The sequence below is a fragment of the Paenisporosarcina macmurdoensis genome (assembly GCF_042658845.1).
Lineage (GTDB): Bacteria > Bacillota > Bacilli > Bacillales_A > Planococcaceae > Paenisporosarcina > Paenisporosarcina macmurdoensis.
The window spans coordinates 678368-736038 of the sequence record NZ_JBHSRI010000025.1; the positions used below are offsets into that span (position 1 = coordinate 678368).

At 39.8% G+C, this 57671-nt stretch carries 52 protein-coding genes and 1 riboswitch (1 of these 53 cut by a window edge); of the genes, 40 read left to right on the forward strand and 12 right to left on the reverse strand.

The genetic code is table 11. The features are described 5' to 3' along the window. The first annotated feature begins 50 nt into the window (after positions 1-50). Together ACFPYN_RS16940 and ACFPYN_RS16945 are read left to right on the forward strand one after the other, a co-directional pair. Positions 51-938 carry an ABC transporter permease subunit gene (locus ACFPYN_RS16940; RefSeq protein WP_377735775.1) on the forward strand — a complete coding sequence of 296 codons (888 nt, stop codon included), beginning with the start codon at positions 51-53 and terminating at the stop codon, positions 936-938. Then, the gene (locus ACFPYN_RS16945; RefSeq protein ID WP_377735776.1) at positions 935-1966 is read left to right on the forward strand and encodes an ABC transporter permease; all 1032 of its coding nucleotides are present in this window, start codon (positions 935-937) and stop codon (positions 1964-1966) included. The genes ACFPYN_RS16940 and ACFPYN_RS16945 overlap by 4 nt, the downstream gene beginning before the upstream one ends. Positions 1967-2252: 286 nt before the next feature. On the opposite strand, the gene pdxK is transcribed toward ACFPYN_RS16945, so the two are convergent. Both pdxK and ACFPYN_RS16955 read right to left on the reverse strand, forming a co-directional pair. Beyond that, positions 2253-3086 carry a pyridoxine/pyridoxal/pyridoxamine kinase gene (gene pdxK, locus ACFPYN_RS16950; protein WP_377735777.1) on the reverse strand — a complete coding sequence of 278 codons (834 nt, stop codon included), beginning with the start codon at positions 3084-3086 and terminating at the stop codon, positions 2253-2255. 62 nt (positions 3087-3148) lie between these two features. Next, a complete protein-coding gene (locus ACFPYN_RS16955; protein ID WP_377735778.1) occupies positions 3149-3409 on the reverse strand; it encodes a hypothetical protein in 261 nt (86 codons plus the stop codon). Positions 3410-3524: 115 nt separating this feature from the next. Between ACFPYN_RS16955 and ACFPYN_RS16960 the strand changes: the two genes are divergently transcribed. From ACFPYN_RS16960 to ACFPYN_RS16995, 8 genes are all read left to right on the forward strand, one after another. Beyond that, positions 3525-4271, forward strand: a complete 747-nt coding sequence (locus tag ACFPYN_RS16960; RefSeq protein WP_377735779.1) for a DUF4230 domain-containing protein — start codon at positions 3525-3527, stop codon at positions 4269-4271. Then, positions 4271-4951, forward strand: coding sequence for a uracil-DNA glycosylase (locus tag ACFPYN_RS16965; RefSeq protein WP_377735780.1), 681 nt, complete (start codon positions 4271-4273; stop codon positions 4949-4951). The genes ACFPYN_RS16960 and ACFPYN_RS16965 overlap by 1 nt, the downstream gene beginning before the upstream one ends. A 56-nt stretch (positions 4952-5007) precedes the next feature. Further along, positions 5008-5286, forward strand: coding sequence for a YwdI family protein (locus tag ACFPYN_RS16970; RefSeq protein WP_377735781.1), 279 nt, complete (start codon positions 5008-5010; stop codon positions 5284-5286). A 68-nt stretch (positions 5287-5354) separates the two neighbouring features. Next, entirely contained in the window at positions 5355-5735 is a 381-nt protein-coding gene (locus ACFPYN_RS16975; protein ID WP_377735782.1) for a DUF423 domain-containing protein, read from the forward strand. 456 nt (positions 5736-6191) lie between these two features. Further along, complete coding sequence (locus ACFPYN_RS16980) at positions 6192-6674, forward strand: hypothetical protein (RefSeq protein WP_377735784.1); 483 nt, start codon at positions 6192-6194, stop codon at positions 6672-6674. A 248-nt stretch (positions 6675-6922) separates the two neighbouring features. Next, a complete protein-coding gene (locus ACFPYN_RS16985; protein ID WP_377735785.1) occupies positions 6923-7483 on the forward strand; it encodes an AAA family ATPase in 561 nt (186 codons plus the stop codon). A gap of 95 nt (positions 7484-7578) precedes the next feature. Beyond that, entirely contained in the window at positions 7579-8130 is a 552-nt protein-coding gene (locus ACFPYN_RS16990; RefSeq protein WP_377735786.1) for an aspartyl-tRNA synthetase, read from the forward strand. Positions 8131-8282: 152 nt separating this feature from the next. Then, a complete protein-coding gene (locus ACFPYN_RS16995) occupies positions 8283-8810 on the forward strand; it encodes a hypothetical protein (RefSeq protein ID WP_377735788.1) in 528 nt (175 codons plus the stop codon). 98 nt (positions 8811-8908) lie between these two features. On the opposite strand, the gene ACFPYN_RS17000 is transcribed toward ACFPYN_RS16995, so the two are convergent. Then, the gene (locus ACFPYN_RS17000) at positions 8909-9091 is read right to left on the reverse strand and encodes a Spo0E family sporulation regulatory protein-aspartic acid phosphatase (RefSeq protein ID WP_377735790.1); all 183 of its coding nucleotides are present in this window, start codon (positions 9089-9091) and stop codon (positions 8909-8911) included. A 262-nt stretch (positions 9092-9353) separates the two neighbouring features. On the opposite strand from ACFPYN_RS17000, the gene ACFPYN_RS17005 reads away from it, so the two are divergent. Beyond that, the gene (locus tag ACFPYN_RS17005) at positions 9354-10256 is read left to right on the forward strand and encodes an acetamidase/formamidase family protein (protein ID WP_377735792.1); all 903 of its coding nucleotides are present in this window, start codon (positions 9354-9356) and stop codon (positions 10254-10256) included. Positions 10257-10418: 162 nt separating this feature from the next. Here the strand turns inward: ACFPYN_RS17005 and gerQ are convergent, their stop codons facing one another. The 3 genes from gerQ to hemQ form a co-directional block, all read right to left on the reverse strand. Next, positions 10419-10769, reverse strand: coding sequence for a spore coat protein GerQ (gene gerQ / locus ACFPYN_RS17010; protein ID WP_377735794.1), 351 nt, complete (start codon positions 10767-10769; stop codon positions 10419-10421). Between the two features lie 18 nt (positions 10770-10787). Continuing rightward, the gene (locus ACFPYN_RS17015) at positions 10788-11207 is read right to left on the reverse strand and encodes a cell wall hydrolase (RefSeq protein ID WP_377735795.1); all 420 of its coding nucleotides are present in this window, start codon (positions 11205-11207) and stop codon (positions 10788-10790) included. Positions 11208-11446: 239 nt separating this feature from the next. Then, positions 11447-12196, reverse strand: a complete 750-nt coding sequence (hemQ, locus tag ACFPYN_RS17020) for a hydrogen peroxide-dependent heme synthase (RefSeq protein ID WP_377735796.1) — start codon at positions 12194-12196, stop codon at positions 11447-11449. 671 nt (positions 12197-12867) lie between these two features. On the opposite strand from hemQ, the gene pta reads away from it, so the two are divergent. Beyond that, complete coding sequence (gene pta / locus ACFPYN_RS17025) at positions 12868-13851, forward strand: phosphate acetyltransferase (RefSeq protein ID WP_377735798.1); 984 nt, start codon at positions 12868-12870, stop codon at positions 13849-13851. A gap of 1 nt (position 13852) precedes the next feature. Next, positions 13853-14698, forward strand: coding sequence for a lipoate--protein ligase family protein (locus ACFPYN_RS17030; RefSeq protein ID WP_377735799.1), 846 nt, complete (start codon positions 13853-13855; stop codon positions 14696-14698). Positions 14699-14791: 93 nt separating this feature from the next. Here the strand turns inward: ACFPYN_RS17030 and ACFPYN_RS17035 are convergent, their stop codons facing one another. Continuing rightward, positions 14792-15424, reverse strand: a complete 633-nt coding sequence (locus ACFPYN_RS17035; protein ID WP_377735800.1) for an RsfA family transcriptional regulator — start codon at positions 15422-15424, stop codon at positions 14792-14794. Between the two features lie 166 nt (positions 15425-15590). Between ACFPYN_RS17035 and ACFPYN_RS17040 the strand changes: the two genes are divergently transcribed. From ACFPYN_RS17040 to ACFPYN_RS17050, 3 genes are all read left to right on the forward strand, one after another. Next, positions 15591-15812, forward strand: a complete 222-nt coding sequence (locus tag ACFPYN_RS17040) for a DUF1450 domain-containing protein (protein WP_024535615.1) — start codon at positions 15591-15593, stop codon at positions 15810-15812. Between the two features lie 267 nt (positions 15813-16079). Then, positions 16080-17384 (forward strand): HD domain-containing protein, encoded by a 1305-nt coding sequence (locus ACFPYN_RS17045; protein ID WP_377735802.1) that lies wholly within the window; start codon positions 16080-16082, stop codon positions 17382-17384. 18 nt (positions 17385-17402) lie between these two features. Continuing rightward, positions 17403-17909 carry a YwgA family protein gene (locus ACFPYN_RS17050; RefSeq protein ID WP_377735804.1) on the forward strand — a complete coding sequence of 169 codons (507 nt, stop codon included), beginning with the start codon at positions 17403-17405 and terminating at the stop codon, positions 17907-17909. A 134-nt stretch (positions 17910-18043) separates the two neighbouring features. Here the strand turns inward: ACFPYN_RS17050 and ACFPYN_RS17055 are convergent, their stop codons facing one another. Further along, positions 18044-18229: a 2-hydroxymuconate tautomerase gene (locus tag ACFPYN_RS17055; RefSeq protein ID WP_377735805.1), complete on the reverse strand. Its 186-nt coding sequence runs from the start codon at positions 18227-18229 to the stop codon at positions 18044-18046. A gap of 67 nt (positions 18230-18296) precedes the next feature. On the opposite strand from ACFPYN_RS17055, the gene ACFPYN_RS17060 reads away from it, so the two are divergent. Further along, positions 18297-18812, forward strand: coding sequence for a YwhD family protein (locus ACFPYN_RS17060; RefSeq protein WP_377735806.1), 516 nt, complete (start codon positions 18297-18299; stop codon positions 18810-18812). 364 nt (positions 18813-19176) lie between these two features. On the opposite strand, the gene ACFPYN_RS17065 is transcribed toward ACFPYN_RS17060, so the two are convergent. Together ACFPYN_RS17065 and ACFPYN_RS17070 are read right to left on the reverse strand one after the other, a co-directional pair. Beyond that, entirely contained in the window at positions 19177-19515 is a 339-nt protein-coding gene (locus ACFPYN_RS17065) for a DUF3889 domain-containing protein (RefSeq protein WP_377735807.1), read from the reverse strand. Positions 19516-19908: 393 nt separating this feature from the next. Then, complete coding sequence (locus tag ACFPYN_RS17070; RefSeq protein WP_377735808.1) at positions 19909-22008, reverse strand: transglycosylase domain-containing protein; 2100 nt, start codon at positions 22006-22008, stop codon at positions 19909-19911. A 287-nt stretch (positions 22009-22295) separates the two neighbouring features. Between ACFPYN_RS17070 and speE the strand changes: the two genes are divergently transcribed. Both speE and speB read left to right on the forward strand, forming a co-directional pair. Beyond that, entirely contained in the window at positions 22296-23129 is an 834-nt protein-coding gene (gene speE / locus ACFPYN_RS17075; RefSeq protein WP_377735810.1) for a spermidine synthase, read from the forward strand. 3 nt (positions 23130-23132) lie between these two features. Then, on the forward strand, positions 23133-24008 hold the full coding sequence (gene speB / locus ACFPYN_RS17080; protein WP_377735811.1) for an agmatinase: 876 nt from the start codon (positions 23133-23135) through the stop codon (positions 24006-24008). A 1167-nt stretch (positions 24009-25175) separates the two neighbouring features. On the opposite strand, the gene ACFPYN_RS17085 is transcribed toward speB, so the two are convergent. Then, positions 25176-26267: a GGDEF domain-containing protein gene (locus tag ACFPYN_RS17085; RefSeq protein WP_377735812.1), complete on the reverse strand. Its 1092-nt coding sequence runs from the start codon at positions 26265-26267 to the stop codon at positions 25176-25178. 176 nt (positions 26268-26443) lie between these two features. On the opposite strand from ACFPYN_RS17085, the gene ACFPYN_RS17090 reads away from it, so the two are divergent. From ACFPYN_RS17090 to icmF, 14 genes are all read left to right on the forward strand, one after another. Next, positions 26444-26875 (forward strand): DUF1934 domain-containing protein, encoded by a 432-nt coding sequence (locus tag ACFPYN_RS17090; protein WP_377735884.1) that lies wholly within the window; start codon positions 26444-26446, stop codon positions 26873-26875. Continuing rightward, complete coding sequence (gene argS, locus ACFPYN_RS17095; RefSeq protein WP_377735813.1) at positions 26872-28539, forward strand: arginine--tRNA ligase; 1668 nt, start codon at positions 26872-26874, stop codon at positions 28537-28539. The genes ACFPYN_RS17090 and argS overlap by 4 nt, the downstream gene beginning before the upstream one ends. Before the next feature lie 614 nt (positions 28540-29153). Beyond that, on the forward strand, positions 29154-29825 hold the full coding sequence (locus tag ACFPYN_RS17100; protein WP_377735815.1) for an HAD family hydrolase: 672 nt from the start codon (positions 29154-29156) through the stop codon (positions 29823-29825). A gap of 250 nt (positions 29826-30075) precedes the next feature. Continuing rightward, positions 30076-31095 carry an STAS domain-containing protein gene (locus ACFPYN_RS17105; protein WP_377735816.1) on the forward strand — a complete coding sequence of 340 codons (1020 nt, stop codon included), beginning with the start codon at positions 30076-30078 and terminating at the stop codon, positions 31093-31095. Positions 31096-31430: 335 nt separating this feature from the next. Then, a riboswitch (cobalamin riboswitch) is annotated at positions 31431-31618 on the forward strand. Between the two features lie 162 nt (positions 31619-31780). Further along, complete coding sequence (locus ACFPYN_RS17110; protein WP_377735818.1) at positions 31781-32746, forward strand: ABC transporter substrate-binding protein; 966 nt, start codon at positions 31781-31783, stop codon at positions 32744-32746. Beyond that, positions 32739-33734 carry a FecCD family ABC transporter permease gene (locus tag ACFPYN_RS17115; RefSeq protein ID WP_377735819.1) on the forward strand — a complete coding sequence of 332 codons (996 nt, stop codon included), beginning with the start codon at positions 32739-32741 and terminating at the stop codon, positions 33732-33734. Before ACFPYN_RS17110 ends, ACFPYN_RS17115 begins: the two co-directional genes overlap by 8 nt. Position 33735: 1 nt before the next feature. Continuing rightward, positions 33736-35193, forward strand: a complete 1458-nt coding sequence (locus ACFPYN_RS17120) for an adenosylcobinamide amidohydrolase (protein WP_377735820.1) — start codon at positions 33736-33738, stop codon at positions 35191-35193. Positions 35194-35821: 628 nt separating this feature from the next. Then, positions 35822-37966 carry a (Fe-S)-binding protein gene (locus tag ACFPYN_RS17125; protein WP_377735821.1) on the forward strand — a complete coding sequence of 715 codons (2145 nt, stop codon included), beginning with the start codon at positions 35822-35824 and terminating at the stop codon, positions 37964-37966. 370 nt (positions 37967-38336) lie between these two features. Further along, the gene (locus tag ACFPYN_RS17130) at positions 38337-39530 is read left to right on the forward strand and encodes an acetyl-CoA C-acetyltransferase (RefSeq protein ID WP_377735822.1); all 1194 of its coding nucleotides are present in this window, start codon (positions 38337-38339) and stop codon (positions 39528-39530) included. A 35-nt stretch (positions 39531-39565) separates the two neighbouring features. Then, positions 39566-40417, forward strand: a complete 852-nt coding sequence (locus tag ACFPYN_RS17135) for a 3-hydroxybutyryl-CoA dehydrogenase (protein ID WP_377735824.1) — start codon at positions 39566-39568, stop codon at positions 40415-40417. Between the two features lie 12 nt (positions 40418-40429). Then, on the forward strand, positions 40430-41566 hold the full coding sequence (locus ACFPYN_RS17140) for an acyl-CoA dehydrogenase (protein ID WP_377735825.1): 1137 nt from the start codon (positions 40430-40432) through the stop codon (positions 41564-41566). Between the two features lie 578 nt (positions 41567-42144). Then, on the forward strand, positions 42145-43284 hold the full coding sequence (locus ACFPYN_RS17145) for an acyl-CoA dehydrogenase (protein WP_377735827.1): 1140 nt from the start codon (positions 42145-42147) through the stop codon (positions 43282-43284). Positions 43285-43296: 12 nt separating this feature from the next. Beyond that, the gene (locus ACFPYN_RS17150; RefSeq protein ID WP_377735885.1) at positions 43297-43932 is read left to right on the forward strand and encodes a TetR/AcrR family transcriptional regulator; all 636 of its coding nucleotides are present in this window, start codon (positions 43297-43299) and stop codon (positions 43930-43932) included. After that, a complete protein-coding gene (icmF, locus tag ACFPYN_RS17155) occupies positions 43929-47189 on the forward strand; it encodes a fused isobutyryl-CoA mutase/GTPase IcmF (protein WP_377735828.1) in 3261 nt (1086 codons plus the stop codon). Before ACFPYN_RS17150 ends, icmF begins: the two co-directional genes overlap by 4 nt. 1313 nt (positions 47190-48502) lie before the next feature. Here icmF and ACFPYN_RS17160 read toward each other — a convergent pair. Then, the gene (locus ACFPYN_RS17160; protein ID WP_377735829.1) at positions 48503-50032 is read right to left on the reverse strand and encodes a hypothetical protein; all 1530 of its coding nucleotides are present in this window, start codon (positions 50030-50032) and stop codon (positions 48503-48505) included. 394 nt (positions 50033-50426) lie between these two features. Here ACFPYN_RS17160 and rpoE point away from each other — a divergent pair, with 394 nt between their 5' ends. The 7 genes from rpoE to glpX form a co-directional block, all read left to right on the forward strand. Further along, complete coding sequence (rpoE, locus tag ACFPYN_RS17165; RefSeq protein WP_377735830.1) at positions 50427-50996, forward strand: DNA-directed RNA polymerase subunit delta; 570 nt, start codon at positions 50427-50429, stop codon at positions 50994-50996. Positions 50997-51219: 223 nt separating this feature from the next. Further along, positions 51220-52815 (forward strand): CTP synthase, encoded by a 1596-nt coding sequence (locus ACFPYN_RS17170; RefSeq protein WP_377735831.1) that lies wholly within the window; start codon positions 51220-51222, stop codon positions 52813-52815. A gap of 1125 nt (positions 52816-53940) precedes the next feature. Then, positions 53941-54300 carry a response regulator gene (locus tag ACFPYN_RS17175; protein WP_377735832.1) on the forward strand — a complete coding sequence of 120 codons (360 nt, stop codon included), beginning with the start codon at positions 53941-53943 and terminating at the stop codon, positions 54298-54300. Positions 54301-54460: 160 nt separating this feature from the next. Next, positions 54461-55318: a class II fructose-bisphosphate aldolase gene (locus ACFPYN_RS17180; protein ID WP_377735833.1), complete on the forward strand. Its 858-nt coding sequence runs from the start codon at positions 54461-54463 to the stop codon at positions 55316-55318. 93 nt (positions 55319-55411) lie between these two features. Beyond that, positions 55412-56062: a fructose-6-phosphate aldolase gene (gene fsa / locus ACFPYN_RS17185; protein ID WP_377735834.1), complete on the forward strand. Its 651-nt coding sequence runs from the start codon at positions 55412-55414 to the stop codon at positions 56060-56062. Between the two features lie 28 nt (positions 56063-56090). Beyond that, positions 56091-57371 (forward strand): UDP-N-acetylglucosamine 1-carboxyvinyltransferase, encoded by a 1281-nt coding sequence (locus ACFPYN_RS17190; protein WP_377735835.1) that lies wholly within the window; start codon positions 56091-56093, stop codon positions 57369-57371. Positions 57372-57454: 83 nt separating this feature from the next. Then, positions 57455-57671 carry the beginning of a class II fructose-bisphosphatase gene (gene glpX, locus ACFPYN_RS17195; protein ID WP_377735837.1) on the forward strand. It continues 743 nt past the right edge of the window, so the window shows 217 of its 960 coding nt (coding positions 1-217); it begins with the start codon at positions 57455-57457; the stop codon falls past the right edge of the window.

Genomic DNA, 57671 nt, shown 5'->3' on the forward strand with positions numbered 1-57671 from the left:
TATGGTATTATCGAAATATCTGAATTTTAGCACAGTAGGAGGTTTGGTCTATGAAAGGCATTTTTAAATGGGTGATTCAACTCGTTGTTGCGCTGTTTAGCATTCTACTTATAAGTGGTGCTCCACTTTTGATTGCAGGTTTCCAGCGAGGTGAATTGTTATGGAAAGAATACATAGAAACGCTCCAATTTCATGTGAAGTCTCTCTGGAATTTCCGAGAGCTAAGTGTCGACTATTACATCGGACGAGGGGAAGTACGACAAGTACCTGTATTTCCGCAACTTTTAGAAAATATTAGCTACTCTTTGCAACTATTATTTTTAGCACTAGCAGCTGCGATTATTTTCGCTTTAATTGGTACCTTTATAACGATGTTATTGAGTGGAAAATTAAGGTCACGTGTGAAACTAGTTTTTTATTTTTTGGAGTCATTTCCGGATATCTTAATTATTTTATTAGCCCAATTGTCGATTGTCATCATTTTTCAACAAACCGGCGTCTTGGTATCTAAAATTGCGGCAATCGGTGACGACAGGATCTACTGGCTTCCGGTTTTGTGTTTAATGATTCTACCGATGATTCAACTATATCGATTAAGCATGCTGACTTTTGAAGCAGAAGAACGTCAAATGTATGTGGAACTTGCAAAATCATTAGGATTTAGTAAAGTATTTATTTTATTCCTACATATCTTACGTAACGCCATGATCAGTGTGTTTTTCCAATCCAAAAAAACAATGTGGTTTATGTTATCAAATCTCTTCATTCTCGAACTAATGTTTAACATTCCCGGCATTATGTATTACATGTTCGAAAACTTGAGCGGAATTTTGTTTTTAGTCACCGTCTTGAGCTTCTTCTTACCAGTTTTCTTATTATATAGTTTAGGAGAATGGTACTTCTTGCGCCGAATGAATAGGGGAGGTGCCACACTTTGAAATCCGTATGGAGACAACCCTTATTCCTCATTGGATTTGGCATCATCGCCTTCTTTTTAGGTGGGAGCTTTGTGTTTGAATGGATCTTTGGTAATGTGCCAAAGCAAACATTTTTCATTGAAGAAAACGGCCGTGCCGTTGAAGGACCACCGATTTCTCCAAGTTGGAAGCATCCGCTTGGAACAGATCAATTCGGCTATGATATGTTAGCGAAAATCATGCTAGGCGCAAAATACACAATCTTCGCGGCTATGGCCGTTGCTGCCTTACGTATGCTGATTGCCATTCCATTAGGTTTTGTAATCGGTACGTATTTACAACGTCAACGCTCGTGGATTAATGCGTTAATTGATCCCATGCATTATGTACCTATGACGATTTTTGCCGTCATCTTACTTACTCCTGTGTTGTGGATGCCTGAGGAAGGATTTTCTACGACCGTTAACGAAAGAATCGTCATCCAAGTTGTCATTATGGCACTAATAACCGTTCCAATCGTAGCAACCTTAATCGGCAACGAAGCCAATCTCTTGTACCATCATGAATATATTTTGGCTGCACGGACACTCGGTGCTAGTCGCAGACGCATTATAATACGCCATTTATTTCCGCAACTACGCGAGAAAATGTTGGTGCTATACGGTCAACAAGTCGTTGAATCGCTCATTGTCTTTGCCCATTTAGGATTGCTCCAGTTGTTCTTAGGGGGAACAGACGTCGACTATGACCCCATGTTTGGAGATCCACCTAAATCGATTTCATATGAATGGGCAGGGATTTTTGGCAACACCTTCCGCTATCTACAAGGAGCACCGTGGCTTCCATTAGGTCCAGCCATAAGCTTTGCACTCGTCATTTTAGCAATTGCCGCCATGATTGAAGGCTACACAAGAGCGATAAATGGCCAAGCCAAAATTCCGAAACGCAAAAGAATGGCCTTCGTCTCTGAAGAAACGATTGAATGGAACCAGCAACAATTTAAATCCAAGCTCATTTTGTTAAAAAAAGATACGACCACTTTTAAATAAAGTTACCCCAAAGGCTGCCGGATGCAATCGGCAGCCTATTATGATGTTTTATTCTTTAGCATTAATGCTTTTGGCAACCAAGCGATGACACTCATCTTATTATGCGTATTCCATAATTTTACTATTACAACAAAAGTGGCTATTTTTACAACTAAAATGCCCGAAATTACAACTAAACTAGCAATAATTACAACTAAACCATCCAAAATTACAACTAAGTGACGCTAAACGATTTAATCCACAAAAAAAGTCATCCGAATATGACTTCGGATGACTTTTCGTATGATTAAATTTCAGAAGTTGTTACTTCAGGTGCTCCAAAGCGATTTTTCGCTCCGTGCATGACTGGACCAACATATTGATTTAACTTCCAACCGTTTGCGATAGCTGCAGAAACGAATTTCTTCGCTTCGAGAACGGATTCATTTACAGCTAAGCCGTTCGCCAAGTTAGCAGTAATTGCTGCAGCGAATGTACAGCCAGCACCGTGATTGTAAGTTGTCGCAGTTTTTTCAGATTCAAGCAAAGTATACGTAGATCCATCATAGAACAAATCAACTGCTTTATCATGTTGCAATTGTTTGCCGCCTTTGATGACAACGTTTTTAGCGCCAGCTTCATGAATTTTAACGGCTGCACGTTTCATATCATCGATTGTTATTAACGTACCTAGACCTGAAAGTTGTCCAGCTTCAAAAAGGTTCGGTGTCACAACCAAAGCTCTTGGAAGCAATAACTTCACCATAGCTTCAACGTTTTCTGGGAATAGCGCTTGGTCTTCACCTTTACACACTAAGACAGGGTCGATAACTACTTTTTCAAGACCAGAACGGTCAATTGCTTCAGCAGCTGTTTCGATGATTTCAACAGTTGGTAACATTCCTGTTTTAATTGCATCGACATTTGTTGAAAGAGCCGTTTGTAATTGAGCTTTCAAGGTGTCAACTGGAATCGGATGGATACCATGGCTCCAACCATTTTCAGGATCCATTGTTACGATTACTGTCAACGCATTCATACCGTACGTGCCGTGCTCTTGGAACGTTTTTAAATCTGCTTGTATGCCTGCGCCACCTGACGTATCAGAACCAGCGATTGTTAATGTTTTTTTCAAAGACATATTTGACCCTCATTTCATTAAGTTTCTATGTTCTATCGTATCAAAAAATGTTGGGAATTCAATTATTGGAGCTTATCTGCACGTAATAATTGAATTAAAATAAAGGCTAAACCGAGTGTGAAAATTAAAGAAACCCCTCCGGCAATCCAGTAATTCTGCGATAGTAGCCCAAAACTAATAAATGCGAATAACAATACAACCACGATCATACCTACTGTAAAGCATCCGAATCCTAGTGTTTTCGCACGTTCGGGTACTTGACTGACTTCTTTTGTCGAGCGTTCTACTTTACGCATTTTTTCTCGCCACTGATAATCCGCCATTCGGCATCACCTCTGTAAATATCCTATCATTCGCCATAAGGTTGTACAATTTGAAACTTTCCCTTATCTTAAACATAAGAGACTCATTGTAGAAATGATAGAAAAGGGGAGAACTATGTTAAAAGATCAGAGAATAAGAGAAATTGAAAAATTACTTGAAGAATTAAAAGCACAAGATGAAGTAGCCGTTACATTAGAAAGTGTGGAACCTCACACATCAGGATTTTGGAAAGTCGGTTCGCTTTTCATGTCGATTTGGAAAAGAAAATTCTTATGGTTGCTTACAGGATTGATAGCACTTATTGTGGTTATTCCTTTTGCTGCATTCTGGATGATCCAGGGAAGTACCTTTACAGAAAATAAGGGAGCTTTTTTAGAAAAGATTCAAGCGATAAATGAATTAGCAACTGCAGAAGCGTATACAAAAGTAATTATTAACCGCCAAGATAATGAGGTTTTTGGAAAAGAAATAGGATTGAATTTACCTGGCACAAAACGTCAATTGTTAGTGGTCATACCTGGATCTGTAAAAGCCGGCATTGATTTCTCAAAAATCCAAGAAGACGATATCGTGCTCGATGAAGAAGAAAAAACAGCCACCCTTACCTTACCAAGAGCAGAGTTGTTGGGCGGACCTGAAATTTTCTTCGATCAAGTCGAAGTATTTTCATATGAAGGATTGTTCCGTGAGAAAGCGGACATAACAGAAGCAAATAATCTAATGCAGGAAGCGAAAAAACTAATGAAGGAAGAAACAACTGGACAAGGGGTATTAGAACTTGCCGAAGAAAACGCTGCTCGTTCAGTTTCGGAGATGTTTTCATTGGTTGAGTATGATGTCACGGTTGAATTCGAGGAGTGATGCTTGTGGAAAAAATGATGTTTGAAAATGACTGGCAACAAGTACTTGAAACAGAATTCGACAAACCTTACTATTTACAATTACGCGAGTTTTTGAAACAACAATATAGTTGTGAAACCGTTTACCCTGAGATGGATAATGTATGGAGTGCTTTTAATGAAACAGCCTACGAAGACGTCAAAGTCGTCATAGTTGGACAAGATCCATACCATGGTCCAGGTCAAGCACACGGCATGAGTTTTTCAGTCCAAGCCGGCGTTAAACATCCACCGAGTTTGCGAAACATGTTAAAAGAACTGAACGATGATCTCGGATGCGAACTCCCAGAAGAAGGCACGTTGACTAAGTGGGCACAACAAGGCGTCTTCCTATTAAACACTGTTCTTACCGTTCGGGCTGGTGCTGCACATTCACATAAAGACCAAGGCTGGGAACTCTTTACGGATGAAGTCATACGAAAACTTTCACAGCGCGAAACTCCTATAGTGTTCGTATTATGGGGAAGACCCGCGCAAATGAAACGCAAATTAATCGACACATCACGTCATGCCATCATTGAATCTGTTCACCCAAGCCCTTTAAGTGCATATCGTGGATTCTTTGGAAGCAAGCCGTATTCCAAAATTAATATGCAACTAACAGAGTGGGGTCAACCACCAATAGACTTTTGCTTGAAGTAGTTTTCGTGGTAAAGTGAACTCTGACAAGAAGATGTGAAAAAGGAGAGTGACACAACGTGATTCCATATAGTCGAGTTGTCACCGAAATAGAGAAACATGTATCCATTGCCAAAAGTAGAGGCGACGATCAAAGTATTCGGGAGTCTTTGCTCGCGATTCGTGCTTTATGTGATGTAGCGTTAAGCGAACAACCGAATGTGAAGCCGTTAAATATGCCGATTCAAATCGCTCAAACCTCACAAATAGTTTCATCTCCTCCAGCCGTTCAAACCATTTCTGCAGGCGAACGCGTGAAAGAAGCAGACGCAAACGGCGATTCATTGTTTGATTTTTAACTGGTTCATATTTGAAGTAAGACCGTTAAACGTATTGATCATCCATTAATGAGAGAAGGAATAAATTCATGCCATTTTTTATCATTGCCGGTGCAGTTAACGCATTTATTGCCGTTGCATTCGGAGCATTTGGTGCTCATGCATTAAAAGAAAAGCTATCAGAAAAATATTTAGCCATTTGGGAAACAGCCGTACAATACCAAATGTATCACGCGATTGGCCTAATCGTGATCGGCATCTTGATGAGCACAAATATCATTGGTAACGTAGCACAACTTAGCTGGGCTGGTTACTTGATGTTAGCGGGAATCGTGATTTTCTCTGGCTCACTATATGTCTTAAGCTTAAGTGGAATTGGTATTCTAGGAGCAATCACACCAATCGGAGGAGTAGCCTTCCTTTCAGCATGGGTTCTCGTGATTATAGCCGCAGTAAAACACATGAACTAAAAGCAAAACGTCCTCTCCATGAGGGCGTTTTTTTGTTGGAAATCTTTATAAGTGAAACCTCTGGGGTTGATTAAACGTAAAATATATGGAGATGGGTTACCCATATGAATTCTAATAATGGGTATTCATAGTGAAAAATTGTGAAGGTTTTCACTTCAACTGACTTTCCATGTTAGTTGAAGAAAGAATAGAGGATTGCAATGGATTAGTAACCACAGGAGCAACCTTGTATGCGACGAGTAACCGCAGAAGCACATCTTTTCTTGAATCCCTCACTCCAATCAAATTACTGAAATTCTTAACAAACAAAATGAATAATCTTCAAATATTCATTTATTATCCAACTAACGCTTTTTGAAATTGTCTCAAATGTTTAATGAAACTGAGGGGGTATTTTAGAACTTAAGGGGCAGCAAGTCAAAGGATCTTTACTTTTACTCAGGGAGGTATTTTGTGATGAAGTCGAGGGTAAAACAGCTTTTGTTTTTAGTTGTACCGATAATGATTATAAGCAGTGCTTTTTTGATGGAGAATATGGAATTGAAAAAGGAGCTAGGTAATCAATATCAAAGGGAGATGCAGCAGGCAAGTGGCTATTTAGGGGCTTTATCGAGAATGTCACCTTCAGAGTTACAGGCAACTGGGGAATCGAATCTTTTTCTATATCAGATAATCTATTTATCGCACATTTCTTTTACTATTCAGCATCACGAGTTAGCTGATTTATTAATGGAAACTGAACATCAATTGAGTTCGGTAAATTCACTAAATGAGGTGGAGCTAACAGTATTAGTTACAGATATACGGAAGCTAGCCTTTACAGTGAATGACTTAATCGTTGAAGTCGGAGATAAAAGAATGGATTGGTATCAATTTTACCAAAGACCATCTAAAAGTGTGCTGGAGCGAATTGATGAACGCCTAGCGATGGAGTATTAGTAGGAAAGCAAAAATTATACTTGTACTATTCATGTTAACAGTTATAGTTTAGGTGGATTTTATTACTTTCTTAAAAGTTAAAATGCACAAACTATGCAACAAGTTTCTGTTCATACTTGTTGGTTCATGGAACCATGCGGCAATCATAATTGCGAAAAAAATAATTGAATATTTAATTATCCATAATAACACGTATCTTTTATATGATATAATTCCATAAATTGTATAAAATATTAGATGGAGGATTTATGAAATTCATATTATTATTTGGCCCACAAGCAGTTGGTAAAATGACAGTCGGGCAAGAACTAGAAAAAATAACAGATTTAAAGCTTTTTCATAACCATATGACAATCGATTTAGTGCAGCCCTTTTTTGATTTCGATACGGATGCATATAAAAGATTAGTGAACCTATTCCGTCACGAGATATTTGAAGAAGCATCGAAAAGCGATTTATATGGAATGGTTTTCACTTATGTTTGGGCGTTCGATCAACAATCAGATTGGGATTTTGTGAATGAAGTTTGTCATACTTTTGAGTCAAAAGGTGGAGAAATCTATTTTGTAGAACTTGAAGCTGATGTAGATGAAAGGCTTGATCGAAACAAAACGCCTAATCGACTTGAACATAAGCCAACAAAACGAAACATTGTGCAATCTGAACATCATTTAAAAGTCACATTGGAACATCACAGATTAAACTCAAATGAAAATGAAATCACACGAGAAAATTACATCAGAATTAACAATACGAAATTAAACGCAAATGAAGTGGCAAAAATCATCCAAAATAAGTTCGGTTTGTAGTAATTATAAATGGTTTTATATGGCTGCTTCCGTTGTTCCAAGGGGACTAATCATATTTTTTTACATAATGCAGTAAATTAAAGTGGAGGGGAAAAATGAATAAAAAAGTAATGACAAAAAGAATAACCGTAATTATTCTGATTTTTATTTTTGTTTTTATTTGGGGTATGGGTGAGAGGGCTTCTTCCTATTCTGAACCTTCAGAAGCTTTGTTTGCTAGTGATCAAGATATGGTTTTAATTCCGGGCTATAAAATGAATGATGAAGCTCTTTACTTTTTCATTAAAGACAAGAAGTATTTAGGAGCAGCTTATGTAAAGAAAGGACTCTTTGGATGGAAAACAGGAGTTCTTACTTGGGGGTCTTCGGATTTTAAGGCAAGCTCTGACAACTTAAACAGTTACTCAGGGCATGGTGAAAATCTCATATATGGGTTAATTAAAAATGGTGATGAACGAATGATTAAAATGGGTGAACATGAAGCTAAGTTACTAAATTTAGAAATGTTACCTAACAGCACTGTCCAAGAATATCAATTACAAGATATGTACATTTGGTACTTTGAAAGCGAAATTACTCTTGATAGTGGAGAAATAAAGTTACTAAACAAAAGTACGGGAGAACAATTAGATTCAGTAACTAATTAATAGTTGAAGTACCATCAAAAGGAGCCTGGAAATTATCCAAGCTCTTTTCTTTTGAACTCTCTAATTAGTTAATAGAAAGATGCTAAACAGCTAAACCAATTGAAACCAACTATCCGTGTGCTCGTCTAATTGAGAAATAAGGGGGGATTAACTTGAAAAGAATTAGCTTAATTAGTGGGTTACTCTTGCTACTCGGCGCATGTGGAAGTGAGGGTCATTCGATTCAAGAACCTACGTTTGAAGAATTGAAAGAACATGCACATATTGTGAAGAGTGCAAGTGAAAGTAACGTTTTTGTAGACTTTACCTCTTATGGATATACAGATGATGCAAAGTTGCGCTCCTTCTCAGGCACTGAGATTGAATCGAAGGATATTCGTGTTGGAAGTTTAATTGACTATGAAGACACAGGAGTAATTGCGGAATCCTATCCGAGTCAAGGGACGATCAAAAGCCTTACTTTGTATGACGATGAACGAAGTAAAAGATTTGAAAAAGGCATTGCCCATTTACTAAGCAATCAAGATACTAATGCATTCATTGGCTATAAATTGCTCAACTTTGATGGTGACGAGTTGATTATTGAATTCACAGATTACCTCGATGCAGATGTCGTTTATAATGCTTCAATTAACTTAGAAACACTTGAATTCGAAGTAGCTGAAGCTTCAGGCGAATAGCAAATTACTAGATAGAAAAGTAGATAGAAAAAGGAATCTATAAGGAAATCAACTTATAGATTCCTTTTCATCTATTCGAATTTTGGTAGGGAATTGGCCTAATAGGTAGGAGCCAACTGTTTAAGAGAGCCGTGGATTTCTTGGTATTGATTAAGTAACATATCGAGTTCTTGACTGCATGCTACTACACTAGAATGGGTAAAACCAAGATGGTTTGCTCTATGGTACATCACTTTCTTTTTCAATATAATTTGCCCTAGTAAGAAATTTTTACTTTGCATAATTTTTCATCATTCCTCTTTTAAAGTAGTAAGTAATGTTGCACAAAGAACATCATATAACATTTGTCTTGTAATAATCTGTCACATTTTGTAATAAAGAATATTGTTATCAATTTGTAACGCTTAGTTAAACTTCCCGTAAAGCTTGTAATATTTCGAGGACTGAATAGATGCATAATCATAGATTATTCTTAGAAATAACAAGGATATTATAGTACAATTTTTGGAAGAGCTATCAAGCCAACTTAAGGGAGGGAACATAATGAAAACCATTTCACGAGATGTAGGGATAATATACGAATTTAATGAAACAAATCAGCCAATTGCTACTGTAGCCTCTGGAAGTATGGTGCGAATTGAAACGTACGATTGTTTCAAGAATCAAATTGACTCAGAAGATATGGAACTTACTAATCTCGATTGGGATCAAATCAATCCAGCAACTGGACCAATATTTGTAGAAGATGCAAAACCAGGAGATGTTCTGAAAGTTAAAATACACTCGATTGAAATCGATTCGCAAGGCGTTATGCTCGTTGGTCCGAATTTAGGTATTATGGGTCATCAAATTGAGAAAATGAGCGTCAAAATCTTACCAATTGAAAATGAAAAAGTTCTGTTTAATGATTTGCAACTGCCTATAAACAAAATGATTGGTGTGATTGGCGTCGCGCCATTTGGGCAAGGTGTGAACTGTGGGACACCCGGAGCACACGGTGGCAATATGGACAATAAAATGGTGACAGAAGGTGCTACTTTGTATTTCCCAGTAGCTGTCGAAGGGGCTTTATTTGGACTAGGTGATTTTCATGCAGCAATGGGTGACGGTGAAGTAAGTGTTTCAGGGGTAGAAGTAGCGGGAGCAGCAATTGTCACACTTGAAGTTATGAAAGGGCAACATTTAGAGCAACCTATGCTTGAGAATGATGAGAGCTTTACACAAATTGCGTCGGCCATGACACTGGATGAAGCTTCGAAAATGGCTACACAATTGATGATTAATAGATTGGTTGAACGCACAGATATGAATGTCAGTGAAGTGACCATGCTAATGAGTGCGGTAGGGCAACTAGAAATTTGCCAAGTAGTAGATCCACTCGTTACAGTGCGATTTGTTGTTCCCAAATGGCTTCTTTCACAACTTAATGCAACATTAATTGGATAATTCAAGACAAAACGCCCTTCCAAAAAGCAAAATTGGAAGGGCGTTTTTTAAATTTAATAGATGACGTAGGAAAAATCGGCGTTGACGTAGGAATAAAAGCTTTTGACGTAGGAAAAATCAACGCTCACGTAGGAAAAATCGTCATCCACGTAGGAAACCTACTTAAAAGTAAATAATCTCTTCATCAAATGTCACGTAATCCAAATAAATCAAAGGAATTAAATAGCGTTTGCCTGTTGCTGGTTCACTAACGATAAGATGATCGCGCCCTGCAGCTTCTATAATACCTTTGACGACCTTTGCATTCCATTCGCGGTTGTTTTCAAACGTTAAATAGACGGTAGCTAGCTTGCCTTTGTTTAAGCGTAAAATGTTTTCAATGTATGATTCCTCGCCCGCTGGACCTGGACGTCCTCCTGCTGGTATTTGAGGTGGAGTCATGGGTTGAGGCATCATTTGTTGAGGTTGTTGCATTCCTTGAGCATAAGCTGGATTCCAATAATATTGTACCAAGATATCATCCTTTCATAGTTAAATATTTGGGCAATTTGCCGCAATTGGAGAGAAAAAACAATGTGCTTTGAAGCGACCTGTGTTCGGTTGGTTATACCATGTCGCTGGGCAAGCACCTGGTGGCTCGAAAAACCACAAAGAACGACTTGCTGGATGGAATCGTTCACCAGCAATTACGCGCCTTGCCAGTGCCTTATCCTGTTCGCGAGCACGCAGAAAAAAATAGGGTTTGGTAGTTGCTTCAAAACCACCTGGACTCTGGAAAACCATTTGCTGCATGGTCCGAATGTTTTTAAAATCAAGACAATCGAAGCGTACGCGGTTAACACCGACATTGCCTACCATGAGCATTCCTTGTTTTCCTTCACCCTCAGCTTCTGCTCTCATTAAACGGGCCAACATATCTACATCTTTGTCAGTTGCGCGGATAACCGCCACAGCACAACCTCCTCAAAAATATATATGCTCTGCTCTATACGAATAGACCTGTTCGAGGCACCTTTTCACTTAAAGAATAGCGACCAGATTTGTATTAATATTATTAACGTATGCCACAAAAAAACCCCAAACGCAGTGCGTGGGGGCTAATTAGTTTGGTTTTGAATGACTCCTTGAGGAAGGGGGGATTTCCATTTCAATCTAAAAAAAGACCACGCAATTATGCGTGGCCTCGTCATTTATACTTTTAAAAATTCAGATGTTTTGTCAGCATCTAACAATGTGCCGACGAAGAATGAACCGAACTCTGCGAAACGAGCACTCACTTCATCAAAACGCATTTCGTAAATTAGTTTTTTGAATTGAAGTACATCATCAGCGAATAAGGTAACGCCCCATTCATAATCGTCAAAACCGATAGAACCACTGATGATTTGTTTAACTTTCCCTGCATATCCGCGCCCAATCATTCCGTGACTACGCATCATTGATTTACGGTCTTCCATTGAAAGCATATACCAGTTGTCATCGCCATCACGACGTTTGTCCATCGGGTAGAAACAAACATATTGTGAACGCGGAAGTTCAGGATACAAACGACTGCGAACATGTGGATTTTGATACGGATCTTCATTTGATTCGCCAGCTAAGTAGTTTGAAAGTTCAACTACAGATACATACGAATAAGTAGGTATTGTATATTCCGCGATAGCTAATTTATTAAATTGCGTTTCCAACTGTTGTAACTCGTCCATCGTTTCACGCAAAGTCATCAACATAAAATCTGCTTTTTGGCCAAGAATGGAATAAAAAGCATGGCTTCCTGTTTTTTCTTCATGTGCGACATTCAATTCTTCAATAAATGCTAAGAATTCAATAACTGCTGCTGTGCGTTCTTCAGTTGACACTTGTTTCCAAGATGCCCAGTCCATTGAACGGAAATTATGTAACGCGTACCAACCATCTAAAGTTTCTGCTGCTGCACTCATGTATTTGACACTCCTTCATAATTAAGAAATACTCAAAATCAGTCTACCACAAAGCCCTAAAGAAGCCTACAATGTCACCATTCTGACAAGACGAACCGTGACCAAATCGTGTATGCTTATTAGAAAAGCGAAAAAGCCCATCAAGCTCGACACCGGCGCTGGAAGAAACGAATCGAAAACTTGTTTTCGCTTGAGTTTCTGAAGCTTAGGTGCGAGCTAGGCTTAGTAGCTAGACAGTGAAAAGCGGAACAGGCCAAGTTTAGACCGACGCCGGCGCTGGAAGACTCGAATCGGAAACTCGTTTCCGCATGAGAGTCTGAAGCTTAGGTGCGGTCTGGCCTGTAGAGCTAGACAATGAAAAGCGGAATAGGCCAAGTTAGACCGACGCCGGCGCTAGAAGACTCGAATCGGAAACTCGTTTTCGCTTGAGTTTCTGAAGCTTAGGTGAGAGTTGAGCTTAGTAGCTAGACGATGAAAGCTGTAGAATGGAACCGATTGGGAAAATTGTTGTGAATGGTCGGAAATCAACTCCAAGTGGTCCGAAAACAAAGTTTAATGGTCGGAAATCAACTGCGAGTAGTCGGAAACCATAACTAAATGGTCGAAAACCCATTTTAGGGCATGCTGATGCTAACTGAAAACTTTTTTATCCATGAAAGGAATGATACATCATGACGAATTTATTTGAAGAAATTAAACAAACCATTAAGGATAAACATATAAAAATAGTATTACCTGAAGGAACGGACGAGCGTGTACTGCAAGCAGCTATCAAATTGCATAACGAAGGACTAGTTACGCCAATTCTAATAGGTCCACACGAACTTGTGAATGCGGCAGCAACACAAGCTGGGATTGATCTAACAGGAATTGAAATAGTTGACCCAGTGCAATTCGATCAATTAGAAGAATTGATTGAAAAATTCGTTGAACGTCGAAATGGTAAAGCAACTGCTGTGCAAGCTCGCATTCAACTAAAGGATGTTAATACATTTGGTACGATGCTCGTATACACAGGGTACGCACAAGGGTTAGTTAGCGGTGCAATCCATACAACTGCTGACACGGTGCGACCAGCTTTGCAAATCATTAAAACACAACCAGGGGTATCAAAAACGAGTGGTGCCTTTATTATGGTGCGTGGGGACGAACGTTATGTCTTTGCCGACTGTGCCATTACTATTGCTCCAACGAGTGAAGACCTTGCAGAAATTGCTGTACAAAGCGCGAAAACAGCTAAAGCATTCGGTATTGAACCGAAAGTAGCAATGCTGTCATTTTCAACAAAAGGTTCAGCCGTTTCACCGGAAACACAAAAAGTGGCAGAAGCAACGAGACTTGCTCAAGAAAAAGCGCCATCCATTAATATTGATGGAGAATTTCAATTTGATGCAGCCTTCGTACCGGCAGTAGCGAAGAAAAAAGCGCCAGGTTCTAGCATTCAAGGAGATGCAAACGTCTTCGTCTTCCCGTCTCTTGAAGCTGGAAACATTGGCTACAAATTAACTGAGAGACTCGGTGGATTTGAAGCGATAGGCCCCATTTTACAAGGTTTAAATATGCCAGTGAATGACTTGTCTCGTGGATGTTCTGCAGAAGATGTGTATAAGTTAGTATTAATGACCGCTGCTCAAAGCGTGATGGCAGGAGAATAAGATGTCCGATTTTAACGATTTATTTGTTAATCAAGAATGGCGGTTTTGGGATCAGTCTATGAGTGGGCGATCGAAATCTGCATTGGAATCTTTTGCAGCAGACGATATGTTGTGTGAACTCGTGGGTAAAGGTTTGTCGTTGCCAACGATTCGTACATGGGTTCACGAAAACACAGTGGTCTTGGGTATCCAAGATCACCGACTCCCATATGTCGCTGCTGGTCGAGATGTCATACAGGAACATGGATTTCAATCGATCGTTCGAAACTCTGGTGGACTGGCGGTCGTTTTAGATAGTGGTGTTTTAAATATCTCCATTATTGTATCTGAACAAAATTCTGCAATTGATATTAATGCGGGATACGATATCATGGTTGAATTCGTTCGCTACCTATTTCCTCAAATTGCGGACCGAATAGAAGCCTATGAAATCGTTGGCTCATATTGTCCTGGTTCATATGATTTGAGTGTTGAAGGAAAGAAATTTGCAGGAATATCACAAAGACGCCTGCGTCATGGTATTGCGGTTCAAATTTATCTATGTATTGAAGGTAGCGGAACAGAGCGAGCTGTCATAATCCGAGACTTTTATGAAGCAGGATTGCAAGGCGCACAAACGAAATTCATGTACCCAGTCATAGTGCCAGAAGTGATGGCTTCTATTAGCGAAATACTAGGGGAAAGTGTGACGGTTCAAGACACCGTGATCCACGCCCAACGATTAATGAATCACATGATGCACAATGTGCATATGCAATCGCTCCAACCTAGTGAAACGGATTTATATATGTATTACTTAACTCGAGTGGTTGAACGCAATCAAAAAATGCTGACAAAAGTTGAGTGAGACATTCGCTTTCTTCTTGTTTTTGGAAAGTAATTGGGTGAAGCCGAATAAATGCTCGATCAATTAAGTTAGTGTCCAGTAAAGAACCACCAATCAATTGATTGGTGGTTCTTTTGCGACTAAATTGCCGTTACGTTCCATTTGGAATACAGGTGACACATTATCGGCGTCATCATTTAATGTCACCAAACGTCGAGCACGGTTCATGATATGAACGAACTGTTCGTAATCTTCGCGAATAGTTGAATTCTCGCTTTCTAATCGAGCGACATCTCGTTCAAGTTGCTTAATTTTTTCTTGAGAGTGAGATAGTAATGCGCGCCAGCGATGAGACTCTCCTTCGCCAGTTCCGCTTTGTTGTAAGCGTAATAAGTAAGCAATGACCACATCTAAAGATAGAGAAGAAAGCGGGATTTGTATGCGTTCTTGTGGTTGTTCTTCACTTCCTACGAGAAACAGAGATTGACCTCTGCGGCGGTATTCTTTACCAAGGACACGCAATTTTTGTTTGCGATCTTTTTTCGCTTCTCTTAAATCTTTCTCGTATTCTCTTCTTACAACTGCGTTCCAACGAAATCCGCAAGCCGCGGCTGTACGATTCAAAGTGTCCCCAGCCTCTTCGAATGCATTGAGTTGAGTACTTCCTTCGCGAACGTGTCGTAGCACGGTTTCTGCTAGCAATTCGTCATTTTCATCTAACCAAGCATCTTGTCTTATTTTTACCATACATATCCCTCCTGATTTGTTAATAGTTTTAATGTTCTACTACTAGCTTGTACAAGATTGACAGGTTTTATTCACTGAAAGAATTAGATGTGCTTGAATCAAAGAAGAAATATACGGTACAATGACGGAAAGACTTCTTATCCAAAAAAGAAAGGGTTGTAGACAAATGGCAAACGAATTCCGAGTTTGCGATGATTGTCAGGCCGTAAATTTAAAAACATTAATTCCTAAGTTAAAAGAAATAGATCCAGACGCATCAATTGATATTGCGTGTCATTCTTACTGCGGTCCAGGCCGTAAAAAAACATTCGTGTTTGTAAACAACCGACCCGTTGCTGCGCTAACTGAAGATGAATTAATGGGTAAAGTACGGGCCAAGCTAAAGTGACAATTTCGCAACAAGCTGCTTCAACTATTTTATGTAAATTCTCATACTTTTGCCGCCTTTCGTGAAGGTGGTTTTTTCTTTATACTAATAGGAATCTATATAAAACTTTTTCTTCGATTTAATTGTCATACTGTCTTGCTTCAAGCGTCAGTCCTAAGCTACAGTGGCGCTTTCCGATTGGATATACAGAATATGGGTCATAAGGGCGTCGACTCAGGAAGCTGCGCCTTTAGCCTTCGAACATTATTGCTGAAATGGGGTGTTCACGTGAGTTACGCAACACAAAAGTTAGCTGAAGAAAAAGTATTCAAAGACCCAGTTCACCGTTACATTCATGTGCGTGATCAAGTCATTTGGGATTTAATTGGAGCCCGTGAATTTCAGCGATTACGTCGAATTAAACAACTCGGCACGACTTATCTCGTTTTCCATGGTGCTGAACATAGCCGCTTCAACCATTCTCTTGGTGTTTATGAAGTAGTGAGACGCATTATTGATGATATTTTTAAAGGTCGACCGGAGTGGGACGAGTCAGAGCGACTGGTCGTTCTCTGTGCAGCTCTTCTTCATGATCTCGGCCATGGCCCATTTTCTCATTCGTTTGAACATGTTTTCGATCTTGATCATGAGAAATTCACTCAAGCTATTTTGCTAGGAGACACAGAAGTTAATGCGATTTTATTGCGCGTGTCACCTGAGTTTCCGCAACATGTGTCGGACGTTATTGCCAAGACGTATTCCAATAAACTAGCGGTGAGCTTAATTTCTAGCCAAATCGATGCAGACCGTATGGATTATTTACAGCGTGATGCGTACTACACAGGTGTGAGTTACGGCCATTTTGATATGGAACGTATTTTGCGTGTCATGCGTCCACGAGAAGATCAAGTGGTCATTAAACAAAGCGGTATGCATGCCGTAGAAGACTACATCATGAGTCGCTATCAAATGTATTGGCAAGTATATTTCCACCCCGTATCAAGAAGTGCAGAGGTGATTTTGACGAAGGCTCTTCATCGTGCCAAAGAATTAAGTTCAAATGGTTATAAGTTTGCCTATGAACCGCGCCATTTTAAAACGTTTTTTGATCAAACATTTTCATTAGCCGATTACATCGCTCTGGATGAAGGTATTGTCATGACGTATTTTCAAGAGTGGGTGCATGAGGAAGATGAAATTCTCTCAGATCTTTGTGACCGTTTTATCAATCGTCGGTTATTTCAATACATCGAATTTGATCCAGCAAAAGACTATCGGAAATTGGCGGAACTCGAGCAACTGTTTAAAAAAGCTGGTATTAATCCTGCCTATTATTTAGTGTTCGATTCGTCATCCGATTTACCATATGATTTTTATCGACCTGGTGAAGAAGGCGAACGTGTGCCTATTCATTTATTAATGCCAAATGATGAACTAAGTGAGTTGTCGAGGTCGTCTGATATTGTCGAGGCCATTTCAGGTAAACGAAGAACGGACCATAAATTGTATTTCCCAGAAGATTTATTAACACAGGATACAAAGAAAAAAGCTGTAAAAAAACAAATTTTGCAGTTATTACTCGGAGAAGCTTAAAGTTGGAGGTGGGCTGAATTGTTACATGAACACGCGAAAATCGTGCAGTTTATTACACTTGCAGGTGAAGTAGCAGGTCGTAAAAAGCTGCAAAAAATGGTCTACATTGCAAAGAAAATGAACTTTCCATTCCAAGAAAAATACCAATTCCACATGTTCGGGCCTTATTCAGAAGAACTCACTTTACGTGTAGAAGAATTGTGTAATATGGATTTTGTATCTGAAAAAATGGAAGACAAGGGTTCATATGTTCAATACACATATGCATGTACCGAAGAGGGACGTCAATTTTTATCAACAATGACAAGTCATCATAAAAATTTGGATCAATGCATCGAGCGTTTGAATGTCAAAAGTTCTCGCTTTCTTGAAATGGTGTCAACATTGTTATACTTCGACCAACTACCACGTGTAGCACAAATTGAAAAGCTGCATGTCGTGAAAGGTAAATTGAATTTTTCAGAGAAGGAAATAGAAGAAGCCTTTGCTTTTATTGATGAACTTCAAACAGTTATAGCATGTTAAAAAAGGACGGCTCATAAAAAAGAGTCGTCCTAGTTTATTATGTTGATCTAGCTCCAAGCGCGAAGCTGTACCTAAGCTTCAGGACCTCATGCGAAAGCAAGCTTTCGAATCGGACCTTTCAGCGGCTCCTAACTTTACTTATCGCTAAATAATTTTCCTGCTACTGCGTAGTTGTTTTTTGGCATATCTTCAATGAAGACAACTACGTTTTCAACAGGTGCGTTTGTTGTTTCAGCAACTGCTGCAGTCACTTTTTCAACGAGTGCACGCTTTTGCTCATCTGTGCGACCTTCTAACATTTTGACGGTTACGTATGGCATTGGAAGTTCCTCCTTTACACAAAATTTTGTATATTGGTTATAATAACAGAACGGGGGTTGATTACGTATGGCAAATGAAGAAAAACCAAAACAAAAACTTGGATTTACTATAATAAAAAACGACCCAACTGATGGGCACGGTGGATACGGAATAGGCTCTTTAACACTCGAGCATGTATCACCCGTCATCATTGACGTCGAAGAAAATATTGCAAAGGTTGAAATCGGCGCTATGCACGCACGCAGTGATACGGAGCGTGGTATCAAATTCACGAGGAATCGTGAAGATTCAGAAGGTGGCAAGTTATTTTGGCTTGTCTGGGTAACCATTGATCATAAAGCGAGTGGTCCATACTATGCTGGTGTTACAGGTTGTGAAATGATCATCAACCGTGAAAAACGACGGGGCTTTAAACTTTTGGCTGACCATGTCAACCGAATGGATAAATCAATGAAACGACATATTATCGTCGAACATATGGATGATGAATCTAAAGTGATTTTAAGAAACTTTTTGCAAACACATAACGCTGAAATGTGGGCTCGAAGTGACGAAAAACTGCACAACGCATTGATTGTATAATATTGTAAAACAGTTGTACAAATTGTGACATTTGCATCAGTGACTTCTCTAAGGTTGAATCTCTCTATCAAAGCAAGTAAACTATAAAATATAGCTTGCAAAAGGTAAGCTAGGACAATTGGAAACGTGCCTGTACATGAGCGCCATGCGACATTTGTGTCAAACCCAAGCCAAATGCCGCATGTTTCTCATGTCAGCACTAACCAAGAAAAAAGCTTTCTGTTCCATCGGACATTAAATGCCGAGGAAGAGAAAGCTTTTTTATTTTGGAACTAATGGGAACCTTATCGCAATTAAGGGTGGGGTGAATAACACCCAATATTCCAGGTTCGAAATTTAACCGTTTATTGCCTACTGTAATGGCTTATCTAGAGGTTTCTTCAAATCCGATATCAACCACTTTTTCTGTTTTTGTAGTGTATTCAATTGTTACAAAAACCCCGAATTCCTTGTCTCCATCTTTTAACCATAACTTAAACTTTTGAATGGTTGAATCTCCTTTAGACTCGCTTCCTACATACAGGTAGTCAATAATATTCGCATTAGGATATTTTGCTTTTGTCTCCGTCATAACAAGCTTTCCCCATTTAGCGTGGGATGGAATTTCTTGTTGTGCTTGAGCAATAGTTGAGAACTGTGTGAGCGCTGAATTAAATGTAATAAAAATTAATATGGTTCCAAGTGCAATAAATGCTTTTCGCATAAGTAATCTCATCTCCTGTTCTATAGGATGAGTAACTTGCTTAAAATCATTCCATATTGAGTGGTTTTTTTTATGGAAAATGCCTATGGACTATTACTATTCAGATGCTCGCTGATTCACGTTCCCAGAGTATAATGTGAAACGATTTACGGATTTTGTTTGATGATAATTTCCCTTTAATATAGAAGAAAATACCCCCACAAAATAGAGCGAAGTGAGGGAGAGATCTGTAAGAATATGGGTGAAAGGGAATAAACCCCGATTGAAGGGGAATAAACCTACTTTGAAGGGGAATAAACCCATGTTGAAAGGGAATAAACCCCATGTGAAGGGGAATAAACCCCATATGAAAGGGAATATCCGCAATCCGCAATCGGAAACATGCATACCACATCAATTCCTAAAGAAAGAGAACGGGAACATGGACCATGGATCGTCGCTTTCCATTTCAATCACTTCATTTTCGTTTCCTTCGATGTCATCAACTAATTGTTTTTGCAGTTTTGGATCCGTACATAATCGCTTCGGTATATCTTCTCGTTTTACGTACATTAATCGCTGCTTCGTACATTCAGATACGGCTAATCCACCAGTTTCGATGTCTACAATGATTCCATTCACACCTTTTGTAGGTAGGAATGGTTCAGCAGAGATGCCTTGGTGGGCTTTCTCCATAAAATCAATCCAAATATTTTTGGTCGCCTGTTTGTCTACTGGCAGTTGCAATTCTCTGCCTTCATCATAGCCATTCCAGACACCCGTAGTTAATGTCGGCGTATAGCCAATTAATACTTGATCAGAATTCGTGGTCCCTGATTTTGCTGCATATGGACGCGTTTGTTTGCCTCGAATGGAAAGGCCTGTTGCAGGTGCATAATCATTGAAAACGGGATCAAACATGCCTGTCATTAAGTGAGTCAAAATGAACGCATCATCTTTAGACATGACGCGGTCATCATCTTGACGTTCTTTTGGATCAGCTTCAAATACTACTTCACCTTGACTATCCGTAATTGATAACACGGTTTGAATTTTCCGATCCAATCCGCCGCCTGCAATTTTATTAAAAGCACCGGTCAAATCTTTTAATGTGACTTCTGACGTTCCAAGCGCCATGGATGGAGAATCTTGAACGGAAGTTTTCACACCTAATCTTTCCAAGACCGAACGGAAAGGTTTGTAGCCAACTTTTTCAAGTGTTTTCACAGCATAAATATTATCTGAAATCGCTAGTGCTTGAGCTAATGAAATCGGGTGATTCGCAAACTCGCCATTCACATTATTAGGTTCGTATTTAGAACGTCCATCGTCATACGTGAAAATGGTGCGTTCACTTTCTAAGAATGTTAATGGAGAGAATCCTTCTTCAAGAGCCGCCGCATATAATAAAGGCTTAATGGTGGATCCTGGTTGGCGTTTCGCTTGAGTCACTCGGTTGAACGGACTATCTGAGTAAGACCGTCCACCTACTAAAGCCGTCACGTAACCTGTATCTGGTTCCATGCTAATAAAGCCAACTTCAAGGCTGTTATCTGGCATCCAGTCGGCAATGATTTCTTCCGCGACTTGTTGGTGCTGAGTGACCAATGTGGTTTCAATTGTCCAGCCGCCTTCTGCAATCGCGCGACCTTTTGATTTCAAAATACGTTCGGCTTCATTCCAAGCTTCGTCTAAAAAATAAGGTGCTACACTTTTTGTGGCTTTCCATTCTTCATTTTTTAAGACGATTTCCTCGTCGCGTGCACGTTTGACTGCTTCAGTTGTCACCATGTTTTGAGATTCCATTAAGCCTAGAACAACATTTTGTCGGTCGTATGCATTTTCTTCATTCATCAAAGGCGAATAGATGCTCGGCCCTTTTGGAATGGAAATAAGTAAAGCCGATTGAGCGAGCGTTAACTCTTTACTCGGCTTACCATAATAAAACCGACTTGCAGCTTCTACTCCGTACATACCATGACCAAAGTACACTGTATTTAAATAACCTTCCAATAACTCATCTTTTTCATAAAATACTTCCATGCGATATGCATACAACGCTTCTTTCGCTTTGCGTGTCCATGTTTTGTCGTGAGTTAAATATAAATTTCGTGCATACTGCTGGGTAATGGTGCTTGCACCTTCTACTTTTCGCATCGCTTTCACATCTTTTAGCAAGGCAGACGCAATCCGGGTGTAATCAAATCCGTGATGTTCATAAAATTCTTGATCCTCTACAGCCAAAATGGCATCACTAATAAATGGTGACATATCCTCTAACTCAACCCAGTATCGGCGCTGTTCCGCAAAACGGTCTCCGATGGAATGACTGTTACGATCTAAAAAAACGGTCGCTTTCGAAACGGCGAGAGAAGGGGGACCAAGAACTTGTGCATAAATTCGCAACGCTAAAAGAACAGTGCATATTGCACTTACTGAAACAAGGAGGTACCAAATAACGGATCGAATTTTTTGACGTTTTCGTTTTTGAAGTTGCAAATCAACTCGTCCCAATTTGACATCACTCCATTCATTAATAGTTTTAGTAGTATGGTAACTTCGCGCCTAGATTAAACGCTGATATCGCATAAAATAGTTTATATTATGCGATTATTTTGTTGAATTTACGCGTATAAAAAAGCACTGATAGGAAACATAAATACAAATGTAAATAGAAAACAGTTGCACTTTTACAAAAAACCTCTATACTTTCTCTGTATTTGTTTTTCGGCAGACCGCGTTCATTTTCGCTACATGCCGGGAACGGATCCACTAACCTCGTAAGTAAAGGAGAATGCATTATGGCTGGATTTTGGTTTACAGAAAAACAAACCGAGAATTTTGGCATTACGATGAAGGTGAACCGTACCTTGCATACGGAGCAAACGGATTTCCAATTGCTCGAAATGGCGGAAACGGCTGAATGGGGCAATATGTTATTCCTAGACGGCATGGTAATGACTTCGGAAAAAGACGAATTCGTTTATCATGAAATGGTGGCACACGTACCATTATTCACACATCCAAACCCTGAAAACGTCTTAGTAGTAGGCGGCGGAGACGGTGGCGTGATTCGAGAAATCATGAAACATCCACAAGTGAAGAAAGCAACACTTGTCGATATCGATGGCAAAGTAATCGAGTACTCTAAAAAATATTTACCAACAATCGCATCAGAATTAGAAAACCCACGTGTAGATGTACAAGTAGGCGACGGTTTTATGCACATTGCTAAAGCTGACAATGAATACGATGTCATCATGGTGGATTCAACTGAACCTGTAGGACCAGCTGTGAACTTGTTCTCAAAAGGTTTCTATGCAGGCATTTCAAAAGCATTAAAAGAAGATGGAATTTTTGTGGCACAGTCGGACAACCCTTGGTTTACACCAGATTTAATCAAGCAAGTTCAAAAAGACGTCAAAGAAATTTTCCCGATTACTCGTTTATATACGGCGAACATCCCAACGTACCCAAGTGGTCTGTGGTGTTTCACAGTAGGTTCAAAAAAATACGATCCGCTTGAAGTGGAAGATTCACGTTTCCATGAAATCGACACGAAATACTACACGAAAGAATTGCATAAAGCTGCATTCGTGTTGCCGAAGTTCGTAAAAGATTTAACGGGGGAATAATACATGAAGAGATTTGATGAAGCTTATTCAGGAAATGTCTTTATTAAAAGTCATCCAAATTACGATGAGTCTCAAGCTGTCATTTATGGCATGCCGATGGACTGGACAGTTAGTTACCGCCCAGGTTCACGTTTTGGCCCTCAGCGCATTCGTGAAGCGTCAATTGGTTTGGAAGAATACAGTCCTTATCTAGACCGTGATCTTGAAGAGGTAAAATACTTTGATGTAGGGGATATTCCATTGCCATTCGGTAACCCGCAGAAAAGTATAGACTACATCGAAGGTTTCGTTCGCCAACTTTTGCAAGATGGAAAAATCCCAGTAGGTATGGGAGGCGAACATTTAGTATCGTGGCCTGTGATGAAAGCTGTAGCCGAAAAACATCCGGATTTAGCGATTATTCACATGGACGCCCATACTGATTTACGTGTGTCGTACGAAGGGGAAGCACTTTCTCATTCCACACCGATCCGTAAAATTGCAGAACATATCGGGCCGAAAAATGTTTATTCATTCGGCATTCGTTCAGGTATGAAAGAAGAGTTCGAGTGGGCAAAAGAAAACGGCATGCACATCTCAAAATTTGAAGTGCTTGAGCCGTTGAAAGAAATTTTACCTACACTTGCAGGTCGTCCCGTTTATGTGACGATTGATATTGATGTACTTGACCCTGCACATGCACCAGGTACTGGAACAGTAGACTGCGGCGGCATTACATCACGTGAGTTGTTAGCTTCTATCCATGCAATTGCAGGATCTGACGTTAACGTTGTGGGCTTCGACTTAGTTGAAGTAGCCCCAATCTACGACCCATCTGAGCAAACGGTTAACACGGCAAGCAAATTAATTCGTGAAATGCTTCTTGGCTGGTTGAAATAAGAAAAAGGGGCTGTCCTAAAAGTCATTTTAAATGACTTTTAAGGGCAGCCCTCTTTTTTTATAATTTTAGGTCCATACATCCAGTGGTTATTTCTTCTTGAGTCAGACTGAGCGGTTGCTCAGTCTGACTTTTTGGGGTTGACGTCTGAAAAAAAGAAGATGACGTCTGAAAAACCAGGCTTCACGTCTGAAAAATCCCCATCGACGTCTGAAAACGTCAGTTCTTCCATCCAAAGTGTCCCCTCACAACCACAGAAGAGGCTGTGGAGCAAAGCGAGCAGCCCCATTTGGCATTTATTTTTACATATAGTAGCTGAGCGATTGCTCAGTTGTAAAAATCGAGCTTCACGTAGGAAAAAAGAGTGATGACGTAGGAAAAAACGTCCGTCACGTAGGAAAAATCGCCATCGACGTAGGAATCCCTCCATATTTGAGTCATTTCTCTTCACAGAAAAGGCTGAAGCAAAGCGATCAGCCCCATTATAGGTTTCTCCTTACTGTGATTGGCGAATAATTTGATACCATCAGACTGAGCTGTTGCTCAGTCTGACTTTTTGGGGTTGACGTCTGAAAAAAAGTCGATGACGTCTGAAAAAGGAGGCTTCACGTCTGAAAAATCGCCATCGACGTCTGAAAACGTCATTTCTTCCATCCAAAGTGTTCCCTCACAACCACAGAAAAAGCTGTGGAGCAAAGCGAGCAGCCCTATTTGGCATTTATTTTTACATATAATAGCTGAGCGATGGCTCAGTTGTAAAAATCGAGGTTCACGTAGGGAAAAAGAGTGATGACGTAGGAAAAAACGTCCGTCACGTAGGAAAAATCGCCATCGACGTAGGAATCTCTCCATATTTGTGCGTGTTGATGAGATCCACAAATTGAGAGGCGATTGTGTCTACGTCACTCTTTGTTCCCTATATTATAGTGCAGCAGAGAATGCGTCCGAAGCGCACTGAAAATTTCTTTGCGTCAACAGGAATTCTTCAATTAGATTTCGTTAACGAGCCCCGAGGGGTTTTTTTATTAATAATAACACTGTTAAACTACTCTGCAGATTTCCGTTTCAACGCCCTTTCATGTTTCGAAAAAAGTAGTAGGCATCCGCGTACATCTTCGCTTTCGAAGGGAAGACATAGAAAAAGCGTGATGCTCTCAATTAGAGAAGCATTACGCTTTTATATTTGTATAATGGATAACCCGATTACGACCAATCGCTTTCGCTTCATACATAGCTGTATCTGCAGCACTATAAAGTTCTTGTATCGTCATTCCGTTATCAGGGTAGGAACTGACACCAACTGAGACGGTGATGGTCACTTGTTGATTATTTGACACTGGGAAAGGGCTTCGTGCAATGCTTGAGCGAATGCGTTCACCTAAATCGAGCCCCATAGCTGGAGGGGAGTTGGGCACTAACACGACAAATTGTTCGCCACCATTTCGAGTGACGTATCCTTCGCATGAAGAAACTAGAATTTTTAATCGAGTTCCAAGCTCCTTCAGAATTTCATCACCAATCGGATGTCCATAAAGATCGTTAACTTTCTTAAAGTGATCAATGTCTATTGAAATCATGCTGAAAGGTTTCGTGGAATCCGTTATGTATGAATGGGTAAGTTGCTCAAACTTACGGTTATTATAAAGACCAGTTAAATAATCAGTTTCCGCCAACAATTCTGTATGACGAATTTTCTTAAAATGGTCGTTTAACTCGATTAAAATAAACAACACAGTAAAGAATGAAAAGGCTGAGAATAAAATAAAATACACGATGTGCAAATAATTAGTAGTTGAATGATAAATTAAGATGGCAATGAGGGCTGCCGTTTGAGTGGTTGCATAATAAAAATAACGTGGAGCATTCTTGAATGTCATCGGATATTTAAAACTAAATACGCCTATAACAATTCCCAAAACAATAACGTTTATGCCTCCTAAAAGTCCTGTCGTCGTGACAGTATCAGTCATAAATATACGGGCTAACCCAATAATTAATCCACTAATAATAGGGGCTATAGGTCCACCGGCAATTCCTGAAATAATAATCACAACATGTCTGGAATCAACCATAATTGTATCCGATAATTTAACAGACGATTCCATTAAGATAAAGCCTGCTAAACCGGACATGATTCCGATAATATACGGATGAACTTTCGGAAATGGGAAATTAGAGCGTACAGTATCTTGAAAAGGCCAGTACGAAAGAATAGCAAAAGTAAATAAGATACAAAAATTTAATAGCAAATCGAAAAGCATGACTTTCGCCTCCCCACACAAATTCTAGCGTCAGTATATCATACCTAAAAATACAAAAGCAGAAAAATTTTACAGTTAAATTGATATGTCGAGCAATAATAAAACGATATTTGAAATGAAGGGGTCAAATGCCTTATAATAAAAAGGTTATCTTGAAACTAATCAAAAGGAAGCGGGTGGACTTGTTGAATAAACAAGTAAAAGTAAAGTTGAAAACGACCATTCGACAACCTAACGAAGAACCGGAAATTTATGAATTATGGGCAAATGGCACGATTATTGAAAAAAGAGGAAAATCCTTTTTAAAATACGAGGAAATGCAAGACGATAATAAAATCAACACCACCGTCAAAATGGGCGAAACAGAAGGACTGATTTTGCGAAGTGGCGGCGTCAATATGCGACTTCCATTCTTGGAAAATGAAGAACAGACAGGCAGTTATGAAAGTGAATTTGGCGTTTTAATGGTCTCGACCATGACACGAAAAATAGCATTTGAAAAAAACAAAAACGATGGAAATTTCGTCGTTCAATATGATTTAACCGTGAGCGGACAACCCGTTGGCGAATACACACTCGAATTTCACTACACGGAGGGATCGCAATGAACGCAGTAGAACAAGTTCAACAATCCATAAAAGAAGCATTACAACAAGCTATTTTGAAAGCACAATTAACAGACTCAGAAGGTCTTCCAGCCATTCATTTAGAATCACCACGCTTCAAAGCGAACGGTGATTACGCAACAAATATTGCGATGCAGCTGACGAAGCTTGCAAAAAAACCACCTCGCGCGATAGCAGAAGCGATTCTCGAAAACCTTGAAACAGCTGGCACTGTAATCGAGAAAATCGAGATAGCTGGTCCAGGATTCATGAACATTTCGATTCGTAAAGACTACTTAGCGGATGTTTTAAAAGCAGTACTTGCACAAGGCCTTGATTACGGTCGTTCAAATGCGGGTGCTAATCAAAAAATTCAAGTAGAGTTTGTATCTGCTAATCCAACAGGCGACTTGCATTTAGGTCATGCTCGTGGGGCATCAGTCGGAGACTCTCTTTGTAATGTTCTCGACTTTGCAGGCTACAATGTTTCTCGTGAGTACTATATTAATGATGCAGGAAACCAAATTAACAACTTAGCGTATTCATTAGAAGCTCGTTATAAACAAGCTCTAGGTCAAGAAGCAGAAATGCCGGAAGATGGCTATCATGGCAAAGATATCATTGAAATTGCACAAGCTATGGCAAATGAGCATGGTGAAGCATTGCTTGAGAAATCTCCTGAAGACCGTTTTGCATTCTTCCGTGCGCATGGACTTAAAGTAGAACTGGCTAAACTACAACAAGATTTAGCTGACTTCCGTGTTAATTTTGACGAGTGGTATTCAGAAACTTCATTATATGAAAACGGCATGATAGAAGTGGCTTTAGATAAATTACGTGCGAATGGTCACGTCTTTGAAGAAGAAGGCGCGACATGGTTCCGTTCAACAACATTTGGTGACGACAAAGACCGCGTACTCATTAAAAATGATGGCTCATTTACTTATTTAACACCTGATATCGCGTACCATGAAGATAAAATTGCACGTGGCTTTGAAAAGTTAATCAACATTTGGGGCGCTGATCATCACGGTTACATCCCGCGTATGAAAGCAGCTATTCAAGCACTTGGAAACGGTGATGATACGCTTGAAGTAAGCGTTATTCAAATGGTCCAATTGTACAAAGACGGCGAGAAAATGAAGATGAGCAAACGTACAGGTAAAGCCGTTACCATGCGTGAACTAGTAGAAGAAGTTGGCTTAGATGCTGTACGTTACTTCTTCGCCATGCGTTCTGGCGATTCACATATGGATTTCGATTTAGATTTAGCTGTATCACAATCAAACGAAAACCCTGTCTTCTACGCGCAATATGCACATGCACGCATTAGCTCAATTTTGCGCTCAGCAGCAGAACAAGGATTCAGTGCATCAGAGGATCACTTAAACTTGTTGCAAGCTGAAAAAGAAATTGATGTCTTGAAAAAAATGGGCGACTTCCCACAAGTAGTGGCGGATGCAGCGAAAATGCGCTCGCCACACCGTGTGGCAACATACATTCAAGAACTAGCATCAACATTCCATAGCTTCTATAATGCAGAAAAAGTATTGGACCCAACGAACGAAGACATGACACGTGCACGACTAGCCCTTATCACGGCAGTCCGCACAACTATTGCAAACGCACTTCGCCTGATCGGCGTAAGCGCGCCAGAAAAAATGTAAAACCTATAGTAACAGCCATTTCACATGTAAGACGTGAAATGGCTGTTTTTGTTTTCTTAAATTATAATGAACATCAAATTTCCAGGTAGATTATAAATTTGGACATAGTTTCATGTAATGTTTCAAAAAGTTAACTAGGTTGAGAGACGCGTTTGAGCGATAAAACGCCAGATTGAGCGATAAATCTCTAGTTTTGAGCGATAAATCCTCAGATTGAGCGATAAACAAGGCAATTTGAGCGATAAATTTTTCGTGATTGAAAAAGACAATCAAAAAGCGTCTCATTAACCAAGTCGACTAGCTATTGAACGCCGATCTTTCAATGAGAATCAAAAGGAATAAGATGTGGGGTATAATTGCAACAACAATTAATGAGGATGTGATGAAAATTAAGAAGATAGAATTAAATTCAAAAGAATTTAATCGAGTTCTAACAACTTCAAAGGAATACACTTCAAATATTCGTGTATCATTCATCAAAAGACATTTGTGAAATTGACTAATTTGAAAACAATCTTTTAAGTGCCAAAAACTTGTTATTTCAAAGTTAAGCTGAATATTAAAAGAGGTACTTGTACTCGTAAAAAAACAGGGGATTTGGGGAGTGAGTTCATTTGATTAAGGCAGTGTTATTTGATTTTGATGGAACTTTGTTAAATCGAGATCAATCAGTAATGAATTTTATCGATATGCAATATGATCGATTGAACAAGTGGGTTGGACATATACCAAAAAAGATATATACCACAAGATTTATAGAGCTAGATAGCCGAGGATATGTTTGGAAAGATAAAGTGTATCAACAGTTAGTTAATGAATTAAATATTACTGGGGTAAATTGGGAGTATCTACTTCAAGATTATATAAATGAATTTAAAAATAATTGTGTTCCTTTTCCTAATCTCCTAATAATGTTAGAAGAATTGAAAAGAAATAACATAGTCTTAGGAATGATTACAAATGGATATGGACAATTTCAGATGGATAATATTAAAGCTTTAGGAATTGAAGACTATTTTGAAGCTATCTTAGTGTCTGGATGGGAAGGATTAAAAAAACCAGATATCCAAATTTTTAAGAGAGCATTGAACCAACTGAATGTGGTATCAAATCAAAGTGTATTTGTTGGAGACCATCCAGAAAATGATGTTAAAGCTTCACAAAATGCTGGTATGAAAAGTATTTGGAAAAAAGATGTTCAATGGGATAATGTTGATGCGGATTTTATTGTTGATGATTTGGCTGAAATACCTATTATCATTAAAAATTTAAATAAATTTAATTAAGTAAAAAATCAGAATCAAAAATATAAAATAAGCTTTATAGGTGGATTATTTATGATGCAAAATGATGACTTATTAATTAGAGTGATGAACAATAATAACTAAGACATTATGGTGAAGTCTGTGAACACAATCAGTTTTAAGTCAGGATTATCCCCTACACATATACAACTAAAGTGGACTAGTGTTTATTTGGTACATATAATGGAATTACAGTAAGTGAAATATAGATTCTTAAAGGAGCATACAAGTAGTGGGTACAAATTCTAACATTAATGTAGCTGGACTAGATTTCACATGGGACTTGGAACAAGGCCAATTTATTTTTGAAGGGCAAGACTCCGTTCTCTTCTGGATATCTACTGCTATGAGAGAGTTCTTCGATACCATTGAGGAAATTTCAGGTGAAGAAGCATCGAGTTTAGTTTTTGAAACAACCGGTTTTAGACAAGGGCTTGTGGTTGGAGAATACTTCGAGAAAATAAAAGATGTAAGTGTCTCTGAAGCGGCAGAGTTAATCACAAATACATATGCCTCAGCTGGATGGGGACGCACCTCCATTCATCACTTAGATTTCAACTCAAAAACATTAACGGCTCATCTGAAAGATAGTTGGGAACATAAAATTAACGTGGCACAAGGAAAAATTCAGGGAGGTAAATTCCTCGCTGCACATTACGCAGGCATTTTTTCAGGTCTATTCGGCACAAATATTTGGTACAAAGTCGTTCAACAACAACTAGAAGGTCATGAATACAGCGTAATTGAGTATTTCCCTTCGGCTGTGACTGTTTCAGATAATATTCATCAATTAGCAAGAAAAAAGGAATCAGAACTAATTTCCCATTTGGAAGCACTTGTAGAAGATAAAACAAGAGATTTAAAAGAGCTCATTCAAGAGCTTTCTTCACCAATTATTCCAGTGTTAGAAGGGGTAGTTGTAGTCCCACTACTAGGGAAGTATGATGAAGAACGTTCTGAAGAACTCCTTATTAAGACGTTAAGCAATTTGCCAGCACATAAAGCAAAGTATTTAATACTAGACTTAACTGGACTCAATAAAGGTATCACCCAACATACAGTAAGCTTGATCGAAAAAATTGGTCTGGCAGCTACACTCATTGGAACGAAAACAATCATTGTAGGCATTTCTGGTGAATTAAGTCAGGTTATTATTCAGGCGGATATAGATTTAACGAAAATAGATTGTTTCCAAACGCTACAACACGGAATACATTATGCTTTAGCTCAGAGCGGACGAAGAATTATATAAAAAAATAATGATGAGGGGCTATCTAATTAGCCCCTGAAATAAAACAGGTGGAGAAAAACGAATCGTTTTCTCTACCTGTTTTTAATGGTAGTGTAGTAACTTGCATTTTACTGAAAGGCAATTTTTATATGCTTTTTCAGTACAGGCTGATTGGAATGGAGGCGGCGACTCCAGGGGGAACAGCACGAGCTGAAGACCCTGGACTGAGCGCCGCGAGGGAAGCGGCTGAAGCCGTGCCCCCCGGAAAGCGTCCGCTGCAATGGAAATCAGCTACATCTTTTTAGAGAAGGACGTCTCGACACTCCAAGGAATTCATGTATAATAAAAAATGAATTACATAGCTCTAACACGAAGGTGCTCTGCTTCAATCGCAGAGTTAAAAGGGAAGTCGGTTCAAATCCGACGCGGTCCCGCCACTGTATGTGAGGGGAAAGCGCATCAAGTCACTGAAGCATTATGCTTTGGGAAGACGCGCCGCCCACTGATCACAAGCCAGGAGACCTGCCTACGTGCGAAACACCCGCAACCCTACGAGGATAGGAATGGTGTGAATCAGCTCGTGCTCATTTAGCAAAAGCCTATATTCAACCAACCATCTTCCGACTATACGCGGAGGATTTTTTTGTGTCTAAAAAACTTTGTTTTGCGACACACAGATACACAATTGATCGAGGAGGAACACACAATGAAAAAGATTTGGCAATTATGGATCGCAACAGCACTCGCTGCAATACTATTAACAGCGTGTGGGCAAGAAGAACATGGAGAAGATCACGCATCACCTGAAACTGAAGCAGGGAAAGAGACTGCACAATTCCCGATGACAGTTAAGGATGTCACAGACAATGAAATCACATTGGAAGAAGCACCAAAAGCAATCGTTTCAATGATTCCAAGTAATACAGAAATATTGTATGCACTTGGCTTAGAGGAAGAAATCGTGGGCGTTTCTGATTTCGATAATTACCCAGAAGAAGCTGCCTCAAAAGATAAGATTGGCGGCATGGAGTTTAATGTTGAGAAGATCATCAGTTTAAATCCTGATTTAGTGTTGGCGCATGAATCTGCACTTGGCACTTGGGATCCAGGTTTAAAACAACTGAGAGATGCAGGCATAAAGGTTTATACGGTTGCAAATGCTGAATCATTCGATTCAACGTATGAAACGATTGAAGATATTGGCAAGCTTACAGACAAGTCTGAGGAAGCAAGCGAGATTGTTGAAGAGATGAAAACAACCGTGCAAGATGTACAAGATAAAGTGGCAACAGTTGATACGAAAAAGAATGTACTTGTTGAAATATCTCCAGAACCTGAAATTTATTCACCAGCAGGTAAAACGATGATGAACGAAATGTTGAATTTAATCAACGCTGAAAATTTAGTGGGTGATCTTGAGGGGTGGATTAAATTAGATCCTGAAGAAATCGTCAAACGAAATCCCGATGTCATCATTACAACATACGGAGCATACACACCGGATTCAACTAATATAGTTTTGAATCGCAATGGTTTTGCGGATGTGACAGCTGTTAAAAATAAGGCAGTGGTAGACGTTGATGCGGATGTCACAGGTCGTATGGGTCCACGTCTTGCAGATGGACTTGAAGTATTAGCGAAAGCCATTTATCCAGAGGCTTTTGGTGAATAAAAGAGTCATTGCGTACGTTGTGTCCATCGTCTTCCTTATCGTGTCAATCGGTTTCGGTGTGACGATTGGCACGGTGTCCATACCCATCTCCACTTTGTGGAATGGACAAGGAGACGCAAGCGCAGCAAATATTTTGTGGAATATTCGTATGCCTCGTGTGGTACTTGCTGGATTAGTAGGAGCTTCACTAGCTATTGCGGGTGCATCGTTTCAAGGGTTACTGAAAAATCCTCTTGCGGACCCCTATACGCTAGGCATCTCTTCAGGTGCTTCAGTAGGAGCCGTTGTCACGTTGTTTTTTGGAATCTCCATTCCTGTTTTAGGAATGTTTACTTTACCTGTCTTTAGCATGATTGGTGCATTCGCAACGATGATTGGCGTAATGGGGTTTGCAAAACTCGTCGATCGCTCGATGAAAATGGAAACCATCATCTTAACAGGGATTGTTTTTAGTTCATTTCTAGGTTCCATCATTTCACTGATGATTGCTTTAACAGGTGAGGAACTTCGACAAATTATCGGTTGGTTGCTTGGAAGTGTTTCCATGCGTGGATGGGACTACGTAAATATGGCCCTGCCATTCATCATCATTGGAACTTTCTTAATGTGGCTGAACAGACGTGAACTAAACGCCATGTTATTCGGTGAAGAGCGTGCGAAGCATTTAGGTGTTAATATTAAAAAACGAAAAATGATGATTTTAGTTGGAGGCTCTATGGTAACAGGCGCAGCAGTTGCAGTGTCTGGAACCATTGGCTTTGTTGGACTCGTTGTCCCACATATGGTTCGTTTATTATGGGGAGCAGATCATCGCCATGTTCTTCCGTTATCATTTATTAATGGCGCTACATTACTCATTATCTGTGACCTTGTGTCACGCACGATCATTGCGCCAACTGAACTACCAATCGGTGTCATCACTGCATTCATCGGAGCTCCAGTATTTGCTTTTATTTTCTTTAGACAACGAAGAACGGGAGGGATGTAAGATGTTGCAAGTGACTCATTTATCAGGCGGCTATCATGAAGTCCCAATTGTTAAAGACGTTTCGTTTGAAGTGAAAAAAGGTGAAATGCTTGGAATTCTTGGGCCGAATGGGAGCGGGAAATCCACACTTCTTAAAATTATTAGTGGGATTTTACCTGCACTCACGGGTACCGTGAACTTAAAAGGGGACCACATCCTATCGTTTTCAACAAAAGACCTTGCCAAACAAATGGCCGTATTGCCTCAACTTCACGCTCATGCATTCACACATAATGTCCGTGAAACAGTGTCATTAGGTAGATACCCACATCAAACTGGTTGGTTTTCATCGTGGTCTATGGAAGATGAAAAAGCTGTCGTTGAAGCAATGAAGTTAACCGGTATTTCACAATACGAAAATACATCTCTCGACCAACTTTCAGGTGGCGAACAACAACGTGTCTTTGTGGCACAAGCATTAGCACAACAAGCGCCACTTCTATTGTTGGACGAACCGACTAACCATCTCGACATCGCCCATCAAACACAATTGCTCGATACCATCAAAAAACAATGCATCGAACATGACATGACCGTAATCTCTGTATTCCACGATATCAATCTCGCATCTATCTATTGTGACCGACTATTGCTAATGGAAAACGGAACGATCAAACATCTAGGCGAACCACATGCCGTCATAAAAGAGCAACAAATTCAAAACGTTTATAAGGCACGTGTCAGTACTCATCCACACCCTGAACAACCGAAACCACAAATTACATTAATGCCAACGGTGCAAAATCGCCCAACCAATTTGTTGGTAAATAAAACACACTTCCGTATTACTGATCAATTCGTTTTACTGCAAACGGAACAGCCACTAAAAACCGCATCATCCGCTGTGGTGAATGCAGGTTCTGGATGGTATCGAACATTTATCAACCGATGTGTGCCACGTACATATAATCATGAAAACATTACATTTGAAATGTTCGAATACTTGCAAACTAATGGCTTCACCGCAACCGACACAGTCGGCATGATGACCGCTATTGACCCTAGAAATGTAGAGATTGCAGATTACCAAACCTCATTTGGCAGCATCACTATCGCAGTAACTGCAGGTGTAGGAAACGCGATCGACGTTTCTAAATCTTTCGAACAAGACCGCCAAGCACCTTTAGGCACTATTAACACATGGATCATTATTAATGGCATTCTATCGGAAGAAGCATTTATCCAAGCCATGATTACGGCAACAGAAGCAAAAACGAAAGCACTATTCGATCAACAAGTGTTGGATCCATTTACCGGGACGCTCGCTACAGGTACGCCAACTGATAGCCTGCTCGTAGCCTCCACACAACAAGGACAATTTCTTCAATACGCTGGCCCTGTACACGATCTGGGGAAAATCATCGGCCGTGGCGTCTACGAATGCACAGTAAAAGCTATTAAGAAAACATCATCAAGCTAAAGAGGTGCTAAGCACTTTCGGTTAGTGAGACAAAAACGTCTTGCAAACTTGAAAGAGGCTGGCACTTTTTTGGTTTATTCCCTTTCATTTTGATTTATTCCCTTTCCGGAGGTCTTTATTCCCTTTCGCAACCGTTTTATTCCCTTTCAAATTGATTTATTCCCCTTCAACTGTGGTTTATTCCCTTTCACCCAAATTCTCCCACAAAAACACCCCTCAAAACGAAGTGTGAGGGGGCCAATTAGTTTGGTTTTCGCTGCGCTGCTGTTTCAAATAAACCCTTTTAAAGAGAGGCTTTTCTGCAACTAGATGCAGTTAATTGATACTTTCAATTGAAAGTAACGATGCGCTAAAGTCTTTGAAATATAGATAGAAGGAAGAGGCCGAAATTTCATCTTCGGGCGAATATTTACTTAAAGAGAGCAACGATTCATTCGTAAACCAAATCAAAACTGTTTGTCCCATCTAATAAAAACTCCAAAAAGTATTTCTACTATTTGCTATTGACTGAATGCTCATTCAGTTTTAAACTTAAACTTAGCATCGACAACATACCATCTATCTACTAAACTGATGTTATTAGAATAATAACAAATTATATTTTTGACAAAGGAAAGGGGAGAGAGTGATGAGCCCGCTTTTAATAGCAAACTGGGTCTTATTTTTAGTTGTAACCGCTTACGCAATTGGTCTTTTTACATATTTGTTGAAGACACGCTACGAATTCATCAAGCTCGGTAAGAAAGTAGAGTTTGAAGATAACTTCAAAGAGCGCATGCGTAAAATAATGGTGAATGTATTTGGACAAAAGAAATTATTGAAAGATAAGAAAAGTGGAATCATCCATGTGATGTTCTTCTACGGATTCCTTTTAGTACAAGCTGGAGCAATCGATTTTATTTGGAAAGGGTTGAAACCAGGATCACATTTACCTTTAGGTCCATTGTATCCTGCGTTCACATTTTTCCAAGAAATCGTTACATTAACGATTCTAGTTGCGGTCGTGTGGGCATTCTACCGTCGTTACATTGAGAAGTTAGTGCGTTTAAAACGTGGATGGAAATCAGGTCTTGTCCTTGTATTCATCGGCGGTTTAATGGTTTCCGTATTAATCGGAAACGGGATGGGTATGATTTGGCATGATCACGCAGCAACTTGGGCTGAACCAGTCGCATCTGCTGTAGCAACCATTTTCGGCTTCTTACCAGAAGCAGCAGCAATCACGATTTTCTATATCATGTGGTGGGCTCACTTACTATTCCTACTTACATTCTTGGTATACGTTCCACAATCGAAGCATTTCCACTTAATTACTGGACCTGTGAACACGTACTTCAACCGTACTGATAACGTTGGAAAGCTTCGCCCGATTAATTTCGAAGAAGCTGAAGATGAAGAATCGGAAGAAGAGGCAACATTCGGTATCGGTAAAATTCAAGACTTTACACAAAAACAAATGATCGACTTATACGCTTGTGTAGAATGTGGACGTTGTACAAATATGTGTCCAGCAACGGGAACAGGAAAAATGCTGTCGCCGATGGACTTAATTACAAAACTACGTAACCATTTAACCAATACAGGTGCAGTGCTTACTCAACAAAAACCATGGGTACCTGCTATGGCATTTGCGAATACGCAAGGAAATCAATTAGCAGTTGCGGCTCGTGTTGATGGGGCTGTTATCGAAGACATTTATAACCCAGCATTAATTGGTGAAGTTATTACAGAAGAAGAGCTTTGGGCATGTACGACTTGTCGTAACTGTGAAGATCAATGTCCAGTTATGATTGAGCACGTATCCCACATTATCGACCTTCGACGTTACTTAGTAATGACTGAAGGACGCATGAATCCGGATGCACAACGCGCGATGACAAACATCGAACGTCAAGGAAATCCATGGGGTCTGAACCGTAAAGAAAAAGAAAACTGGCGTGACGAACGTCCAGATGTACACATTCCGACTGTTAAAGAAGTATCTAAAGCAGGAGAAGAATTTGAGTTCTTGTTCTGGGTTGGATCAATGGGTGCATTCGATAGCCGTTCACAAAAAATTGCACTTGCCTTTGCAAGATTGATGAATGAAGCAGGCGTTAAGTTCGCTATTCTTGGGAATAAAGAAAAGAACTCTGGCGACACACCACGTCGTTTAGGTAATGAATTCTTGTTCCAAGAACTAGCCGCAGCAAATATTGCGGAGTTTGAAAAAGCCGGAGTAACGAAAATTGTTACGATTGATCCGCATGCATATAACATTTTTAAAAATGAATACGATGATTTCGGTTGGAGCGGAGAAGTCTTGCACCATACTGAAATGCTCTTTGATTTAGTACAACAAGGTCGCTTGAAACCACAACATGCAATCAATGAAACGATCACGTTCCACGATTCATGTTACTTAGGTCGTTACAACGACGTGTACGATCCACCACGTGAAATCTTGCGTGCCATCCCAGGCGTGAAGCTTGTGGAAATGGAACGTAACCGCGAAACGGGTATGTGCTGTGGAGCTGGTGGCGGAATGATGTGGATGGAAGAACATGTTGGAAATCGTGTGAACGTAGCGCGAACGGAGCAAGCAATTGCTGTCAATCCAACCATGATTTCATCAGGTTGTCCTTACTGCTTAACAATGCTGTCAGACGGTACGAAAGCGAAAGAAGTAGAAGAAACAATCGGTACTTACGACATCGCCGAACTACTAGAACGCTCAGTACTAGGGGATTACTTACCTCCAGTAGAAGAAGTAGAAGAACCAGTATTACAATAAAGCACCACATTACCTCATTACAGTAGATTGATTAATACGCAAAAATTCGTTATAATAGATTTAATTGGGAAAGGGAGTCTTTGTACTCCCTTTTCTTTTGATGTTTTGTCGAGCGAGCGTTCAGTCAATAAAAAAGACCACCGAAAGTGGACTATTTTATTTGCGACGAATAACCGCAGGGAAAAATAGCAAAAAACACTCATTTGGTCGGAAAGTCATCAAAGTTGGTCGGAAACACTTCGCAAATGGTCGGAAACCAAAAACAAGCCGATAAAAACACAATTTCGAACCAAACACACATATTAAATTATCCGAATTCTTAAAAAAGATAAAACTGTAAGCGTATACAAAAATAGAGGAGGAAATATTCATGGCAAAAACAGTTATTTTAGATGGAGCACGAACAGCATTCGGCAAGATGGGTGGCTCATTAGCTTCACTTACAGCAAGTGATTTAGGTGGCGTGGCCATTAAAGAAGCGTTGAACAGAGCGGGCGTAGCGCCTGAATCGGTTGATGAAGTCATTATGGGGACTGTGCTTCAAGCTGGTCAAGGGCAAATTCCTTCTCGCCAAGCTGCTACAAAAGCAGGCATTCCATGGGGTGTTAAAACTGAAACGATTAACAAAGTGTGTGCATCGGGTATGCGTGCAGTAACTTTAGCTGATCAATTGATTCGTTTAGGCGATGAGGAAACGATTGTTGCTGGCGGTATGGAGTCGATGTCAAACGCGCCATATTACTTGCCAAAAGGTCGATTCGGCTTACGAATGGGTGATGCTCAAATGATAGATGGCATGATTTATGATGGTCTGTCTTGTTCATTCAATCCACAGCGTGTACACATGGGTACTTATGGCAATGCAACTGCGGAGAAATTTGACTTATCACGCGAGAAACAAGATGAATGGTCATTCCGTAGTCATGACTTAGCATTAAAAGCAATCGACAATGGAACGTTTGCTGAAGAAATTATTGCAGTAGAAGTTGCTCAACGTAAAGGCGATGCATTAAAAATCGATCAAGACGAATCACCACGTAGAAATACATCTACAGAATCACTTTCAAAATTAAGACCTGCATTCGGTAAAGACGGTACGATTACGGCGGGGAACGCTCCTGGCGTAAATGATGGCGCAGCAGCACTTGTGTTAATGAGCGAAGATAAAGCGAAGGCAGAAGGAAAAACACCTTTAGCTTATGTAATTGGACACGCAGAAGTGGCAATTGAGCCGGAACACTTCCCACAAACACCTGGTCTTGTTATTAAGGCAATCTTAGAAAAAACAGGTAAAAAGCTTGAAGAAATCGACTTATTCGAAATCAATGAAGCATTCGCGGCAGTGGCTTTAGCATCTGCTCAAATCGCTAACTTAGATGAATCAAAAGTAAATGTAAACGGTGGAGCTGTCGCACTTGGACATCCAATTGGAGCAAGTGGTGCACGTATCATCTTAACTTTAGCTTATGAATTAAAACGCCGCGGTGGCGGTATTGGAATTGCAGCGATTTGTTCAGGCGGCGGCCAAGGCGATGCCATTATGATCGAAGTTCCAAAAGCTTAATAGACGTTTCGTTTAAATAGAGGAGGCAAATTTAGATGGCAATTCAAAAAGTATTAGTAATCGGTGCAGGACAAATGGGTTCAGGTATTGCGCAAGTATGTGCACAAGCTGGATTTGATGTGAAATTAAATGACATGAAGGAAGAATATTTCCAACGTGGTCTTGGAATCATCACGAAAAATCTATCACGCAACGTGGAAAAAGGACGTATGACTGAAGATGAAAAATCTCAAGTCTTGTCACGCATTACAAAATCATTAGATCTTAACGATGCATCTGACGTTGATTTAGTCATTGAAGCGGCTGTTGAAAATATGGAAATTAAACAAAAGATATTTAAACAACTTGATGAAATCACTCCAAAACATGCGATTTTAGCATCGAATACTTCTTCACTTCCAATTACGGAAATTGCTGCAGCAACGAACCGCCCAGCACAAGTAATTGGCATGCACTTTATGAATCCAGTACCGGTGATGAAACTTGTTGAAATCATTCGTGGACTTGCAACGACGGATGATGTTTACACAAGCATCGAAGAAATGACGAAAAAACTTGGGAAAGTTCCAGTAGAAGTGAACGATTTTCCAGGATTTGTGTCAAATCGTATTTTAATGCCAATGATCAACGAAGCGATTTATACGTTGTACGAAGGTGTAGCGACGAAAGAAGCAATCGACGACGTGATGAAGCTTGGTATGAATCATCCAATGGGACCCTTGCAATTAGCTGATTTTATCGGCCTAGATACATGTTTATATATAATGGAAATCTTGCATGAGGGCTTCGGCGATAGTAAATATCGTCCGTGTCCACTGCTTCGCAAATATGTTAAAGCTGGCTGGTTAGGTAAGAAAACAGGTCGCGGTTTTTACGAGTACGTATAGGGGGCTTCACCAATGGAATTGAAATTCACAGAAGAACAAATTATGATGCGCAATATGGTGCGCGACTTTGCAAAAATGGAAATCGAGCCGAACATTGAAAAAATGGAAAAGGGCGAATTCCCACGTGAAATATTGAAAAAAATGGCTGCACTTGGCTTAATGGGTATCACGATTCCAGAAAAATATGGCGGATCTGAAATGGACTTCACAAGCTACGTTATCGCCATTCACGAATTATCAAAAGTGAGCGCAGTAGTAGGAGTTATCTTATCTGTTCATACATCAGTTGGAACGAACCCGATTTTATATTTCGGTAATGAAGAACAAAAACAAAAATACGTCCCGAAATTAGCTGCAGGAGAATATTTAGGAGCATTTTGCTTAACTGAACCATCAGCTGGCTCAGATGTTGGATCTATGAAATCAAAAGCAATTAAAGACGGAGATCATTATAAAATTAACGGTTCAAAAGTATTCATCACAAACGGTGGCGAAGCAGATGTCTATATTGTTTTTGCTTCAACAGATGCAACACAAGGTTCAAGAGGTGTATCCGCTTTCATCGTAGAAAAAGATACGCCAGGTCTTATTATCGGTAAAGACGAGCGCAAAATGGGCTTGCACGGTTCTCGAACAGTACAACTGACATTTGAAGATATGAAAGTTCCAGTTGAAAACTTATTAGGTCAAGAGGGCGAAGGCTTTAAAATTGCTCTTGCGAACTTAGATGTAGGTCGTATCGGGATTGCAGCACAGGCATTAGGAATTGCAGAAGCAGCATTTGAAGCATCAGTTGGCTACGCAAAAGAGCGCGTACAATTTGGCAAACCAATCTCTGCTCAACAAGGTATTGGTTTTAAATTAGCGGATATGGCAACAGCTGTTGAAGCTTCGAAATTACTTGTGTACCGCGCAGCAGATTTACGTTCACGAGGCTTAGCTTGTGGTAAAGAAGCGTCAATGGCAAAACTATTCGCTTCAAAAACCGCAGTGGATACGTCAATTGAAGCTGTTCAAGTATTTGGTGGTTATGGCTACACAGAAGATTACCCAGTAGAACGCTATTTCCGTGATGCCAAAGTAACGGAAATATATGAAGGTACATCTGAAATTCAACGCTTAGTAATCGGTAAACACTTACTTAAATAAAAGTCTGTTATAGATATGAGTCGCTACAGGTGGACGCTTTCCTGGGGGCAAGCATCAAGCCGCTTCCCTCGCGATGCTCAGTCCAGGGTCTTAATTAGCTTGCTGATCCCCTAGGAGTCGCCACCTTTCGCTCGTTTATACAAATAATGATGTAACTAACCATTGTAGTGAAATTTCGCATTGTAATATAGTGTTTTATTGACGGAAATATATGCCTAGTAATCGGCAAACACTTACTTAAATAATAGTTCTTTTAAAGATATGAGTCGCTAAAGGTGTACTCTTTCTTGGGCAAGCATCAAGCCGCTTCCCTCGCGATACTCAGTCCAGGGTCATAATTGGCTTGCTAATATCCCTAGGACTTTCACAACAATCAATTTAATGAATTAAGATCAACAATGTAATAAGAGTCTAATTAAAATGTATATAGATATGGAGCAAAACAGCGGAGACTCCTGCGGGTAAGCGAGACAGCCGAGACCTTGGCTCGGCGCCCGCCCGCGGAAAACGCAGCTGTTTTGCGGAATATCAACACGATTATTTAACATAACCAAAAACTAAAAAGGGTGGAATAAAAAATGAACTTTAAACTATCAGAAGAACATGAAATGATTCGCAAAATGGTACGTGATTTCGCGACAAAAGAAGTAGCACCTTCAGCTGCAGATCGTGACGAAGAAGAACGTTTTGACCGTGAAATTTTTGACAAAATGGCGGAGCTTGGCTTAACAGGTATTCCTTGGCCGGAAGAGTACGGCGGAATTGGTTCAGATTATTTGGCTTACTGTATCGCAGTTGAAGAATTATCACGCGTTTGTGCATCGACTGGTGTAACACTTTCAGCTCATACTTCTTTAGCTGGATGGCCGATCTTCAAATACGGCAATGAAGAACAAAAGCAAAAATACCTTCGTCCAATGGCAGAAGGCACAAAAATCGGTGGTTATGGTTTAACTGAAGCAGGATCTGGGTCTGACGCAGGCGGCATGAAAACAACAGCTAAATTAGATGGCGATGACTATGTATTAAACGGCGCGAAAATCTTTATCACAAACGGTGGTATTGCAGATATTTATGTAGTATTTGCTGTAACTGATGCAACTTCAAAACATAAAGGAACAAGCGCATTTATCGTTGAAGCTGATTTCGCAGGTTTCTCAGTTGGGAAGAAAGAAAAGAAACTTGGAATTCGTTCATCTCCAACAACTGAAATCATTTTCGATAACTGCCGCATTCCTAAAGAAAACTTGCTAGGTGAAGAAGGCGAAGGATTCCTGATCGCAATGAAAACTCTTGATGGCGGTCGTAATGGTATCGCTGCACAAGCTGTTGGAATCGCACAAGGAGCACTTGACGCATCAGTTGACTACGCGAAAGAACGCGTTCAATTCGGTAAACCAATTTCAGCAAATCAAGGGATTTCATTCAAATTGGCTGACATGGCTACATCTATCGAAGCATCACGTTTACTAACGTATCAAGCTGCTTGGTTAGAATCAAATGGACATTCGTACGGTAAAGAATCGGCGATGGCTAAATTAATGGCTGGAGATACAGCGATGAAAGTAACAGTGGAAGCTGTTCAAGTATTCGGTGGATATGGTTATACAAAAGATTATCCAGTAGAACGTTATATGCGCGACGCGAAAATCACACAAATTTACGAGGGAACTCAAGAGATCCAACGTCTTGTTATTTCTCGTATGTTGACGAAGTAAGTCTTGACGCAAATGAAGGCCAAGCGCGAAGTTCAGTCGTCCGTAAAAGATGAAAGCCTCATTTCAAAACGCCGGAATCAAATGATTCAGGGGGCTGTCGCGCTCTTCAAACAGAAGGGCTTTCATCGTACAACGACTCGTGAAATCGCTAAAGAAGCGGGATTTAGCATTGGCACACTATACGAATACATTCGTACGAAAGAAGACGTGCTGTATTTAGTTTGTGACAGTATTTACGAAGAAGTACAAGAGCGTTTATCGGCACTTCCATCACAAGCAGGTACGTTAGATGGCTTGAAAATAGCGATTCGACACTATTACTTATTGATAGATGAAATGCAAGATGAGTATATCGTGATGTACCAAGAGTCAAAATCGTTACCGAAAGACGCTTTGGGATATGTATTAAATAAAGAACTTGAAATGGTCGCGATCTTTGAAGATATCCTTCATGCATGCTGTAAATCAGGAGAATGCCAGCTGTCTCCTGATGCCGTGAAATTAGCGGCGCACCATGTTGTCGTACAAGGCCAAATGTGGGCATTCAGACGCTGGGCGCTTCATCGGGATATGACAATTGAGGGATTTATTGAACAACAAACAACATTTTTCTTACAAGGGATACAAGGGAATGGGGGAACAGTATGACAGCAACAGTAGAAATTTATCGTCCAACTAATCATGTGCGTTTTGTAACAGCTTCAAGCCTTTTTGATGGTCATGATGCGTCTATAAATATTATGCGTCGTATTTTACAATCAACAGGTTCAGAAGTCATTCATTTAGGACATAACCGTTCAGTAGAAGAAGTTGTAAACGCGGCCATTCAAGAAGATGCTCACGGTATTGCGATTTCTTCTTATCAAGGCGGTCACACCGAATACTTTAAATACATGCATGATTTATTAGCTGAACGTGGAGCTCCACACATTCGCATTTACGGTGGTGGTGGTGGCGTAATCATTCCAAAAGAAATTAAAGAATTACATGATTACGGGATTGCTTGGATTTTCTCACCTGAAGACGGTCGTACACTCGGCCTTCAAGGCATGATCAATCGCATGGTTGAAGACTGTGATAAAGCAATTGATACGAAAAATGCTGTTGATCAATTAGCTCTAGCTAACACGGATCATCCTCAAATTTTAGCTCACTTAATTAGTGTTGCTGAAGACGGAGTGAACAATCCTAACGCAGAAGCAAAAGCATTAGTTGAAAAAGCTCGTGAAATGTCAAAAGGAACACCCGTACTTGGAATTACTGGTACTGGTGGCGCAGGGAAATCTTCGTTAACTGATGAATTAATTCGTCGTTTCTTATCGGAATTACCAGACAAAAAAATAGCCGTCATATCAATTGACCCAACTAAACAAAAAACGGGTGGGGCATTACTTGGTGACCGTATACGTATGAACGCGATTTTCAATAAACGCGTTTTCATGCGCAGTCTAGCAACACGTGGTTCACGTACTGAATTGTCGGGAGCCATTGGCGATGTACTAGATGTAGTGAGAGTAGCTGGCTACGACTTAATCATTGTGGAAACGAGTGGTATTGGTCAAGGGGATGCAGAAATCACGAACGTTGCTGACGTTTCTATGTATGTCATGACAAGTGAATTCGGAGCACCTTCACAATTAGAAAAAATCGATATGATCGATTACGCTGACTTAATTGTTATTAATAAATACGAGCGCAAAGGTTCTGAAGATGCACTTCGTCAAGTGCAAAAACAATACCAACGCAGCCGTGGGTTATGGAATGAAAGTCTTGATACAATGCCAGTTCATGGCACGATTGCTAGTCAGTTTAACGACAAAGGCACCAACTCATTGTTCGCAGCTTTAGTAGCACGCGTCAACGAAGTATGTGGAACAGACTGGGAAACAAACTATGAGCAATTTGTAAAAACGCAAAAACAAAATGTTATCATTCCAAATGATCGTCGTTACTACTTACGTGAAATCACGGATGCAGTTCGAGGCTATCATAAAAAGTCTGACCAACAAGTGGACTTCGCTCGTCGTTTGTTCCAACTTGAAGGCGCAATTCAAACAGTTAATGAAAAAGCACCAAACGATGCGTTAGTAGAATCGTTAACTTCACTGGCTGAAGGTATGCGTGACGAATTAACAGCAGAATCAAAACGTATTTTAGACAACTGGAAAGCGTTAAAAGAAGCGTATTCTGGTGATGAATTCGTTACTAAAGTTCGTGATAAAGAAATCCGTACGATTTTAGTTACAGAGAGCTTAAGTGGCTTGAAAGTACCTAAAGTGGTATTGCCTAAATTTGTAGACTACGGTGAAATTTTACGCTGGGTTTATAAAGAAAACGTACCAGGTTCATTCCCATACACAGCTGGCGTGTTCCCGTTCAAACGTGAAGGGGAAGATCCAAAACGTCAATTCGCAGGGGAAGGTACACCTGAACGCACTAACCGTCGCTTCCATTACTTGTCGAAAGATGACGATGCGAAACGTTTATCAACAGCATTCGACTCGGTTACTTTATACGGCGAAGATCCAGACTTACGACCAGATATTTACGGTAAAGTCGGAGAATCAGGCGTTAGCATTTGTACACTTGATGACATGAAGAAACTATATGATGGCTTTAATTTATGTGCACCGTCAACATCAGTTTCTATGACAATTAATGGACCTGCACCGATTATTTTAGCTATGTTTATGAACACAGCGATTGATCAACAAGTTAAACTAAACGAAGAAAAATTAGGTCGTACATTAACAGTTGAAGAATTTACTGAAGTACGCACTACGACACTTCAAGTAGTTCGTGGAACTGTTCAAGCGGATATTTTAAAAGAAGACCAAGGACAAAATACATGTATTTTCTCTACGGAATTCGCACTCCGCATGATGGGTGACATTCAACAGTACTTTATCGATTCAAAAGTACGTAACTACTATTCTGTATCGATTTCTGGTTATCATATTGCGGAAGCGGGAGCAAACCCGATTTCACAATTAGCCTTTACCCTATCAAATGGTTTCACGTATGTTGAGTACTACTTGAGCCGTGGAATGAACATTGATGACTTTGCACCAAACTTATCATTCTTCTTCTCAAACGGTTTAGATCCAGAATATACAGTAATTGGACGTGTGGCTCGTCGTATCTGGGCTATCGTTATGCGTGATAAATACGGTGCCAATGATCGCAGTCAAAAACTGAAGTATCATGTACAAACATCAGGTCGAAGCTTGCATGCGCAAGAAATCGACTTCAACGATATTCGTACAACATTACAAGCATTAATGGCGCTTCAAGATAACTGTAATTCACTTCATACAAATGCGTATGACGAAGCGATTACGACGCCAACAGAAGAATCTGTTCGTCGCGCAATGGCTATCCAAATGATTATTACAAAAGAACTGGGTCTTGCGAAAAATGAAAACCCACTTCAAGGAGCATTCATTATTGAAGAAATGACAGATTTAGTTGAAGCTGCTGTGCTTTCAGAATTTGATCGCATTGATGACCGTGGCGGTGTACTTGGCGCTATGGAAACTCAATACCAACGCGGTAAAATCCAAGAAGAATCTATGCATTATGAGATGTTGAAACATACGGGTGAATTGCCGATTATCGGAGTGAACACGTATTTGAATCCAAATCCACCATCTTCAGAAGACATTGATAACATGGAAATTGCTCGTGCAACAAGCGAAGAAAAAGAAACACAAATTGAAAGCTTGCGTGCCTTCCAAGAACTCCATGCAGATGAATCAGCTGCAGCATTAACACGTTTGAAAGAAGTAGCCGTATCTGGTGGCAACATCTTCGAACAATTGATGGACACTGTAAAAGTGGCGTCACTTGGTCAAATTACCAATGCACTATACGAAGTCGGCGGACAATATCGCCGTAATATGTAAAGTTTATTGAAAAGCGACCCGCTGTAGTGGGTCGCTTTTCAATTTGAGTAGACTGAGCGATGGCTCAGTCTGACTTTTTGGGGGTGACGTCTGAAAAAAAGAGGATGACGTCTGAAAAATGAGGCTTCACGTCTGAAAAATCGCCATCGACGTCTGAAAAAGTTATTTCTTCCATCAAAAGTGTCCCTTCACAACCACAGAAAAGGCTGCGGAGCACAGCGAGCAGCCCCACTAAGTTTCACCTCACTGTAGTTACCGAATAATTTGATACCATCAGACTGAGCGGGTGCTCAGTCTGACTTTTTTGGGTTGACGTCTGAAAAAAAGGGGATGACGTCTGAAAAATTAGGCTTCACGTCTGAAAAATAGCCGTCGACGTCTGAAAAAGTCATTTCTTCCATCAAAAGCCACCACCCAAACCCACAGAAAAGGCTGGTGAGCACAGCGACCAGCCCCATTTTGAATTTTTTTACATATTAGTAGCTGAGCGATGGCTCAGTTGTAATAATCGGGGGTCACGTAGGAAAAATCAGAGGTGACGTAGGAAAAAAGGCTGTCACGTAGGAAAAATCGCCATCGACGTAGGAATCCCTCCATATATGTGTCATTTCTCTTCATAGAAAAGGCTGATGAGCACAGCGATCAGCCCATTATAGGTTTCACCTCACTGTAGTTACCGAATAATTTGATACCATCAGACTGAGCGGGTGCTCAGTCTGACTTTTTAGGGTTGACGTCTGAAAAAAAGAGGATGACGTCTGAAAAAGGAGGATTCACGTCTGAAAAATCGCCGTCGACGTCTGAAAAAGTTATTTCTTCCATCAAAAGTGTCCCTTCACAACCACAGAAAAGGCTGCGGAGCATAGCGAACAGCCCCATTTAGCATTTATTTTTACATATTGTAGGGTGAGTGGTGGCTCAGTTGTAATAATCGAGGGTCACGTAGGAAAAATCAGAGGTGACGTAGGAAAAATGGCCATAACGTAGGAAAAATCGCCATCGACGTAGGAATCTCTCCATATATTCATGTTCAGTAAAAATGCGCATTAAAATAAAAAAAGTAGAAGAGGCAGAAGTTGCATCTTCGGCCGAGTATTTACATATAGATAGTATCTATTCTCTAATAAACCAAACGAACTTAACTGCGCGCGTCCAGGTTTTCAGGGAGCGAAGGACGAATCCCTGCCGCAAAATGATCTAAAAAAATAGAGTTGAGCGAGTGACGAAGTCACAAGCCCAACTCTTTATTTAGCGCACTGAAAATCTCTTTGCATCAACAGGAATTCTTCAATTAGTAGGGGTTTTTCTATGTGTTATATAAAATATGGACCTAATAACAAGAATAAAATGAATAAATTCAGCCCCGTTGTGTGCAAGATAAGTATATTACAATTATCGTCCGTCACTTTTGTACGCGACAAGAGAATTGGCAAGATACAACCAATACCTGCAATGATAATGACAAGAGACACATGCCAATCTTCTGTTAAATAAGGTGCTTTCAATACGATTCTTTCAGGATGAAGAACTGTTGAAAACAATATAAGTTGACTGATTACGAGACCAATTGTATTTACATAAAGGGAGACTGGAAATGCATAGGGTTTACGCATTTTTTGAAGCAATGCAAGTGTCCCATATCCTATACCAAGTCCTGGAACTATCCACGCGAATGCCAGTAACAGCAGTACCACACCGACAAACAACAAACTGATTAATGAGTAAAATGCTTCTTTACTATCACCTTTTAAAATAGTAGCACTTTGGGCAATTTTCTCATCGCTAGATGAAGAATACATGAGCTCTTTTTCAACGCCTTTTAATTTAAAGTAAGCAATAGTTTGATCGTTTACAAACGTGGGTTGGACGAATAAATCACCTTGTTTCGTAACAGCAGAGACCTCAATCGGTGATTCAGTATAATTTCCAACAAAGATTTTATTTACTTTTTTCCCGTTCATATTGTACATGTAAGCGGAAAACGTAATAGATGAGCTATTTTTTCCTTGATACAATAAGGGTGAACGAATGTCGAACAATTCAGCACCTGATTCTTTATCAAAGAATTCCAGTTTAGTAAATGGCGGGTTTTGATTTTCTGTTAAATCAAATGAAGCAGCACTTAAAATTTTGGTCACAACGCCGCCTGAATTAATTCCGCTCTCTTGCAATAAACGATATTGGGTAGTAGAATCTCCCGAAAACGCCATAGAAACTAGATTTTCATTTGATTTTAAGCGGAATTTAAACAATTCCTTAAATTCATTTTTTCCACCAAGCACCATAAATTCATTAACACGTGTATTTTTCGTGATGATAAAAAGGTGTTCATCTATAATTTTGCCAGAAAAGATAGGGTACTCTGATGTATACGACACGGGCTCACTATCACCTTGTTGGATGACAACTTGTTGATCTTTAAGCCAGTACATGAGGGTTTCATCAGATAGCGCAAAGTCATCCACATTATCAGAGATGGCTATTTCACCGCTAGTAGTAGAACGTATTAAGGTATCTTCTTTAATAAAATATGTAGTTTCACCATCACTCCACGTATTTTTATACGTATTCAGTTCTGAATTTGACCAAACTTGTGAACACTGTAATTCATCAGTGCATGTTAGAAAGTCCATTTTATCAAAATTAAGTAAGCTTATGGCATAGCCACTTTCAGTAGGAATGCTTTTTAGTTGGGCATGATCTCCAGCATCAACATTTGACGGAAATGAACGACTCCAGTCTTCAGAAGGTAATGATTTTTGCCCATCAAGTACAATAAAATATTGAAAACCTACTAATAGTAATAGGATGACAATACTTATGGTGTTAAATTTTTTATTCATAGTTTTGTCCTTTTCTGTATGTATTTGTGATATCAATTATGGCATAGATTACCAAATTCTGAAATATAGAAATTAATATTTATTTTGATATTCTTATGCTTATCAACGACCTTTATCTTAGTTTTAGGTATAATAGAACAAGAAGAATGGGAGGGTGTCAGAAATGAGAGGAACTATTCATTTTATCGTGATAATGACATGCCTTGTCTCTACATTTTTCCTGTATAATAAACAAATGGGATCCATTCCGTTAATTATATTATCGATTTACTTGTTTTATTTAGGTTTTCTCAAGCTACGAGAAGCAAAAAACAGCAAATTACAGTAGCATATTTGAATGAGGTTTGTATATAATGGGTACTATGCGAACGTATGTAGAAAGGACGTGCACAATTTGAAATTTCGTGAAATGACAAAAGAACAAATATGTGAAGAATCGTTTATCGATTTAGGACATGCAATATTAGAAGAAAAACACGAATCTTTAACTTTACAAGAATTACTAGATGAAATTAAAAAATTAAACAAGTTTACTGAAGCACAAATGAAAGAGCGTAAACTTCAGTATTATACAGATATGAACATTGATGGTCGCTTCCTTGCGATTTCTGAAAACCGTTGGGGTTTACGTGAATGGTACCCGGTTGAACAAATCGAAGAAGAAACAGCGCCAACAGTTAAAGTTCGCAAAAAGAAATCAAAATCTAAAGGCGAAGATGATATCGAAGACGACACAGATGATGATGAAATCGCATTTGAAGAGGATTTCGATGAATTTGTTGAAGACGTTGAAGATTTCGATTTAGATGATGACGACGACGATGATGACGATGAAGATGATGATGTAGTGGAAATTGAAGAAGTTGTTGCAGAAGAGCTTCTTACGACCACTGATGAATTTGAAATCGTTGTCGATGAAGAAGACGAAGAAGAAGATGAAGATGAAGACGAGGATGAAAAATAATTAGTCTTGACTTATTTAGTCATTCGGATTACTCTTTTACTTGGGCTCCCTAAAAAGGGAGATTGAACGCTTATATAATGCGCTCCCTCTGCAAACACTGCAGGTGGAGCGCTTTTTTATTTTAAAAGCAAGCGCTACTCTTGTTTGAAGCAGATTTACGTAAATCTGTAGCAATACTAGCAATATTCAGAAAACCAAATTCACCTTATAGGAGGAGTTAGCTTTGACAAAATACATTTTCGTAACTGGTGGCGTAGTTTCTTCACTAGGTAAAGGAATTACAGCGGCATCACTTGGCCGTTTGCTTAAAAATCGTGGTCTAACTGTAGCGATACAAAAATTCGATCCATACATCAACGTAGACCCAGGAACAATGAGCCCGTACCAACATGGGGAAGTATACGTAACTGACGACGGTGCTGAAGCGGATCTAGATCTTGGTCACTATGAGCGCTTTATTGACATCAACGTTAGTAAATTCTCAAATGTTACGACTGGTAAAGTTTACTCAGCAGTTCTTAAAAAAGAACGTCGCGGGGACTACCTTGGAGGAACTGTTCAAGTAATTCCTCACATAACGAACGAAATCAAAGAGCGTTTAGTACGTTCGGCAAAAGAAACAAATGCAGATGTAGTCATAACTGAAATCGGGGGAACGGTTGGGGACATCGAGTCACTGCCATTCCTAGAAGCAATTCGCCAAATGAAAGGCGACTTCGGTGCAGAAAACGTGATGTACATTCACTGTACGCTAATTCCTTATCTTCGTGCGGCTAAAGAAATGAAAACAAAACCGACTCAACATAGTGTTAAAGAGCTACGTAGTTTAGGAATTCAACCAAACATCATTGTGGTACGTACTGAATTTGCAGTGCCACAAGACATGAAAGATAAAATCGCATTGTTCTGTGACATTAAAGCAAGCGAAGTAATCGAAGCGCGTGATGCGGAATCATTATATGAAGTACCGTTAATGCTTCTAGACCAGCATATGGACCAAATCGTACTTGACCATTTCGGTATAAAAGCACCTAAAGCAGATATGACGGATTGGATGGCTTTAGTAGATCGTGTGCAAAACTTATCGAAAAAAGTGCGTATTGGTTTAGTTGGAAAATACGTAGAATTACAAGATGCCTACATTTCAGTTGTTGAAGCAATGAAACATGCAGGATTTGCATTTGACGCAGACATTGAAGTGAAATGGATCAACGCTGAACACGTCAGCGAAGAAAATGTCGCAGAATGGTTAAGCGATGTCGACGGCGTATTAGTTCCTGGTGGTTTCGGTGACCGTGGAGTAGAAGGTAAAATTGCTGCAACTGCTTACGCACGTGAAAACAATGTGCCTTTCTTAGGTATTTGTTTAGGTATGCAACTTGCAACAGTAGAATTTGCACGCAATATTTTACATTTAAAAGATGCACATTCATCTGAATTAAACCCACAAACTCCATACCCAATTATCGACCTATTACCTGAACAAAAAGACGTTGAAGACTTAGGTGGAACATTACGTTTAGGACTGCAACCATGTAAATTAGTGCATGGCACTAAAGCGTATGAAGCATACGGTCAAGAATTGGTGTACGAACGTCACCGTCACCGTTATGAGTTTAACAACGAATACCGCGAGCAATTTGAAGCAGCTGGTTTCATCTTCTCTGGTACGAGCCCAGATGGCCGATTAATCGAAGTGATTGAAATTCCAGATCACAAATTCTTCGTCGCATCTCAGTTCCACCCAGAATTCATTTCGCGTCCACACCGCCCACAACCTCTATTCCGTGAGTTTATCAAAGCGGCATTAGGAGAATAACCAGATCAAATCCCGCTCCTTTGAAAAAAGAGCGGGATTTTTTTGAACTAAACGACAGTCACATAGAGAATGGTTACAGTTTGTCACTCAGGTTTAGGGTGAGCTTTGGAAAGCAATCATGAGCTGCACTATTATAGCAAGAATAAGATACATGTGGATGTGACGATGTCGCGTCCACATTGTAGTTTTACAGATAATCCTGCTACTCGGATGCTTTCGTCGCTCCCCTACAACATGGAGGCAAATGGTTTGTTAAATTTGGTTTACTAAAGAATTGTCACCTTCTTTAGCAATCCAAGCAGCCGAAGATACTATTTCGACTGCTCTTACATTTCTTTATTTTGGAGAGTTCTTTTTATAACTAGCCCGCGAGAGTGTGGATACTGGATGAGAGACACAATTTGAAGTGCAATTGTGTCTCTTCATCAGAGGGAAGAGCTACCGCAGGAAATTAGCATCAACTTACAGTATAAGAACTGCCCTAAGCTCTTTCTTCTCTAGAATATTATGCAGCAGAGGTGCCGTTCGAAGCATACTGAAAAACTAGCTGTGCCCAGTGTAGTGCCCTAAATTTTGTGCTAATCATGTTATTCAGACGTCAATGCCCATTTTTCAGACGTAGAGGTGTTTTTTTCAGACGTCAACGCTATTTTTTCAGACGTCAACCTCGAAAAGTCAGACTAAGATTTATTCGAAGAATGAAAAACGGGATTTTCAACCTCAACCACTGTCTATTTTGCTTTATAGTAAGTGTCATCACTGACTTTATAAAATGGTCTGAATTAAAATTAGCAAAAAGAGGCCGAAATAGTATCTTCGGCCGAACATCTACGTAAAGAAAGTGTCAAATCTTTAGTTTTCTTTAGGTAATCCAAGTAGGCTAGAGGTTCACTTTTCGATTGAGATAACAAGGACTAAACTCATACTTTTTAATAGCAAGTAAAACATTTTTTTGATATATGCATAATTTTTTACATATAAATTGGATTATAATGTATGATTATAAGAGAACTATATTTTCTCTTTTTTCGTAAAGAAGTATTAAATATATTTATTTAATGCAGGAAAATGGAAAAGATTGTAGAATAAGTGATGTATTATCAAAGTGAAAAAGGGGAAATTTTCATGAAACAGTTACTGATTGTGGATGATCAACAAGGCATTCGCTTGCTCTTGAACGAAGTGTTCAAACGAGAAGGTTACACTACATATCTGGCTGCTAATGGAATTGAAGCATTAGAGTTAGCTGAGAGAATTAAGTTTGATGGTGTCCTCTTAGATATGAAAATTCCAGGTATGGATGGGATCGAAATATTAAAACGAATTAAATCACGCACTCCAGATGTGCCAGTTCTCATGATTACGGCATACGGTGAACTAGACTTAATTAAAGAAGCGATGGATTTAGGAGCGTCTCACTATTTCACAAAGCCATTCGATATTTACGAAGTACGCGATGCTGTAAACGGAATGTTAAAAGAATGAAACACGCAGGCAGTGGCAAACACTGCCTGTTTTTGTTATGATTTAAAAGAAAAGTGGAAGTCGCCACTCTATCTCAACACTTGCACTTGGAACTAGAAATGAAGAAAACAAGCTTATCGCTTGAAACCAGATTATAGACGATGAAATGGAGGATTTCTCAATGGCTTTAGTATCTATGAAAGACATGATGATCAAAGGTAAAAATGAAGGCTATGCAATTGGACAATTCAACATTAACAACTTAGAGTTCACTCAAGCTATTTTAATGGCAGCTGAAGAAGAAAAGTCTCCTGTGATATTAGGGGTTTCTGAAGGAGCGGCTAGATATATGGGCGGGTTTACAACCGTTGTTCACATGGTAAAAGGATTAATGATCGATTACAAAATTACTGTACCAGTGGCAATTCATTTAGATCATGGTTCAAGTTTTGATAAATGTAAAGAAGCAATCGATGCTGGTTTCACTTCAGTAATGATTGATGCTTCTCATCATCCGTTAGAAGAAAACATCGCAATCACTTCTCAAGTTGTGGAATATGCACATGCACATGGCATTTCTGTTGAAGCTGAGTTAGGGACTGTTGGTGGTCAAGAAGATGACATTATTGCTGCTGGCGTTATTTATGCAGATCCAAAAGAATGTGCTGAACTTGTGTCACGTACAGATATTGATTGTTTAGCACCAGCACTAGGTTCGGTTCATGGTCCTTACAAAGGAGAACCAAATTTAGGCTTTGCTGAAATGGAAGAAATCTCGAAACTGTCTGACCTACCACTTGTATTGCATGGTGGAACTGGAATTCCAGAAAAAGATGTTCAACGTTCTATTTCTTTAGGTACAGCGAAAATTAATGTCAATACAGAAAGCCAAATTGCAGCAACAAAAGCAATTCGTGATTTCTTAAATAGCGATGCAGAAGAGTACGATCCACGTAAATACTTAATTCCTGCTCGTAATGCAATTAAAAGCACGGTACAAGGAAAAATGCGTGTTTTTGGAAGTTCAGGCAAAGCTTAATTATATAACACAACTCGAAAATATCGGGAGAAGTGTCCGTGTTGATGAAATGCGGCCTTCTCCTCTTTTTCCATGACTTGGAGGCAACTATTAATGAAATTTTTTATAGATACAGCAAACTTTGAAGAAATAAAAGAAGCACACGCCTGGGGGATTTTGTCAGGAGTAACAACGAATCCAACACTTGTAGCAAAAGAAAACATTTCTTTCCATGATCGCTTACGTGAAATCACAGCACTTGTTGATGGTTCAGTAAGCGCTGAAGTTATTGCGTTAGATACTGAGGGAATGATCAGAGAAGGTCGCGAATTAGCTGCCATTGCTCCAAACATCACAGTAAAATTACCAATGACTCCAGATGGGTTAGCTGCATGTTCAGTTTTTTCAAAAGAAGGCATTAAAACAAACATCACATTAATCTTCAGTGCCAACCAAGCACTTCTTGCAGCACGTGCTGGTGCATCATATGTTTCACCATTTTTAGGTCGTTTAGACGATATCGGTCATAATGGAATGGATTTAGTAGGGACGATTGCGCAAATTTTTGACATTCATAACATTGATACAGAAATAATTGCAGCCTCAATTCGTCATCCACAACATGTTACTGACGCGGCGCTTCACGGTGCACACATTGGTACAATGCCAATTAACGTGATGAAACAAATGTTCAAACATCCTTTAACGGATAAAGGAATTGATGCATTTTTAGCGGATTGGAATAACAGAAATAGTGCACAATAAGTTAACTCTTGAATTGTAGGTGAAATACATGGACGTTTATAAAATTAATGGTCAAAAGCGTTTACATGGAACAATTAAAGTAAGTGGCGCTAAGAATAGTGCGGTTGCTTTAATACCAGCTTCCATATTAGCGAATTCGGCTGTAACGATTGAAGGCTTACCAGAAATTTCGGATGTTTGGACTCTGAAGGAATTACTGGAAGAAATCGGTGGAGAAGTAACGATCGAAGACGGTACGATGAATATTGATCCGTCTAAAATGCAAGACATGCCATTACCAAACGGGAACGTAAAAAAATTACGTGCATCGTATTATTTAATGGGTGCCATGCTGGGACGTTTCAAAAAAGCAGTCATTGGATTACCAGGTGGTTGTTTCCTAGGACCACGTCCAATTGACCAACATATAAAGGGCTTTGAAGCACTTGGAGCAAAAGTTACAAACGAACACGGTGCTATTTATTTACGTGCAGATGAATTAATCGGTGCGAAAATTTACTTAGACGTTGTAAGTGTAGGTGCAACAATTAACATCATGCTTGCTGCTGTCATGGCAAAAGGGCAAACAACAATTGAGAATGCTGCAAAAGAACCTGAAATCATTGATGTTGCGACGTTGCTAAGCAACATGGGCGCAAAAATTAAAGGTGCAGGAACTAATGTCATTCGTATTGATGGTGTTGAAGAACTGCACGGGACGAACCACACCATTATCCCCGACCGAATCGAAGCAGGTACTTTCATGATTATGGCAGCAGCAGCTGGCGACGGGATTACAATAGATAACGTCATTCCATTCCATGTTGAAGCATTAACAGCGAAACTGCGTGAAATGGGTGTCAAAATTGAAGAAGGCGAAGAAAGTATTTTCATTCCTAAATCAGTGAACTTGAATGCAGTGGATGTTAAAACCCTCGTGTATCCTGGTTTTGCAACGGATTTACAACAGCCATTCTCAGTTTTAATGACACAAGCAACCGGTTCTTCCGTTATTACAGACACGATTTATTCAGCACGATTCAAACATATTGATGAATTGAAACGGATGAATGCAAGTGCTCGAGTTGAAGGTCGTACAGCCATTATTGCTGGCCCAACGAAACTAGAGTCTGCTTCTGTACGCGCATCTGACTTACGTGCAGGCGCTGCACTCGTTTTAGCTGGATTATTGGCTGAAGGTGAAACTGAAATTCGCGATATCTATCATATTGAACGCGGCTATAGTTCGTTAATTGAGAAATTACAAGGACTTGGTGCAGATATTCGTCGTGAAACTCTTGAAGACGAGTCTTCTAACGACAAAAAATAAAATTCGACCCCACGACACATATGGTATAATGACTGGGGTAGAATGACGTAATTAAATGACCGGTAACGGGAGGAACACTTCACATGGAACGCAGTTTATCAATGGAAGTTGTACGTGTAACAGAGGCAGCGGCGATCGCTTCGGCACGTTGGATGGGCCGAGGTTTGAAGAATGAAGCGGACGAAGCGGCAACTACAGCTATGCGTAACGTTTTTAATTCAATTCCCATGCAAGGCGTCGTTGTAATTGGCGAAGGCGAAATGGACGAAGCGCCAATGTTATACATCGGTGAAGAACTAG

Coding starts and splice junctions, on each gene's coding strand:
- ACFPYN_RS16960 (WP_377735779.1), top strand. CDS start 3,525: ATGTTAAAAGATCAGAGAATAAGAGAAATTGAAAAATTACTTGAAGAA.
- ACFPYN_RS17140 (WP_377735825.1), top strand. CDS start 40,430: ATGGAATTGAAATTCACAGAAGAACAAATTATGATGCGCAATATGGTG.
- ACFPYN_RS17180 (WP_377735833.1), top strand. CDS start 54,461: ATGGCTTTAGTATCTATGAAAGACATGATGATCAAAGGTAAAAATGAA.
- ACFPYN_RS17030 (WP_377735799.1), top strand. CDS start 13,853: ATGTCCGATTTTAACGATTTATTTGTTAATCAAGAATGGCGGTTTTGG.
- ACFPYN_RS16985 (WP_377735785.1), top strand. CDS start 6,923: ATGAAATTCATATTATTATTTGGCCCACAAGCAGTTGGTAAAATGACA.
- ACFPYN_RS17175 (WP_377735832.1), top strand. CDS start 53,941: ATGAAACAGTTACTGATTGTGGATGATCAACAAGGCATTCGCTTGCTC.
- pta (WP_377735798.1), top strand. CDS start 12,868: ATGACGAATTTATTTGAAGAAATTAAACAAACCATTAAGGATAAACAT.
- ACFPYN_RS17190 (WP_377735835.1), top strand. CDS start 56,091: ATGGACGTTTATAAAATTAATGGTCAAAAGCGTTTACATGGAACAATT.
- ACFPYN_RS16940 (WP_377735775.1), top strand. CDS start 51: ATGAAAGGCATTTTTAAATGGGTGATTCAACTCGTTGTTGCGCTGTTT.
- ACFPYN_RS17145 (WP_377735827.1), top strand. CDS start 42,145: ATGAACTTTAAACTATCAGAAGAACATGAAATGATTCGCAAAATGGTA.
- ACFPYN_RS17160 (WP_377735829.1), bottom strand. CDS start 50,032: ATGAATAAAAAATTTAACACCATAAGTATTGTCATCCTATTACTATTA.
- ACFPYN_RS16975 (WP_377735782.1), top strand. CDS start 5,355: ATGCCATTTTTTATCATTGCCGGTGCAGTTAACGCATTTATTGCCGTT.
- ACFPYN_RS17085 (WP_377735812.1), bottom strand. CDS start 26,267: ATGCTTTTCGATTTGCTATTAAATTTTTGTATCTTATTTACTTTTGCT.
- ACFPYN_RS16955 (WP_377735778.1), bottom strand. CDS start 3,409: ATGGCGGATTATCAGTGGCGAGAAAAAATGCGTAAAGTAGAACGCTCG.
- ACFPYN_RS17040 (WP_024535615.1), top strand. CDS start 15,591: ATGGCAAACGAATTCCGAGTTTGCGATGATTGTCAGGCCGTAAATTTA.
- ACFPYN_RS16980 (WP_377735784.1), top strand. CDS start 6,192: ATGAAGTCGAGGGTAAAACAGCTTTTGTTTTTAGTTGTACCGATAATG.
- hemQ (WP_377735796.1), bottom strand. CDS start 12,196: ATGAGTGCAGCAGCAGAAACTTTAGATGGTTGGTACGCGTTACATAAT.
- ACFPYN_RS16965 (WP_377735780.1), top strand. CDS start 4,271: ATGCTTGTGGAAAAAATGATGTTTGAAAATGACTGGCAACAAGTACTT.
- argS (WP_377735813.1), top strand. CDS start 26,872: ATGAACGCAGTAGAACAAGTTCAACAATCCATAAAAGAAGCATTACAA.
- ACFPYN_RS17130 (WP_377735822.1), top strand. CDS start 38,337: ATGGCAAAAACAGTTATTTTAGATGGAGCACGAACAGCATTCGGCAAG.
- ACFPYN_RS17135 (WP_377735824.1), top strand. CDS start 39,566: ATGGCAATTCAAAAAGTATTAGTAATCGGTGCAGGACAAATGGGTTCA.
- ACFPYN_RS17150 (WP_377735885.1), top strand. CDS start 43,297: ATGAAGGCCAAGCGCGAAGTTCAGTCGTCCGTAAAAGATGAAAGCCTC.
- ACFPYN_RS17120 (WP_377735820.1), top strand. CDS start 33,736: ATGTTGCAAGTGACTCATTTATCAGGCGGCTATCATGAAGTCCCAATT.
- fsa (WP_377735834.1), top strand. CDS start 55,412: ATGAAATTTTTTATAGATACAGCAAACTTTGAAGAAATAAAAGAAGCA.
- speB (WP_377735811.1), top strand. CDS start 23,133: ATGAAGAGATTTGATGAAGCTTATTCAGGAAATGTCTTTATTAAAAGT.
- ACFPYN_RS17065 (WP_377735807.1), bottom strand. CDS start 19,515: ATGCGAAAAGCATTTATTGCACTTGGAACCATATTAATTTTTATTACA.
- ACFPYN_RS17000 (WP_377735790.1), bottom strand. CDS start 9,091: ATGCAAAGTAAAAATTTCTTACTAGGGCAAATTATATTGAAAAAGAAA.
- ACFPYN_RS17110 (WP_377735818.1), top strand. CDS start 31,781: ATGAAAAAGATTTGGCAATTATGGATCGCAACAGCACTCGCTGCAATA.
- speE (WP_377735810.1), top strand. CDS start 22,296: ATGGCTGGATTTTGGTTTACAGAAAAACAAACCGAGAATTTTGGCATT.
- ACFPYN_RS17005 (WP_377735792.1), top strand. CDS start 9,354: ATGAAAACCATTTCACGAGATGTAGGGATAATATACGAATTTAATGAA.
- ACFPYN_RS17035 (WP_377735800.1), bottom strand. CDS start 15,424: ATGGTAAAAATAAGACAAGATGCTTGGTTAGATGAAAATGACGAATTG.
- ACFPYN_RS16990 (WP_377735786.1), top strand. CDS start 7,579: ATGAATAAAAAAGTAATGACAAAAAGAATAACCGTAATTATTCTGATT.
- ACFPYN_RS17060 (WP_377735806.1), top strand. CDS start 18,297: ATGGCAAATGAAGAAAAACCAAAACAAAAACTTGGATTTACTATAATA.
- ACFPYN_RS17125 (WP_377735821.1), top strand. CDS start 35,822: ATGAGCCCGCTTTTAATAGCAAACTGGGTCTTATTTTTAGTTGTAACC.
- icmF (WP_377735828.1), top strand. CDS start 43,929: ATGACAGCAACAGTAGAAATTTATCGTCCAACTAATCATGTGCGTTTT.
- pdxK (WP_377735777.1), bottom strand. CDS start 3,086: ATGTCTTTGAAAAAAACATTAACAATCGCTGGTTCTGATACGTCAGGT.
- ACFPYN_RS17055 (WP_377735805.1), bottom strand. CDS start 18,229: ATGCCATACGTAACCGTCAAAATGTTAGAAGGTCGCACAGATGAGCAA.